32 protein-coding genes, 1 tRNA gene and 1 pseudogene are annotated in these 45,382 nt (G+C 50.1%); 21 read left to right on the top strand and 13 right to left on the bottom strand.

Annotated elements, in window-relative coordinates:
• Positions 1 to 221 precede the first annotated feature (221 nt).
• Positions 222 to 298 (bottom strand) — tRNA-Arg (locus IAG03_RS12385).
• A 206-nt stretch (positions 299 to 504) separates the two neighbouring features.
• Between IAG03_RS12385 and IAG03_RS12380 the strand changes: the two genes are divergently transcribed.
• Together IAG03_RS12380 and IAG03_RS12375 are read left to right on the top strand one after the other, a co-directional pair.
• Positions 505 to 1,920, top strand: a complete 1,416-nt coding sequence (locus IAG03_RS12380; RefSeq protein ID WP_249320345.1) for an MATE family efflux transporter — start codon at positions 505 to 507, stop codon at positions 1,918 to 1,920.
• Positions 1,921 to 2,075: 155 nt separating this feature from the next.
• Positions 2,076 to 3,140 (top strand): hypothetical protein, encoded by a 1,065-nt coding sequence (locus IAG03_RS12375; RefSeq protein WP_249320344.1) that lies wholly within the window; start codon positions 2,076 to 2,078, stop codon positions 3,138 to 3,140.
• Positions 3,141 to 3,720: 580 nt separating this feature from the next.
• Here the strand turns inward: IAG03_RS12375 and IAG03_RS12370 are convergent.
• On the bottom strand, positions 3,721 to 5,061 hold the full coding sequence (locus IAG03_RS12370) for a transaldolase family protein (RefSeq protein WP_249320343.1): 1,341 nt from the start codon (positions 5,059 to 5,061) through the stop codon (positions 3,721 to 3,723).
• Between the two features lie 184 nt (positions 5,062 to 5,245).
• Positions 5,246 to 5,965: a GntR family transcriptional regulator gene (locus IAG03_RS12365; RefSeq protein WP_249320342.1), complete on the bottom strand. Its 720-nt coding sequence runs from the start codon at positions 5,963 to 5,965 to the stop codon at positions 5,246 to 5,248.
• Between the two features lie 517 nt (positions 5,966 to 6,482).
• On the opposite strand from IAG03_RS12365, the gene IAG03_RS12360 reads away from it, so the two are divergent.
• The 3 genes from IAG03_RS12360 to IAG03_RS12350 all read left to right on the top strand — a co-directional run bounded on the left by IAG03_RS12360 (position 6,483) and on the right by IAG03_RS12350 (position 8,420).
• Positions 6,483 to 6,794: a hypothetical protein gene (locus tag IAG03_RS12360; RefSeq protein ID WP_249320341.1), complete on the top strand. Its 312-nt coding sequence runs from the start codon at positions 6,483 to 6,485 to the stop codon at positions 6,792 to 6,794.
• Positions 6,781 to 7,722, top strand: coding sequence for a hypothetical protein (locus tag IAG03_RS12355; RefSeq protein WP_249320340.1), 942 nt, complete (start codon positions 6,781 to 6,783; stop codon positions 7,720 to 7,722). Before IAG03_RS12360 ends, IAG03_RS12355 begins: the two co-directional genes overlap by 14 nt.
• Before the next feature lie 167 nt (positions 7,723 to 7,889).
• Positions 7,890 to 8,420 carry a hypothetical protein gene (locus IAG03_RS12350; RefSeq protein WP_249320339.1) on the top strand — a complete coding sequence of 177 codons (531 nt, stop codon included), beginning with the start codon at positions 7,890 to 7,892 and terminating at the stop codon, positions 8,418 to 8,420.
• A gap of 73 nt (positions 8,421 to 8,493) precedes the next feature.
• Here IAG03_RS12350 and IAG03_RS12345 read toward each other — a convergent pair whose 3' ends face one another.
• Complete coding sequence (locus IAG03_RS12345) at positions 8,494 to 9,699, bottom strand: cupin domain-containing protein (protein ID WP_249320338.1); 1,206 nt, start codon at positions 9,697 to 9,699, stop codon at positions 8,494 to 8,496.
• Positions 9,700 to 10,088: 389 nt separating this feature from the next.
• Here IAG03_RS12345 and IAG03_RS12340 point away from each other — a divergent pair, with 389 nt between their 5' ends.
• The 8 genes from IAG03_RS12340 (at position 10,089) to IAG03_RS14440 (ending at position 23,343) form a co-directional block, all read left to right on the top strand.
• Positions 10,089 to 11,237 carry a Gfo/Idh/MocA family protein gene (locus tag IAG03_RS12340; protein ID WP_249320337.1) on the top strand — a complete coding sequence of 383 codons (1,149 nt, stop codon included), beginning with the start codon at positions 10,089 to 10,091 and terminating at the stop codon, positions 11,235 to 11,237.
• Positions 11,238 to 11,482: 245 nt separating this feature from the next.
• Complete coding sequence (locus IAG03_RS12335; protein ID WP_249320336.1) at positions 11,483 to 12,325, top strand: carbohydrate ABC transporter permease; 843 nt, start codon at positions 11,483 to 11,485, stop codon at positions 12,323 to 12,325.
• A 19-nt stretch (positions 12,326 to 12,344) separates the two neighbouring features.
• The gene (locus IAG03_RS12330) at positions 12,345 to 13,259 is read left to right on the top strand and encodes a carbohydrate ABC transporter permease (RefSeq protein WP_249320335.1); all 915 of its coding nucleotides are present in this window, start codon (positions 12,345 to 12,347) and stop codon (positions 13,257 to 13,259) included.
• A 77-nt stretch (positions 13,260 to 13,336) separates the two neighbouring features.
• On the top strand, positions 13,337 to 14,719 hold the full coding sequence (locus tag IAG03_RS12325; RefSeq protein ID WP_249320334.1) for an ABC transporter substrate-binding protein: 1,383 nt from the start codon (positions 13,337 to 13,339) through the stop codon (positions 14,717 to 14,719).
• Positions 14,720 to 14,889: 170 nt separating this feature from the next.
• Complete coding sequence (locus tag IAG03_RS12320) at positions 14,890 to 15,939, top strand: LacI family DNA-binding transcriptional regulator (protein WP_249320333.1); 1,050 nt, start codon at positions 14,890 to 14,892, stop codon at positions 15,937 to 15,939.
• A gap of 29 nt (positions 15,940 to 15,968) precedes the next feature.
• Positions 15,969 to 18,089 carry an alpha-amylase family protein gene (locus tag IAG03_RS12315; RefSeq protein ID WP_249320332.1) on the top strand — a complete coding sequence of 707 codons (2,121 nt, stop codon included), beginning with the start codon at positions 15,969 to 15,971 and terminating at the stop codon, positions 18,087 to 18,089.
• Between the two features lie 100 nt (positions 18,090 to 18,189).
• Complete coding sequence (locus tag IAG03_RS12310) at positions 18,190 to 21,177, top strand: hypothetical protein (RefSeq protein ID WP_249320331.1); 2,988 nt, start codon at positions 18,190 to 18,192, stop codon at positions 21,175 to 21,177.
• An 81-nt stretch (positions 21,178 to 21,258) separates the two neighbouring features.
• Positions 21,259 to 23,343: an alpha-L-fucosidase gene (locus tag IAG03_RS14440; RefSeq protein WP_249320330.1), complete on the top strand. Its 2,085-nt coding sequence runs from the start codon at positions 21,259 to 21,261 to the stop codon at positions 23,341 to 23,343.
• A 93-nt stretch (positions 23,344 to 23,436) separates the two neighbouring features.
• On the opposite strand, the gene IAG03_RS12300 is transcribed toward IAG03_RS14440, so the two are convergent.
• The 5 genes from IAG03_RS12300 to trmL all read right to left on the bottom strand — a co-directional run bounded on the left by IAG03_RS12300 (position 23,437) and on the right by trmL (position 28,890).
• On the bottom strand, positions 23,437 to 24,228 hold the full coding sequence (locus IAG03_RS12300; RefSeq protein WP_249320329.1) for a C39 family peptidase: 792 nt from the start codon (positions 24,226 to 24,228) through the stop codon (positions 23,437 to 23,439).
• A gap of 336 nt (positions 24,229 to 24,564) precedes the next feature.
• On the bottom strand, positions 24,565 to 26,076 hold the full coding sequence (gpmI, locus tag IAG03_RS12295) for a 2,3-bisphosphoglycerate-independent phosphoglycerate mutase (RefSeq protein ID WP_249320328.1): 1,512 nt from the start codon (positions 26,074 to 26,076) through the stop codon (positions 24,565 to 24,567).
• Between the two features lie 169 nt (positions 26,077 to 26,245).
• Positions 26,246 to 27,016 (bottom strand): triose-phosphate isomerase, encoded by a 771-nt coding sequence (tpiA, locus tag IAG03_RS12290; protein ID WP_249320327.1) that lies wholly within the window; start codon positions 27,014 to 27,016, stop codon positions 26,246 to 26,248.
• Between the two features lie 75 nt (positions 27,017 to 27,091).
• Positions 27,092 to 28,291, bottom strand: coding sequence for a phosphoglycerate kinase (locus tag IAG03_RS12285; protein ID WP_346726145.1), 1,200 nt, complete (start codon positions 28,289 to 28,291; stop codon positions 27,092 to 27,094).
• A 104-nt stretch (positions 28,292 to 28,395) separates the two neighbouring features.
• The gene (trmL, locus tag IAG03_RS12280; protein WP_249320326.1) at positions 28,396 to 28,890 is read right to left on the bottom strand and encodes a tRNA (uridine(34)/cytosine(34)/5-carboxymethylaminomethyluridine(34)-2'-O)-methyltransferase TrmL; all 495 of its coding nucleotides are present in this window, start codon (positions 28,888 to 28,890) and stop codon (positions 28,396 to 28,398) included.
• A gap of 105 nt (positions 28,891 to 28,995) precedes the next feature.
• On the opposite strand from trmL, the gene IAG03_RS12275 reads away from it, so the two are divergent.
• Positions 28,996 to 29,226 (top strand): hypothetical protein, encoded by a 231-nt coding sequence (locus tag IAG03_RS12275; RefSeq protein ID WP_249320325.1) that lies wholly within the window; start codon positions 28,996 to 28,998, stop codon positions 29,224 to 29,226.
• 72 nt (positions 29,227 to 29,298) lie between these two features.
• On the opposite strand, the gene IAG03_RS12270 is transcribed toward IAG03_RS12275, so the two are convergent.
• From IAG03_RS12270 to spoIID, 3 genes are all read right to left on the bottom strand, one after another.
• A complete protein-coding gene (locus IAG03_RS12270) occupies positions 29,299 to 30,321 on the bottom strand; it encodes an acyltransferase family protein (RefSeq protein ID WP_249320324.1) in 1,023 nt (340 codons plus the stop codon).
• 103 nt (positions 30,322 to 30,424) lie between these two features.
• Positions 30,425 to 31,726: an MORN repeat-containing protein gene (locus IAG03_RS12265; protein WP_249320323.1), complete on the bottom strand. Its 1,302-nt coding sequence runs from the start codon at positions 31,724 to 31,726 to the stop codon at positions 30,425 to 30,427.
• 188 nt (positions 31,727 to 31,914) lie between these two features.
• Complete coding sequence (spoIID, locus tag IAG03_RS12260) at positions 31,915 to 32,940, bottom strand: stage II sporulation protein D (protein WP_249320322.1); 1,026 nt, start codon at positions 32,938 to 32,940, stop codon at positions 31,915 to 31,917.
• 280 nt (positions 32,941 to 33,220) lie between these two features.
• Here spoIID and IAG03_RS12255 point away from each other — a divergent pair, with 280 nt between their 5' ends.
• The 7 genes and pseudogenes from IAG03_RS12255 to IAG03_RS12225 all read left to right on the top strand — a co-directional run bounded on the left by IAG03_RS12255 (position 33,221) and on the right by IAG03_RS12225 (position 44,263).
• Positions 33,221 to 34,585, top strand: a complete 1,365-nt coding sequence (locus tag IAG03_RS12255) for a citrate/2-methylcitrate synthase (RefSeq protein WP_249320321.1) — start codon at positions 33,221 to 33,223, stop codon at positions 34,583 to 34,585.
• Positions 34,586 to 34,614: 29 nt separating this feature from the next.
• A complete protein-coding gene (locus IAG03_RS12250; RefSeq protein WP_249320320.1) occupies positions 34,615 to 35,880 on the top strand; it encodes a hypothetical protein in 1,266 nt (421 codons plus the stop codon).
• Between the two features lie 802 nt (positions 35,881 to 36,682).
• Entirely contained in the window at positions 36,683 to 38,011 is a 1,329-nt protein-coding gene (locus IAG03_RS12245; protein ID WP_249320319.1) for an ABC transporter substrate-binding protein, read from the top strand.
• 125 nt (positions 38,012 to 38,136) lie between these two features.
• Positions 38,137 to 39,033 carry a carbohydrate ABC transporter permease gene (locus tag IAG03_RS12240; RefSeq protein ID WP_249320318.1) on the top strand — a complete coding sequence of 299 codons (897 nt, stop codon included), beginning with the start codon at positions 38,137 to 38,139 and terminating at the stop codon, positions 39,031 to 39,033.
• Between the two features lie 3 nt (positions 39,034 to 39,036).
• A complete protein-coding gene (locus tag IAG03_RS12235; protein WP_249320317.1) occupies positions 39,037 to 39,864 on the top strand; it encodes an ABC transporter permease subunit in 828 nt (275 codons plus the stop codon).
• A 172-nt stretch (positions 39,865 to 40,036) separates the two neighbouring features.
• Entirely contained in the window at positions 40,037 to 42,406 is a 2,370-nt protein-coding gene (gene yicI / locus IAG03_RS12230) for an alpha-xylosidase (RefSeq protein ID WP_249320316.1), read from the top strand.
• 676 nt (positions 42,407 to 43,082) lie between these two features.
• A pseudogene (locus tag IAG03_RS12225) lies at positions 43,083 to 44,263 on the top strand (IS256 family transposase).
• Between the two features lie 64 nt (positions 44,264 to 44,327).
• Here IAG03_RS12225 and IAG03_RS12220 read toward each other — a convergent pair.
• Positions 44,328 to 45,059 (bottom strand): GH32 C-terminal domain-containing protein, encoded by a 732-nt coding sequence (locus IAG03_RS12220; protein WP_249320315.1) that lies wholly within the window; start codon positions 45,057 to 45,059, stop codon positions 44,328 to 44,330.
• Positions 45,060 to 45,382 lie beyond the last annotated feature (323 nt).

Genomic DNA, 45,382 nt, shown 5'->3' with positions numbered 1-45,382 from the left:
CTACAACCATTCTCTTGAACTCCGGCGTATATCGTTTGTTTGGTACTCCTTTTGGCATAGCAAAACACCCCACTTGTTAGATAGTATATCATACTGTCTAACAAATGGGGTGCTGTTCACATCTCGCAAAGCCGGGATTTTTGTCATGGTTCGGTAACTTCTATACGGTCAAATTTATGTGGATGAAAAAATCGCGGCAAATCCGAAGATTTGTCGCGACGTGGCGCGCTTGAAGGGACTCGAACCCCCGACCTACTGGTTCGTAGCCAGTCACTCTATCCAGCTGAGCTACAAGCGCACATTCAAACCAATTAGGAATGAAAGCTTATTTATTATAAGCGATATGGATTGAAAAGTCAAGCGGTTTTTGAAAAAACATAGAATGAAAAATGAAAATTTCACCGGCAGTAAAAAAGCCGGGAAATCCGGAAAAGAATTTGCCTTTCTTCTGAAAAAGCGTTATACTAAAATATACGCATATTTTTTATAAGGAGAGACTTACGCTTGCAACAGACACAGACAAATAAAATGGGAACGAAGCCCATATTTCCGCTTTTAATTACAATGTCGCTTCCCGCCATCCTTTCGATGACGGTGCAGGCGATGTACAATATCGTAGACAGCTATTTTGTTGCGAAAATCAGCGAAAATGCATTAACGGCCGTTTCGCTTGCTTTTCCGATTCAAAACCTGATTATTGCATTTGCGTGCGGGATAGGCGTCGGAGTCAATTCCCTGCTCGCCCGAAAACTCGGGGAAGGAAAAGACCGGGAGGCCGGCGATGTTGCGGTGCATGGCCTGATTTTATCCGTGCTTGTGGCGATTGTTTTTGCCCTTCTCGGCTGGCTCTTTTCCGGTGCGTTTTTCAGAGCGTTTACGGACATTCCGGACATTCTGGAAATGGGAGAAAGCTATCTGTCCATTGTTTGCATTTTTTCGTTTGGCATATTTATCGAAATTATTTTTGAAAAAACGCTGCAGGCAACCGGAAATATGATTTGGCCGATGATTTTTCAGCTGATTGGTGCGATCACCAATATTATTTTGGATCCGATTTTCATCTTCGGTTACTGCGGGATGCCGAAAATGGGAGTTACCGGCGCAGCGGTCGCAACTGTGGCCGGACAAATTTTATCAGCGGTAGTTGCAGCGGTCGTCATGTTTACGCAGAAACATGCAGTCAAACTGCATTTCCGGGGATTTCGCATGCATGGGGAAATGGTCCGGGATATTTGCGCGGTTGGAGTGCCTTCGACCATTATGATGTCAATTTCTTCGATCATGACAACACTGATGAATTCCATTCTGATTTCGTTCACTGAAACAGCAGTTGCGGTTTTTGGCGTCTACTTTAAGCTGCAGTCGCTGATCTTTATGCCGGTGTTTGGCGTGACGAACGGATGTATGCCGATTATGGGATATAATTACGGCGCCAGAAAGCGCAAGCGTCTGATGGCGACCCTCTGGTACGGGATTCTTGTGTGCGGCGCCATCATGGCGGTGGGAACGGCAATCTTCTTAGTGATTCCGGATCAGATGCTGTTACTCTTCAATGCTTCTGCTGAAATGGTGAAAATCGGGGTTCCGGCGCTGCGCATAATTTGCCTCTGTTTTATACCGGCTGCGCTTGGAATTATGTTTTCGACGTTGTTCCAGGCGGTGGGCAATGGGCTTTACAGCCTGATCGTTTCGGTCCTGCGGCAGCTGGTTGCACTGGTTCCGCTGGCGTATCTGCTCTCGAAAATCGGCGGACTGATGCTGCTTTGGTATTCCTTCCCGCTTGCAGAAATTGTATCGCTGATTGCGAGCCTTCTTCTGATGCGGCACCTGTACAAAAAGAATATTCGTGGGTTGGATATTGAAGAGCAGGCGGAGGAAACCGTGGAGCTTACAGCAGAATTCATAGAAAGCCAAAGCTAAATTCTGCTTGCAGAAGGCTTGTCACGTGGTTTTGAAAAGGGTATAATAAAAACGTGTATCGGACTGGCAAAAAACGTCGGTCCTGACGAACGCAAAGAATGCAATGTCAGCCGGGCTACCGGCGGCATCTATTTCCGAAAGGATGAAAACAGAGGATGAAAACGGTTTTGAAATCGGCAATGGCAGTTTTATTGGCGGCAGTTTTACTTCTCGGCGCGATCGGCTGTTCGTCAGGCGATCAAACCTGGTCTGCAAAGAGCGGAGATACGACGCTTTCGATCGGAAGTTATATTTATTTTCTGGCGGTAGCCAGCAGCGACGCGGCGAAATTGGTGGAAGACAGCGACCAGCCTGTCCTGAAGCAGACTGTGGAGGGCGAAGACGCGGAGACTTGGATCCGCAACAAGGCGGAATATTATGTCAAGTACTATTTCGCAATTTTGAAAATGATGAATGCCCGCGGCATTACGCTGACAGAGGAAGAGAAAAACGCGGCTGCAACACAGGCTGCATATTATTGGAACCAGTCGAGTTCCCAGATGGAAGGCTATGGAATTGCACTGGCGTCTTATACCACGGCAACTGCAGAACAGAGCCAGATGATTACGAAGCTTTTCCAGAATATTTACGGGAAAGGCGGCGAAAAAGAGGTTCCGGACAGCGATCTGCAAACCTATTTTGAAGATAACTATGCTTCTTATGCATATCTTGCGCAGTATCTCTTTACGTACGGCGAAGATGGAAAAGCGACAGCCATGGATGATGATCAAAAGGCAGCTGTCAAAAAAGAGCTGGAAGGCTACATCGAGCGCTATAATAACGGTTCCATGACACTGGATGAGGTTGTGGAAGCGTATAAGAAGACGGAATATTATCAGGCGCTCCACACGGATGACACTGAGAGCACAGAAGTGCTGAAAGAGTCCGTAGAAAAGCTTACGGAGGATTCCACGATCGGCGCAGCAGTGTTGGGCATTGAAGCGGGCAAAGCGGCGCTTGCGGATCTCTCCGGTTCCGGCGCATATTATGTGGTGTTCCGGCACGACATCAAGGAAAAAACCGCAGAGTGGCTTGCGGATGAAACAGACCGCAATGAGTTGCTTTCCGGGCTGAAAAATGAAGAGTTCCAGGCCATGGTAGAAGATGAGATTGCGTCTGTGGAAGTGGAATTCAATACAGGTGCGATGCAGGCACAGAAGGTTTCGAAGTTCTTCAAATAACAGAACTTCTTGGCTTGCCCAGCAAACGGTTTTTGTGCCAGCCGTGCTTTATACGGATGGAATCACAGGGGAAATAAAATACCAATAGACAAGCATCCCCCGCAGATACCCGAAATGGATCTGCGTGGGATGCTTTTTGATTTATAGGGAGACAATCCTTGTAGTGAAAGTTGGAAAGTAAAACGCTGATTTTCTGGATCAACCGCACAGACACTTCCGAGAGTGCATTTGCAGGTCGGAAGCGTCTGTGCAGATCGATCTTTTCTGGATATCTGAAAAAGGAGATGTAGTTTTTGTAAGTGAAAAGATACCGGAAAATGCTGATTTTTTTAAAATGAATTTGATCCAACCGCCCGCGAAATCCATTCTTACAGGAACGCGGTACAACGTTTTCTGCGCTTCCTGGAAAGGCAGAAAGCTTCTCCGCGTAAAAGAAGCGCCAAAGGAATCCGAAAGCAGAATTTGGACGCAATTATACGGCCGTAAAGCACCAATCGGGCGCCCGAAATCCGGTTACAAAGCTTTCGGGCGCCTTCTTCAGAAGGCTCAAAACATGGAATGAACTTTTTAAAAAATTGTCTTATTTCGCGCTGTCGACTGCGTTCATAAAGCGGCGCTGATAGGAAACAACCTGATTTGCAGAGGTAAACCGTGCGAGATACTGCGGTTCTGCTGTGATAATGACGCGATCCGCGACATCACGGTAAGCATATTCTGCGAGTAAGCGGTCGATATCCGGATAGTTGTATTCGCCCTCCATGGAGCAGATAATCAAACGGGTATCGCGCAGGTTGGTGTTGCGCAGGAGCAGGAGGTTGTGGCGAACGCCGTCCAAGCCGTCTGCACCTGCATCGTTTTCGATATTGCGATATGCGACGATATCCTTCGCGATTTTGAGAACGTCGAAAAGGCTGCGGTCTGTTTCGGTTTTGCTGAGATAATCATTTGCAAGGAAGAAGGTGCGCAGCTCTTCCAGATACCGAACTTCGCCGGTCAGATTGTAGATGTCCAGAAGCTGCTTGATTTTTGACGTCTGCTTTGCACGGTGACGGATGAAGCTGTTGATGAAATACGGCTTTGCCTGAAGCGCCATTGCGGTCTGATAGGGCTCAAACATTAGGGTATAGTTGATCCGGTAGCCATGCTCTCTCAGGCGCAGAGCAAGATTGTGGCCGCGCAGCGCGCCTGCAGTGGTTGCCTGGTCGAAGCGGGTATCAAGATGTTTATCGCCGGACAGAAGCTGGGGGACATTTTCCGGGTTAACCGGTCCGGTGTGCGGAACCTTGACGACGAGCCGGTACTCAGAGAGAATCTCTTTGAAGCGCTCACACTCTTCGAGAATTTTAGAAAAATCTTCCTCAAACGGATTGTTCAGCTCAACGCTGATGTCGCAGCCCGGTCCGAGAATCCGGCCAAGTTCGGTCATGACTTCGTCACGGGTTTTAAAACGGTTGCCGACGTTGGCCTCCGGATTATTGATGAAAAGATCGTAGACGATTCCGGGATTGCAGGTCAGGTTTCCGAGAAGCGGCGCAATCGGCGCCACCTCATGGGGGTTCGCAGAGTCCGCGGAGAAAATTACGCCGGTCGGACGTTTTACGCCATTCTTATCGTACGAAATATCCCGGACAAGATCGGTCAAAAGCAGGCCGTCTGCTTCCAGGGTGCTTTCAATCCGGAATCCTGCAGGAATTTCCCCATCAGCCGGGTGGAATGTCTCAATGACATCGCGGAAACGATCGGTAACGCCAAGATAGCGCACCTTTCCGTTTAACTGCACATAATCTGCGGCACTGAGTAAAATCGATGCAATGCGATTGACAGCAGATTCCAGCCCTTTGGCCGGAGCAGCGTTGAGCGCCTGGAGCGGATAGTTGATATGAACCGTGCCTTCGCCGGAAGAAAGATCGTTGACTGTCATCCTATAAAATCCTCCCAAATTGAACATTATATTATGTCTTGTATATACAAGACATAACGCATAGAGAAGTTTGTCAAGTCTTATTTTTAGAAAATAAAAAATTTTTTCTATTTTGACAAAAAAGAAGAAAGCCGGGCGATTCCCCGGCTTTCTAAGATAAAAAATGACATTAAAAAAATGACATTTAAAAGGAAAGGTGGAGACGGATTTTATCTCCGCGGAAAATGACTTTGGAAAACTCATAAACCCGGTCTTCTTGTGTCAGAATGGTGTCCTCCAACAAGAGAAGCGGATGTCCAACCTGTACAGAAAGAAGGCGCGCCTCTTCTTTGGTTGCAGCGACAGATTCGAGGGTTTCTGTTGTTTTGGCAGGCATCAAGCCGTAGCTTTGGCTGAGAATAACGCAGAGCTGCTCCCGCTCCAAGGATTGTTGGTCCAGATCCGGACATAGAATCGCCGGAATATAAGACACGTGCAGGCTGAGCGGAACGCCTTTAATATAACGCAGGCGTTTGATGACAAAAAACGGGGTATCGGTGGGAATGCTGAAGCGCGCGGCAATATTGCTGGAAACAGTCTCCTTTTCAATAGAAATCAGCTTTGTGGAAACCTCATAGCCTTTCTTTTCCAGCTGCTCGCGAATTCCGGCGTAGGAAAGCGGATTTGCAGAAATTTTTTGCGGTTTGACAAAGGTTCCTTTGCCCGGGATCCGCTCCAGAAGATCTTCGTGCACCAGTTTGGTGATGACATTGCGCACGGTCATTCGGCTGATTCCACACAGCGCGCTGAGCCCATTTTCGGAAGGAATCATTTGTCCAGGACTCCATTCGCCGCTGTCCAGCTTTTCCCGGAGAATATTTTCCATTTGGACATGTAGTGGGATGGGGCTTGTGCGATCCAGCATGATATTTAGCTCCTATTGCGTATTTTTCGATACATCAAGAAGAGAGGCATCGTAAATTTTTGGGGGTCAGAGGTGTATTCTGCGCAAAAAACACAGAAGCAGACAACCCGGCCCTCCGTACAACCGTCAAAAATTGTGAAAATGCTTGACAAGATTGTGCGGATGATATGCTATACAACTGTATACAAGTATATAACTTTATTAAACTCATGCTTACAGTTTAAATCATTTTTTGAAAAAATACAAGATGCAGCCGCCTTTTCGTTCAGAAAACTTTAGAAAGTTTCCTTTAAAACATATAAAACATAAAAATGGAACAATATGCGAAAGTGCGGGACGCTTCATGCGGCCGGGAGCTTCTTTTCTCGAATGATTTGCAGCTGTATGGATAGAGAATTTTGGTTTGGATCAACATGCGCAAAAGTCAAGAACCCCATTTGTGGTAAGGAATGTAGAAAATTCCCTGTGTGATGAGTCAGGATAATGGAAAGAGAGTGGTGATGATTTGGAACCGGTAATGAAACGATTGACGAATCTCTGTGATGGGGATGCAGATTTGAAACGCCTGACGACAGCCTATCTGCAGGATGACCGCAATGATTATGTTCGGCATTCGGCGGAGCTGTTTCAGTTGGTGCGCCAAATGGACGCGCGCTATCAGAACCACGGTCTGGTTCTGGCGTTGTCCTTCGGCGGCTCTAATACGAAGTTGATTCTGGCTTCGACAGAAAACGGAAATCTCCATGTGCATCACATGCGTGCGCTGAAAAGCCCGCCGAAAAAGATTCATCTATATTCCCCAGCACCCGGCCAAAATGCCGAATATTGATGGACTGCTTGCGCGTTGTCCGGCGGACTTTATGGAAGATATGAATTTTCACAACAACATGCAGCGCTATTTCTCTTCACGCGGGATGAAGATGCCGTGGCTGTACTATCAGGCGGATCCGATCGCAGCGCACATTGGCGGAGTCAGCCAGGTTGTGGGCTTAAAGCCCGATGAGCAAACCTTTTTGCTGGTCTGCGGAACCGGAATGGCAACTGCGGATGAGCAAATCAGCAGGGTTATCAGCCGGACGCCGATTATGACCATGGATGAAGAACTGTTTCCCAAGGAAGAAACGGAAGGCTATATTTATGAATCCGGATGCTCCGGCCTTTTGTTTTATGGCCTGATGCGCCGGGCAATCAATTTACGGAAAAAGGAGCCGGGAACGGCGCTGCAGACGTTTCCGGCAGAGCAGCATTTTGCATCGTCCAATGACTCTGCGCTGGTTTCTTGGATTTGGGAGTCGACAATTGACGAACAGGCGTTTCGCCATGAGCGGCTGCAGGAGCTGCGTGCAGCGGTCACGAAGGAGGCCTTTTCAGAACTGCAGACACTTGCGTCCCTGCTAATGCAGCGGCTGCATATTACGCTTGCCAATGCGATCCTCGCGACGGCTGTAAAGATGAACAGAGATCGCGGATTCCATTCGTATTATGTGGTCTTCGAAGGAAACGTTGCGCTGAATCCGCATTCGTTCCCCGAAGTTGTCCAGGAGGTCCAAAAACGGTTGCAAAATACGGCGCTGTTTGCGGAACTCGGCGTACCGGTGCCGGTAGTGGATCTGGTGCAGAGACCGATGCGGGAAGTGTTTTTTGCGCCGGAAATTCCGATAGAGACCCGCAAAAAGATGGAAATCTCTTTGATTGGAACAGCAATTCTCGGAATTACGGATGCGGTCTTGCATGCGCCTTGCAATGGTGCTTTTTGACACCTGCTTTTTTAAAAGGAAAAACCGGGTCAAAGCGGTACAAAATGGCAGAAACGCCCGCGCTTAAGGAAACCGAATACATATTCTCCCTCTGGATTGGAATACTGTAGATGCAGACTCAAGGAGAGGAGGAAGCGGGTGCATGAAACGGGCGCCTGCCTTTGCCAATGATGACCATCATCCTTTGCGGGAAGCCCTCCGACGCAGCGGTTTCGTCCTGGCTGATTCCGGTCCTGTCGTCGTATGGCGGTGTGCAATACTTTTGCGGAGGCCGAATCGGCGGGGATCGTGAGGCGCGGTATTTACTTTTGGATTGCGAACGGCTGCCGGACAGCGCTCTGGAAAGTGGAATTTTACTTTTTAAAAAAAGCTTTCGATTTTACGGAGAAAAAAAGGCGATTGCCGGCTTGGTGCCGGTGTTTTCCTCGAGTCATACCGGCGCGGCCGTGTTTTTGAAAGGAACCGGACTGTCGGCAATTACGTATGGAATGTCCAACAAGGACACGATCAGTCTTGCTGGTTTGGATGATGCGGGCGCCTCTGTAAGCATTCAGCGTACGGTCCGGGCGCTGGACGGGACGGAGATTGAGCCCGGCGATATCCGGGTGCGGCTGAAAAAACCGCATTCTGCAGAGCAGGTCTTGCTGCTTTCGACAGTTTTGTTGCTATGCGGCGAAACGCCGGAATTTCGTTTTTAAAACACAGTAAAAAGGAAAGCCAACGCTTGAAAACAAGCGTTGGCTTTTTTGCGTAGAGGCCGCTGCAACCGAGTTATTCCATTACGAGATCCGGGTTTTCGGAGAAGTGCTTGAGCATAACAATGGGGTCGCAAGTAGAGGGGTTTGTAAAGGTGACGCCTGCTTTGGCGGCATCCTCCGATACAAAGAATTCGTCGTTGGTCAGCTGGCCGAACCGAATCATGGCAGGAGATTCGATCTCCCAGACACCGCAGGTTCCGTGGCCCTGGATGGTGATGAATCCGTAGGCGGCGCTGTCTTTAATGGTAACGGTTGCACCCGGAAGAATGGTCAGACGTTTGGCGCAGACTGTCGGGCACTTGTAGCAGATCCATTCTTCTACATAGCCTTCTTTCTGCATTTCTTCCATCGGACGAACCGGCTTCGGCGCCATAAAGCGGTGCTTGTGGAATTCCGGATCCACGTTGGTGTCCCAATCGATGACATCGATCAGGTAATCGTAGTTGCCAACCTCCTCCGGCGGGGTGTTCTTCCAAAGAAGATCCTCGCTGACGACATGGTGTCCGTACAAAACGGACTGGTACATTGCATAGACGTCAGAAGCAAACTGCGGCTCATAGGTGCAGAGACTGCCCGGCGCATGCAGAACTCCCGGCGGAACGTCCCATCCGGTATCGAGTGTCAGTTTATACGCTTTGGCGCAGTCTAACAGCTGATTGTCGCCTTTTGTGAAGTTTTTGAGGACCTCTTTGACGTCTTCTTTGGTGACATCCTCATTCAGACCAAAGAAGGTGCAGGCGAATTCTCCGTTATTGTTGTTGTGCTGTGCGGGGAAGAAGTACATTTCGGGTTTTCCGGATGCGCCGACGCGGGCGGCGTGTGCTTCTCGATGGTGAATGTGATGCGGCAGCGGCCCGAGGTTGTCAAAAAACTTGGAGAACATCGGCCAGCGTCCGTATTTGTCCCACAGTGCTTTTCCGATGAGCTTGTCTTTCAGCTCTGCGACGGCATCCTTTAAAAGGACCTGCATTTTTCCGTCGGCAGAAACGATATAGCTCAGTCCTTCGTCGGGCGGTGTTCCGGGTCCGTTGTCAGCAGGCGTCGTGGAAGCAAACCAGCGTTCGTCAATCGCACCGCGCTTTGTTCCGTAGACATACAAATCCCGGGGATCCAGTTTCAGACGCTGTCCAGGACGGCAGAAAGAACGCGGAACCCAGGCGGGCTTCAGACGAAGAATGCCTTTGCCTTCGGTTAAAAGCGTCTCATAAATATTGGCCATGAACATCAAACTCCTTTGCATTTTATTTTGATTGATTTCCACATCAAAAAAACGTTTTACTAAACGAGGCTATTATAACAGCTTGCTTTTTGTCTGTCAACAGAAAATTTCAACTTGGGTTAAATTTATAAATTCAAAAAAATTTTTTGTATTTTTTCAATGCTTATGTTGACAACTAGATGGAAATGGTGTAAATTAAATGCAACGAAAAGAGTTTGTGATTTGTTTTTTGGCGAATATGATATTCGTGGCTAAAAAACAAAATTTGGCTTTTTTACAAAAAGTTAAAACGTGTTCTGTAAATTTTTCGGTGTTTGAAAAAACGTTTTTCAAGGAATCATCCGAATTTTTTGAAAATGCAAGGACTTTTTCGCAGGAGGGAACTTCGTATGAAACGATATACAGCCGTACAAATTGGGCTTGGCAACCGTGGCGTCACCCATATCAAGGGCTTTTTACAAATGCAGGATCGCATCCATTTGACTGGAATCTGCGATGTGCTTCCGGAACGTGTGGAGACGATCGGTACGGCGTTTGACATCCCGAAAACTGCTTGGTATACCGATGCCGAAGCATTGGTAAAGGCAACGCGGCCGGAGATTTTGTCCTTTTGTACGTTGCCATCCGTTCGTCTGGAAATGATCGAATTGGCCGTTCGGTATGGCGTAAAAGCGATCTGTATGGAAAAGCCGATGGCAACCTCTCTGCACGAAGCCAAAAAAATGGTGGAGCTCTGCGAGGCGCACGGCATCAAAGCGGTGGTTTGTCATCAGCATAAATATTTGAAAAATTTCAGAAAACTGCGTGAAATTCTGGAAAGCGGAGAGCTCGGAGAGGTGCAGCGGATTAACGCGGAATGTCAGGCGTGGCTGTCACAGCTCGGAACGCATTATATGGACTATGTGATTTGGGCCAATCACGGAATTGGACCGGTCAGCGTTGTCGGCCATGTACATGGCAGGCAATTGCTTGCCGACACACACCCGTCTCCCGACTATTTCCTCGGAGAGATGGTGCTCGGCAACGGCGTTCGATCCACGCTGCAATTCGGATATTTTACCCGTCCGTTCCACCATCACCGGGAAAATTATGAAAAGGGAGACTATCCCATCGAGTTTTGGGAAGACGATCGTCTGACGGTTTACGGAACAACCGGTTATGTATGGGCGGAGTGCAGCGGCTGCTGGGGCGCCTGCACGGCAAAGACCGGCGGAAACGTGATTGGTGGCCGCGAAAATGGTTTCAAAGACGAACTTGAACAGCCGGAGGCGCAGCTTACATATACCGAAGATTTGATCCGTTGGCTGGATGGAGAAATCGCTTCTCATCCGTGCAACATTCGGCAAGCCTATGAAGGCTATGCTGCGTTGGAAGCCATGGAAATCAGCGCATTGGAACACCGTCGGGTGGATCTTCCGCTGGAGCCTTTGCCGAAGGCGGATATCAACGAAAGGCTATCGGCAGAATTGCCGGATGTGCCGCGCCGGACGCTTCCGAAACAGGAATCCAGTATGGGGGATTCGGTCTTTTCAAAATAGGGAAGGCTGACGTTTCCTTGGAAAAGCAGAGCACTGTACCCAAATGATACCATTTAGAACAGCAAACCAATAAAAAACAGCCCCTCAAAAGGGAGCTGTTTGTTATAAAAAATATCATGTTCCGAAAGGTATATTCTTTGGAACAAGCAAACCGGAAGGACCCCGCCATGCATAAGGATTTTCAGATTTTTTGAAATCCGTCCAGCTGTTATGGGGCCTGAAAAAAAGAAGGAGGACAGTCTGGAATGGATAAGAATTTAGTCGGAAAATATGGAGTCGGGCGTTGGTTCCTGTTCCTGCTTCTGATCATTCTGCTAATCGTGTCGTTTTTCCCCCTTGTCTGGATGTTCTTTGGAGCATTCAAAACCAACAATGAGATTTACCAGACCCCTTTGGCGTTTCCGAAGTCCTATGATTTTTCGGTTTTTCCGGAGGCTTGGAAAAAAGCTTCCTTCGGAATTGCGCTTTATAACAGCTTTTTCATCGCAATCATCACGGTGGTTGCCATCTTGATTTTTTCCAGTATGGCGGCGTATGCATTTGCGATGATGCAGTTCCGTTTTAAAAATGTACTGTATCTCGTGGTTTTGGCAGGCCAGATGATTTCGGCGCAGATTATTCTGATTCCGCTGTTTTCCCTGTTTAAAGGCATGAGTTTGCTCAACAATCGCTGGTCTGCAATTTTTGCATATACGGCAATCGGAATTCCGCTTTCCGTTCTGCTTTTGCGCAACAGCTTCCAGGAGGTTCCCAAAGATATTTATGAGTCGGCGAAAATCGACGGCTGCAACAGCTTCCGGTTTTACTTACAGTTTATGCTTCCGCTGAGCAAACCCGGCATTTCCACAGTGATTATCTATCAGGCCTTGTTTGCTTGGAACGAGTACATCTTTGCGCTAACATTCCTCAATTCAAATGATGTGAAAACCATTCCGCTTTCCCTGACCGTATTTGTCGGCCGGTATGCGTCGGATTGGCCGAAAATTTTCTCCATTCTGACACTCTCCGTGCTGCCGCTGATGATTCTGTATTTGATTCTGCAAAAATATTTTATCCGCGGTCTGACGGCCGGCGCAGTCAAAGGTTAAAGAAAGGAGTGAGCCAGTCATGCTGAAAAGAAAACTGCATCCGCTCCGGACTGCGGAGCCGTACCTGTACCTGATTCCGTCGCTAATTTTACTGTGCGTCTTTTTATTCTATCCGATGCTGGATTCGTTCCGGATTTCCCTCACGGACTGGAACGGTTTAGCAGAGGCCAATTTTATTGGAGTTCAGAATTTTGCCAAACTCTTCAAGAGCGATGATTTTTGGACTTCCATCAAGATTACCTTCATTTGGGTCGCGATGTCGGTGGTGATTTTGCCGCTGACCGGACTGATCTATGCGATCATGGTGGAATACCTCTCCCCGAACCGTGCTGTTTCCGGCGTGTTCCGGACGGTTCTCTTTATGCCGATGATGATGTCTTATGTTTCCATCGCACTTTTGTGGCAGCTGATTTATGACCCGAACCTCGGACTAATCAACAGCGTGCTCAGCGTATTCGGACTGATCGACCCGATTAACCCGATTCAGTATCTGAGCAATGTGGATACAGCGCTGTTCTGGACGTTTGTACCGGTTATCTGGCAGTGGTCCGGATTTGGAATGGTGATGACCTGTGCAGCGATGATGAATATTCCACCGGATCTTCTGGAGGCTGCCTCCATCGACGGTGCCGGACGCTTTCGGACATTCTGGCACGTTGTCCTGCCGCTGTTGATGCCGACCGTGCTCAGCGGTTCCGCAATTAACCTGATTGGCGGCTTTAAGGCGTTTGATATCATCTATGTCATGACGCAGGGCGGCCCCGGAATTGCGACAAAAACGACATCCATTCTGATGTACCGCATTGCCTTTACAGAGAACCGGTTTGGTTATGGCTGTGCAATTGCCGTTGTGCTGTTTGTGCTGATTCTGGTGTTTACCGCAATTTTCAACCGTTTCCGCGACTATGTGGATCGCAAAGTCGGAAACGCATAAGTCTGTCAAGAATACCTGGTTTTGGTATTCATTATAAAATTGGCCCGACATGGGCTACGATTTAAGGAGGTAAGCAAATGTTCAAGAAATTCATTTCCGTGTTGGCGCTTGCCCTTGCCGTACTGATGGTATTTGGCGCATGCGCGAGCAACACCCCTGCTTCGTCGGCAGCGTCGTCCGAAGCGGCATCCAGCGATAGCAGTGCATCTGCAGAGGAATCCTCTGAGGCTTCTGCAACCGGCGAGGTTACCAAAATCACCGCGTGGCTGAATGCGCCGCTGGAGAACGAGATGAGCTACTACGAGGACTTCAGCAAAGCGTTCCCGCAGTACGAAATCGAATACACACTCTATCAGGATGATGAGCTGAAAGAGCAGACCACCATTGCGGTGCAGGCAGGCACGGCGCCGACCATCCTTCGTCCGAAGGTAGGTTCGCAGCTCAACGATCTCTATGCAGCCGGCGCACTCGCGAATTTGGATGCGTATTCCGAGCAGTATGGCTGGAAAGAGATGAGCTTCGATGATATCTATGACGCCTGCTCAAAGGACGGCTCTCTGTATGCCGTTGCCCGTTCTACAGGCGGCTACTGGAACACGCTCTATTACAACGAGAAATACAATCAGGAATTGGGTCTTGGCCTTACGCCGGACACCGAACTGACACTGGACGAATTTATCGCGCTGAATGAAAAGCTGAACGCGGCTGGCCACCAGTCCCTGTCTCTCGGTTTACTGGATCGTTGGCCTGGCGTGATCCTCATGGGCGACCTGTTCATGCAGATTGCGACGCCGCAAATCATTGATGATCTGAACAGCGGTGCGGTTACATGGGACAATTCCGACGAAGTCATCCAGGTTTTCACAGCGCTGCAGAAGCTCGGTCAGAGCGGTTCTTTGATCGCTGGTTGGGAAACGTCCGACCACATGAGCGTCAACCAGGCATGGGCCGGCGGGAAAACGATGTTCATGTACTGCGGTACCTGGTGGCCGGAGTCCATCACCGATGGATTCGATGGCGTTCCCTTTGAAGTTCACTCCATGGCGCTGCCGTCGATCGACGACGACAAATCGCTGAAGGGCCAGATGTTCTTTGCAAACGATGCATATGCAGTCAATTCTGCAGCAACTGACGCAGAGAAAGACGCGGCGGCTTGCTGGATCGATTACACCTTCAATCTGACCGGTATGGAGAAGAAGTTCGAGGATGCCCCGATCTATACGGTCAACAAGACGTTCAACGAAAAAATTCAGGCAGGTGAGTATGAGATAAAGGATCTCTTCAAGGAGCACACCTTTGCACGCCAGATGGATCTCCCGCAGATGAACTATGCAGACTGGGCGTTTGATACTTCTGTGATTGAGGAACTCAAGCTCCGGATCTTCGATCTGATGTCTGGAACCATCACGCCAGAACAGGCCGCAGCTTCTGTCGCTGCTGTGAAGGCGGAACTGAATTAAACGTTTCTGTATAACGGAAAAATACAGCGGACAGCCTTCCGGATCTTGCGCTATCCGGGAGGCTGTCTCCTTCGATAAGTGTTGTCTTTGTTGCGTTGCTATGTTACAATGAACGAATGTAAAAAACGTTTTTTTATGGAATTCAAAAAGATAGGACTTGAGAGTGAAAGATGGCAACGATTAAAGATGTAGCAAAGCGCGCAGGGGTATCCATTTCCACAGTTTCCAATGTAATCAACAGCTCCAAGTATGTCAGCGAAGAGCTGAAACAGCGCGTCAATCAGGCGATTGCGGAGCTGAATTACAGGGTGGATGTAACCGCGCGGAATATGAAAACCCGAACCACCAAAACAATCGGTGTTGTCGTAAACTCTATCGGGTCGATTTTTATTCCGCAGGTGATGAATGGAATCCAGAACTATGCTTCCAAACGCGGATATCAGATTTTGTTTTACGCTTCGGATTTTATTTTCGAAAAAGAGAAGCGCTGTGTTTCCCTTTTACTGGACAACAAGGTCGACGGGATCATTATTGATACCGTGGCGAGCTACAAGGAAAAAAGTTATTTCGAGTACTTGGCAAATTTGAAAACCGGCGATAAAAACGTATTTGTTGTAAGTCTGGAACGGAATTTAATGCGGTACGGCATTTATTCGGTTCATGTCAACAATCTCCTCGGCGGAAAAATGGCGACGGAGTACTTAATTGAAAAAGGTTGTAGGGATATTGCCGTCATATCGGGCCCTAACTCCATGGACGTAATTTACGACCGTCTTTGCGGGTACAAAGAGGCGCTGCAGGAAGCAGGACTGCCCTATCACGCGGATCGGATCGAATTTGGAGATTACACCACACTCAGCGGATATCTTGCTATGAAGCGGTTCATTACCAACGCCGTCCATTTCGATGGTGTGTTTTCCTGCAATGACCAGATGGCAATCGGTGCGCTGAAGGCGCTCAAAGAGAGCGGACTCGAAATTCCGGATGCGATCAAGCTGATCGGGTTTGATAATACCTATGTTTCCTCTATTGCAGTCCCTGCACTGACCACGATCAATGTTCCGAAGTTTCGGATGGGCGTTGTTGCCGCACAAAAACTGGTGGACATGATTGAAGGAAATCTCGAAGAAGGGGAATGCTCCTATGAAATCCCCGTTAACCTGATTAAACGCATGACAACCGATGCGGACAGTGACAACGGAATTGAACTGGAATGGTAATTTTATATGAAGATTTAGGAGGATCGTTTATGGGAAAATGGTATCAAAATAAGTTGCGCAGAACCCTTTTGGATATGCATATTCCGGATTGGAACGACGAATTTATGCGTTCCTTTGACCCGGAGACTTATTTTAAAGCCTTAAAGACAGCGAATGTCAATGCTCCGATGATCTATGTGCAGGCACATACCGGACTTTGCTATTGGCCGACAAAAGTCGGTACCATGCACAAGGGCTTCGTCGGCTGCGAAGATAAAATGAAACATCTTTTTGATTTGTGCAATGCGGACGGCATGAGCACGATCCTCTATTACAGCCTGATTTATAATACAGAAGAATATTTCAAGCATCCGCAGTGGCAGATGCGGGATGTCGAAGGCCGCGGGTGTACCTTTAAGGGCTCCCGGTATGGACTCTGCTGCCCGAATAATATGGAATACCGCGCATTTGTAGCGGCGCAGATTGCAGAATTCCTCGACTATTTTACCTGTGACGGTGTGTTCTTTGATATGCCGTTTTGGCCGATGGTCTGCTACTGCGATTCCTGCCGGGCCCGTTGGGAGAAAGAAGTTGGCGGAGAGATGCCGACGATCGTGGATTGGAACGACCCGCGCTGGAGAACCTTCCATGAGAAGCTGAATGTCTGGATGGGCGAGTTTGCGCAGTTTGCAACGGATGAGGTCAAAAGGCGGAAACCGGAAGTCTCGGTTGAGCATCAGTTTGGCCCGTCAATGCACTATTGGCGCTTTGGCCAGAATGAATTGATTGCAAAAGCAAGCGATTATATCGGTACCGATCTTTACGGCGGAATCGAACAGCAGTCGTTTGCCTGCAAGGCCTGGTATCATCTGACCTCCAATCAGCCGTTCCAGTATATGACTTCGCGCTGCTACCCGACGCTTGCAGAACATACGACAACAAAGTCGCCGGATCTGCTGCGGCTTTGCGTGTTTATGACATATGCGCATCACGGCGCGGCGCTTCTGATCGATGCAATCGATCCGATTGGAACGATTGATCCGCGCGTCTATGAAAAAATGGGTAAAATTTATCGGGAAAGTGAGCAGTATGAACCGTACCTCAAGCGTGGAGAGATGGTTCACAATGTCTCTCTTTATTACGATCTGAACGGGAAGATGGACGCCGAAAACAACGGTTATTCCACAGATTCTCCGCAAAACGCCAATACAGAGATGGATAAAGTTGAATTCCCGCATGCCGGTGCCATTATGGGTGCTGCCAATGCGCTGCGGAAACATCACATCCCCTACGGCGTGATCAATAACGGCCGGCTGGATTTGATCGAACGTGCCGATGTCCTGGTGATTCCGGATGATCCCGGCATGAAAGCGCCGGCCTGTGAAGCGGTCAAGAAATATGTCGAAAACGGCGGAAAGCTCTATTTCAGCGGGCATTCTGCGCCGGAACTTCTGAAAGAATTCTTCGGCGTTTCGTTTGACGGATTTACGGAAGAAAACTTTACATACATGGCGCCGACAGAGGGCTCCGACATTTTCCTCGGCGAATTTACAAAAGCGCATCCGCTGCCGGTTGAGAAGCGGGCTGCAAAGGTTACAGGAACGCCGAAGGGCGAGGTCCTGGCCACCATCACGCTGCCGTATTCTGTCCCGACTCCGAAACTGACGTTCCCGCTGGATTACTACGGAGCGCCGTTCCAGGGATATGACCGCGAGCAGCGCTACGGTTCCATTCATTCGAATCCGCCGAGCCACCTGACAACCGATATGCCGGGAATTCTGAAAGCGCAGTATGGAAACGGCACAGTGATTTGGAGCGCATTACCGATTGAGGGCGTAATCTGCCCGCAGCACAGCGAAATTTTTGCCGGAATCATCCGGGAATTGATGGGAGAAAAGCCGTTTGCATTTGGTGCAAATGCAGCGGATTCCGTGGAATGCATCCTGTTTGAAGACGGAGACGAAAAACTCCTGAGCCTTGTGAATTTGCAGGAGGATTTCCATACCATGCCTGCGGTCGACACGGAAGTCTGGGTTGCGTCTGATCGGGCGCCCAAGGCAGTTTGCAGTCTGCCGGACGAAAAGCCGGTCGCGTACCGCTATGAGGACGGCAAGGTGAAGATTTTCATTGACCGATTCAAGCAGTTCCGGATGTTCGCATTCCGGTTTTAAAAAGCCTGATTTCACAAGGAAAGGACGGTGAGGGAGAGACGTTTCTTTCGGATTTTTCTGAGCGTTTGTGGAATTCAAAAAGGACTCTCTCTTTTAAAATATGAAACTATTGGTGCTGAAGCAGCCGGGTATGCCGCAGTCTCCCGGCTGTGAGGAAATGCTTGCGGAATTGGCGAAAAAAGCCGAGCTCGTCATCGCCAGCACAGAAGAAATTCGTTCCGGCGCGGCAACCGGAGAATATTTCTATAACGCGCACGGTGCGCATTATCCGATTGAACTCGAAGACGCGCTGTTTGACTTTTTTGCGCAGGGCGGCGGTTTGCTGCACATCGGCGGAATGCCGTTTGACAAGGCGATGACTTGTGAAAACGGAGAGTGGCACGAGGTTGTCCGCACGTTGGGGGATCTGCGCAACCACGAAGGCTGGGGCCGTCTTTCCATGCCGATGGACGTTTTTCGCGCACGGCTTGGGCTTACGCCGTACTCTCCGGCGTTTTCGGACGTTGCCTATGACTGGAAGCAGTCATTTGACCGGGAGCTGGTGGGCGATGTCCAACTGCGCAGCTGTATGCCGGAGCGCAGTGTGAATTTGACAACGACGGTTCCTTTGGAACTGACACATCCGGAGTTGGAACTGATTGACAGCCGGTCTTATCACGGACGTCCGATTTGCCGGGATACGATCCCCGCGGGTTGGGTCGTTGCACCGGATGGCAGAAAGCTGATGCCGTCTCTCTTGTTGACTAAATATTGGGGAAACCCCTATAACAAAGATCAGAGCATCCTTCCGCGGCCGTGGGCAATTTTTACGGGTGTTCTCGATGAAAAACTGCCGGACGCAGTTGTCGATGCAATGCTGCGCTGGCTTGCACTGCCTGCGGTTCTCGAAAACATTGATCTGCCGTTTGCAACCCTGCACAGCGGTGATACGGTTTCCGTTACCCCGACGCTTCACGGAACACTGCCGGAAGGCTGGCATGTTCGTGCGTTGCGGTCGGCACAAACCCGGGACGAAGTGCGCGAAAAAAAGCCGGTTGCGTGGAAGCCTGTGGACGGCGCGCTGGAAGTCTCGTTCTGCAAAGATGTTTTATTGCAGCCGGTTCGGTTTGAATTGGTGGATTCCAAAGGCGCCGTTCGGGATTTTACAGAGTCGGCTCTGGCAACCTGGGATCCTGAGAGCCTGAAAAAGACCCGGCGACTGACGGCGGATGGCTGCTATTTTGCGGAAAGCCGGGATGGCAAGACCGTTGCATCCTCCCGCTGGATCAACGGTACAAACTGGCAGGATCGCGCGCAATATTCCCTGACCTGGCACAATCCCAATCCGCTGCGGATTGCCGGAGATGCGGCGGAGCTCCGGGAAGAGGGTATGGTGATCATTCGTACCCACTATTTCATGCCCGGCTGGTTCCGCGTGATGCCCGGTGAGATTTTTGCGGAAACCCATGGGGATTTTTACCGTTCCTTTGAAAAGGGACCGGAGATTTCAGAGCGCCATCTGCGTGCAATTGAGGCGCATGTCGCCGTGTTTTCCAACATGGATTTGATCTTGATGCCGACAGTATATACACAAACCGGTCCGGAGATGGCAAACCCGGCACACTGGGTTGGCAGTTCGCGCATGACGATGGTCAAAGCCTACCGGAAAGCGCAGTTTGCATTTGCCAACCAGATCATGGACCGGCTGGGAGATTGTGCTTCTATTACCTGGGATATCTGCAATGAAAAGGATACCGAGATGTATCCGGCTTCGGAATGGCTGACGGAAATGCGCAAAATCTGGGGCAGAACCGGACAGATGATCGGGATCGGGGCATATTCCGCCGGTGAAAGCATGGCGCTCGGCGAAGCTGCGGATTGGCAGTCAGAGCATGTCCCATGCTGCAAAACGAAGGATTCCTTCCGTACCGGCAAACCGTGCCTGCTGCAGGAAGCCTGGGTGCCGACACCGGCAACGCCGGCCGGAGAGCGCGATCTTGAAGATCACCTCAGCAAAAGTTTTGCCTGGACACTGAAATTTGGCGGCTGCGGTCTGATGCCCTGGAACTGGAATATGAGCATGGTCAACTGGCGGTATAAAGTCGGTTTTGTTGACTACTGGGATCTGGAACTTGGCTGCTGCGCGCATCCGGACGGAACACCGCGGCACGGCCTGATGGTCATGCGCAACTGGGCGACACTGCTCAATGGGCTTTCGTTTGATCAGTCGGCCAACGAACAGATTGTGTTTATCTATCCCAAAACCTGCCTGATTGGCGGCGGTTATGAATATGCGGCTTATCTGCGTGAGCAGAAAATTCCGTTTAAGGGTGTCAACGACCGGGATTTTGCAACGTGCGATCTGCGCCATACGAAGGCGGTTTTCGCGCCGTATTATGCGCTCGGATATGCAGAAGGAACCTGGCAGCGCCTGCGGAAATTCGCAGCGGACGGCGGTCTGGTCTTTGCGCACAATGACAATATGCAGCTGGATGAAAACGGCGAATTTGCCCGCCATCGTGAAATTCCGGAATTGCCCGGAGTGGAACAGGTCGGAAAAGGCCGGATTCGCTGGCATATGGGCTTTAATGAGAGCGACCCGCTGTCTCTTTGCGATCCCAAATTGCTGCATAGTCTGGATCTTTTCTACCGGGATGACGAATGCATTCCGCTGAAGAACGGTAAAATCCGCCTGACAGAGCGGTTGAGCACGGACGAAAAAACGATGCCGACAGACTGGATCCCGGATGATCCGCTGCCGCCGCGGAAGATTCCGATCAAAATTGAAGTGGAAAACGAGACCGGAGAAGTTGTCCGCGGTTGGGCAAAAGAGCGGCAAACGCTGCAGATGTGCGGTGTTTCTGTTACCGGAGAGCGTCCGTTCTTTGTCATAAAGACCGGAGAAGGGACGCTGGTTGCGGCGGGAACCGATCTGGAAATCCGTGCAAAACAGGATCTGGATCTGAAACTTGTGGACTATACGGTTGCCGGAGAGACGCTTCCGCTTGCCTGTGATGCGCATCTTCGCACGACCTCGTTCCTGGGCGGGGTTACGGTTCATCAGGACGGATGGCACAGTCTGCACTGGGTTCAGATTACAGTAAAATAATTTGATGCTTCCCGAAAGGCGGCAGCCCGGCAGGGTTGCCGCCTTTTTAAATGATGAAAAACAGAAAGTGAGGGAACCCGCGTGGCTTGGTATGAAAAGAATTATCGACGCAACCTGATTGATATGCATATTGAGGATTGGGATGACTCCTTTATGGCTTCCTTCGATCCGGAAAAATATGTCGCAATGCTGCAAAAGGCAAATGTTTCCTGTGCAATGGTGTATGCCAATTCCCATGTCGGCTATTGCTATTGGCCGACAAAAAACGGGAAAATGCATCCTGGACTTCACGGACGCGATATTTTCGGAGAAGTTGTGGATCGCTGCCATAAAGCGGGGATGGATGTCATTCTGTACTATACGCTGATCTATGACAACTGGGCTTATGCGCAGGGGCCGGAATGGCGAATTTTACGCGAGGACGGAAAGAATTCCCGCGAAGTAAACGGAACCTCCTGGGTGGATATCAATGTCGGCCGATATGGCGTGTGCTGTCCAAATTCCACGCAGTATCGGGACTACGTTGAAAAGCAGCTGACAGAGCTTGCGCATGCGTATGACTTTGAAGGCGTGTTTCTGGACATGACGTTCTGGCCGGATGTCTGCTACTGCGACCATTGCAAGCGTCGTTATGAAACGGAAGTCGGTGGGCAGATGCCGCGCGTCGTCGACTGGTCGGATCCGGTTTGGACCCGCTTCCAGGAAAAGCGCGAAGAATGGCTGATCGAGTTCCAAACGTTTGCGACGGGTGTTTTGAAACGGGAAAAGCCCGGTGTCAGCACGAACCATCAGTTTTCTACGGTAACACAGGGTTGGGTGCGCGGCGTATCCGAAAAGCATCGTCTGGCCTGTGATTATGTCGGCGGTGACTTTTATGCCGGGTTGCCGGAGCAGTCGTTTATCTGCAAGCTGTTCTATTCCATGACGGGAAGCTATGAATTCCATACCTCCCGCTGCACAGACCTGCGCGACCATACGACCAACAAGTCCAAAAGCGCGCTGGAACAGCAGGCTGCGATTGCGCTGGCGCACAACGGTGCGTTCCTGTTTATCGATGCGATTGATCCGACCGGGACGCTCAATCCGGCGGTCTATGAGACGGTAGGACCGATTTTCAAAAATTTTGAACGCCATGAACCATTCCTCGGCGGAAAAATGTGTCAGGACGTCGCGGTTTATTTCGATCTCAATTCCAAAATGAGCTTTGAAAATAACGGAAAACCGGTTCTTGCATGCAGCCAGATGCGCCCGGATATGCCGCATTTGACTGCGGCAGTCGGTGCAGCCAGAATTTTCAAAGAGGCGCATGTTCCTTATGGCGTGGTCAGCAAGCATAATTTTAAAGACGCGCTGGACAAGTATCAGGTTATCGTTTTGCCAAATGTTTTACAGCTGCAGGCCGATGCGGCGGAAGATCTGCGGCGTTATGTCCGGAAAGGCGGCTGTGTCTACGCGAGCGGCTATACGAGCACTGCTCTTTTGGGCGATGTGTTTGGTGTTGAAAAAATCGGGCTGACCAAAGAAGACATCACATACATTGCGCCTACAGCTGCGGGGCAGACACTGCTTCCGATGGGAAGCGAGAAGTACCCGATCGCGGTTTGCGACCAGCAGCAGCTTGTAACGGCAGCTGCAGATGCGACGGTGCTTGCAACAACGACGCTGCCGTATACGGTTCCCAGTGATCATAGTAAATTTGCCTCTATTCATTCGGATCCCCCGGGAATTCCGCTTGAAAATCCGGCGGTGGTTCTGCATTCTTACGGAAAAGGCCGCGTCATCTGGACGGCGGCGCCGCTGGAGAGCATGGGGCAGGAAAGCCAGGATCAGGCAGTGTTGTCTTTGGTTCGTTCTCTGCTTGGCAAACCTTGCGCGTTTTCGATGGAAGCGCCGCCTGCAGTGGAAGCAGTTGAATTCTGGCAGGAGGATCACGACCGTGCGATTGTAACGCTGATTAACCTGCAGACGCTGACGCCGCCGGTTCCGGTGCACGACATCCGGCTGACGGTAAACCTGAACGGCAAAACCCTGAAGCGCGCCTGCCTGCTGCCGGATTGCGTGCCGGTCGAAGCGGAAATCCGGGACGGCACAGCGACGGTTTCCATGCCGCCGCTTGCGATTGAGCAGATGATCGCGTTTGAGTTTGAGCCTGCAGGAAAAGCCTGATCGACAGTCTGAGATATCAAATAAGAATGCCGCTACCTGCTTTTTTCAGGCAGCGGCATTTTCCTTTTTAAAGCGTATCGAAATTGGATAGGTTCAGGATGAGAATTCCGGCGGCAGAATCACAAGCACTTGGGAAGCAAGCGCCTGGTAACGGTCTTCGGCCAATTCTTTGGGATAAGAAACCTGCGCGCCCTCTCCGGTTGGATCATTGAAATCGTAAGCGTCTTTGTCATATCCTGTCAGAACCAGACAGTGTTCTCCGCTGATCCAGGTAAATTGGTTTCCGTCAGGAAGTACCCAGGAATCTCCTGTGCCCGGCTCTTGCATGCCGACAGTTGCCCAGATTAAAACCGGGATTCCGTTTGAGAGATAGGTTTGCGCAAGGCTTGAAAGCGGTTGTCCGCTTACCGTTTGCAGCGTATAACCTTCCGGCAAAAACGTGGAAAGCGTTTCTGCAAGAACCGGTACGTAGCAGCCGAAGCTGCTTTCTGCATAAGGCGTTCCGATAAAGGCTTCGTTGGGGTTCGGACCGTGCCAAAGGCCGGTGTCGTCTTGCGCAATCGATCCTTTTGGCAATGCGGCAATGACCGCATCGACGGAAGCGGAAATTTTCCAATATTGAAGCAGCATGGTTGCGCTGACAACTTCACAGCCTGTGGGGTACTCGGTGCCCTGTCCCAAAAGGGGGACGGAGAGAAGGTGGCTTCCGGTATCCGCCGACGCAGGCTCTCCTTCTGGCTGAAGCTGTGTTTGTAAGGCCTGAAAAGATACCGGAGCGCCGGATACAGCCATTGCAACGGCGGCGCAACACACGGCAAGCAGCAGGAAGGTAGTGGCAAGCCAACAGGCGGCCGGGTGGCGGACTCTTCTTCGACGCGACTTCATAATAGAACAACACCTGCAATTTTGTGTTTGGTAATGGAGTGATTTTATTATGACGGCAATCCGGAAAAGAAGTCTCCTCAAAAAAGCAAAAAAAACGGCAAAAAATCGGACAGAGACGAAGCCTGCATTCGGAACATTGAGTCGTGCAGATTCCGACGCGTGTTCTCTTTTTGCATGTGTTTTTCCGAAAGCAGAGTGGCTGTTTACACAGAAAGCGCATGGCTTACCGAAACACTGAGCGTTGTATTGCGAAACAATCGTTTTTGCCAGGCCGGAATGCAAAAAAATCCCGACCAAAAGCGGGATCGCTTCTGGTCGGGAAAATGCGATAGAGCGTTATTCTGCGAGGCTTTTTCCGGTCATTTCCGCGGGCTGCGGCAGGCCGAGAATTTTCAGCATGGTGGGTGCGATGTCGGCAAGACGGCCGCCCTCACGCAGTTTGCAGGGATATCCAATCACGCAGAAAGGAACCGGGTTCGTGGAATGCGCTGTGAACGGAGAACCGTCCGGCTCATACATCTTGTCGGCATTGCCGTGGTCTGCGGTAATGAGCGCCACGCCGCCTTTGGCAAGAATCGCGTCGACAACTTTTCCGACACAGACATCCACGGTCTCCGCAGCAGCTTTCGCAGCGTCGAAAACACCGGTATGGCCAACCATGTCGCAGTTTGCATAGTTGAGGATGATCACGTCGTACTTGTCTTCAGCGATGCACCCGAGCAGGGTATCGGTTACTTCATAAGCGCTCATTTCAGGCTTAAGGTCATAGGTCGCGACCTTTGGCGAATTGATCAGCTTCCGATCCTCATTCGGATACTGCTTTTCCACGCCGCCGTTAAAGAAGAAGGTTACATGCGCATATTTTTCCGTTTCTGCAATTCGCAGCTGGGTCAGGCCCTTGTCGGAAATATATTTGCCGAAGGTGTTCTCCAAAGACTGCGGCTTAAATGCAACTTCCACATTGGGCATGGTCGCATCGTACTGCGTCATGCAGACATAGTGTACGGGAAAATAGCCCTTTTTGCGCACAAAGCCCTGAAAATCCGGGTCGACAAACGTGCGGGTGATCTCACGGGCGCGATCCGGCCGGAAGTTAAAGAAGATGATGGAGTCATTTGCGCCGATTTCTGCGCCTTCTGTGCAGACGGTCGGAACAACGAATTCGTCTGTGACGTCGTTTTTGTAAGATTCCTCTACCGCGCAGACCGGGCAATCTGCTTTGAGACCCTCGCCGTAAACCATAGCAGCATAGGCTTTTTCTACACGATCCCAACGGTTGTCACGATCCATGGCATAGTAACGGCCCATTACGGTTGCAATTTCGCCGACTCCGATTTCTTTCAGCTTTTCGCCGAGCTCTGCGACATATTCTTTTCCGGAAGTCGGCGGAACATCGCGTCCGTCCAGCAAAGCGTGGACATAGACCTTTTTCAGTCCGCGGCGTTTTGCCAGTTCGACAAGCGCGTAAAGATGAGAATTGTGGCTGTGTACACCACCGTCAGAAAGCAATCCGATCAGATGCAGCGCAGTTCCGTTTTTCACAGCACTGTCGATTGCGCCGAGGAATGCCTCGTTCTGGAAGAAATCGCCGTCCGCGATAGATTTGGTAATGCGGGTCAATTCCTGATAGACAATTCGGCCGGCGCCGATATTGGTGTGACCAACTTCTGAGTTGCCCATCTGGCCGTCCGGCAGTCCGACATCCATGCCGGATGCACCGATCTGTGTGCAGGGGTTCTCACGGAACAGGCGGTCAAGATTCGGCGTATTGGCAGCGGCAATCGCGTTCCCTTCCGGGGGAGCAATGCCGAAACCGTCCATAATAATCAAAATAAGGGGCTTTTTCATGTTCTTCCTTCTTTCCAGACACAAATCAACCGATTTTGTCCTGTTTCTTAAAACGCTCCCGTGCAGCATGTGGCACGGGAGCGTTGGTTTGGCGGTTCGTCATGCAGGACGGTGCCGGAACTTTCCAAAAAGCGAAAGCACCCGTGGCCGTCCCTGCGAAAAACGTCCCTTAGCCCTTGGTAGCAGCGTCAACAATTGCTGCGAAGTCCGGAGCTTTCAGAGAAGCGCCGCCGATCAGGCCGCCGTCAACATCCGGGCGAGAGAGGAGTTCTGCTGCGTTCTTTGCGTTCATCGATCCACCGTACTGGATGGTCAGTGCGTTTGCAGCGTCTTCATCATAAAGGCCGGCAACAACATTGCGGATCATGGCGCAAACTTCGTTTGCCTGGTCAGCTGTTGCGGTGCGGCCGGTACCGATTGCCCAAACCGGCTCGTAAGCGATGATGATGCGCTTGAGTTCTTCTTTGGAAACGCCCTGCAGTGCGACTTTGGTCTGCATTGCCACGATTTCGTCCGTGATGCCCATCTCGCGCTGTTCCAGATATTCTCCAACGCAGAGGATGACAGTCAAACCGGCATCAAGTGCGCCGCGGGTGCGCTTCTGTACGGTTTCGTCCGTGTCGCCGAAATAGGTGCGGCGTTCGCTGTGGCCGATGATGACATACGGTACGCCGATATCAGCGAGCATTTTTGCGGAGATTTCTCCGGTGAACGCACCGGACTCTGCCCAGTAGCAGTTTTCAGCGCCGATTTTGATGTTGGTGCCTTTTGTGGCTTCAAGCGCAGCGTACAGATCGATAAACGGAACGCACGCGACGACATCACAGCCGGCGTCTTTCACCAGCGGTGCGATTTCATTCAGAAGCGCAGTTGCTTCCTGCGGGTTTTTGTTCATTTTCCAGTTGCCGGCAATGACGGCTTTTCTCAGGCTTTTGTTCATAACAGAAAATCCCCTTTCCAGAATGGTTTCTATCCGGCGGGGCAAAGAAGCTTGTCCCGCCGGTCATTGGAAAAATTAGTCCTTGTCGTTGAGGCAGGCGATACCCGGAAGCTCTTTGCCCTCCAGAAACTCGAGGGAAGCGCCGCCGCCGGTGGAGATGTGCGTCATCTTGTCGGCAAATCCGAGCTTTACGACAGCCGCAGCGGAATCACCGCCGCCGATGATGGAGATTGCGCCGCTCTCAGCAACAGCCTTTGCAACTGCGATGGTGCCGTTTGCAAAATTCGGCCATTCGGAAACGCCCATCGGTCCGTTCCAGACCACGGTGCCAGCGCCGCGGATCGCGTCTGCAAAGAGTTCCTGGGTTTTCGGTCCAATGTCGAGACCCATCCAGCCGTCCGGGATTTGATCGGAAGCGGCGATCTGATGCGCAGCATCCTCTGCATAACGGTCTGCAACGACGTTATCCTGCGGAATGAGGAAGTTGACGCCCTTTGCTTTCGCCTGTGCCATCATATCTTTTGCAAGTTCAACCTTGTCGTTTTCGCACAGAGAAGCGCCGATGGAATAACCGAGCGCTTTGAGGAACGTATAAGCCATGCCGCCGCCGATGATGAGCGTGTCCACCTTATCGAGCAGGTTGCTGATGACGCCGATCTTATCGGAAACCTTTGCACCGCCGAGAATGGCCACAAACGGACGCTTCGGGTTGGCAAGTGCGCCGCCCATCACGGAAATTTCTTTTTGAATCAGAAATCCGCAAACAGCGGGGGAGAGGTAATCGGCAACGCCGGCAGTGGAAGCATGGGCACGGTGTGCAGTGCCAAATGCGTCGTTGACGTAGATTTCCGCCATGGAAGCGAGCTCTTTGGCGAATGCCGGATCATTTTTCTTTTCTTCTTTGTGGAAGCGGACGTTTTCGAGCAGCTCGACTTCGCCGTCTTTCAAGGAAGCGGCAATGCTCTTTGCGCTTTCGCCGATGACATCCTTGGCCATCTTGACTTCCTGGCCAAGTGCCTTGGAGAGATAGTCGGCGACCGGCTTCATGGAGAACTTCATGTCAAAGCCATCCTTCGGGCGGCCAAGATGCGAGCAAAGAATGACACGGGCATGATGATCCACCAGGTACCGGATGGTTTTCAGCGCTTCATTGATGCGCTTCGGGTCGGAAATGTTGCCCTCTGAATCAAAGGGAACGTTAAAATCGCAGCGTACCAGTACGCGCTTTCCGCTGACGTCGATATCCTCGACACTTTTTTTGTTCAGGTAATTCACGTTCAATGCACTCCTGTCTCTTTGAAAATGTTGAAAAAACAAATCAATTCCACCGTTTATTATACCCCCAAATAGGCGCAGTTGCAAGCGGTGGAAGCAAAATATTACCAGCTAAATTCCCGAAGTTTTCCCTCGCACTGCAGCGCCGGGTAGTGCCATTGCCGAAGCGCCTCATAGACGCCGATTGCGACAGAATTGGAAAGGTTCAGGCTGCGCGCATCCGAGATCATAGGAATTCGTACGCAGCGGTCCGGGTTTTCATGTAGGAGCGCTTCCGGCAGCCCGGCGGTCTCTTTTCCGAAAACCAGGTAGCAGCCGTCCGGATAAGAGACTTCTGAGTGTATATGCGGCGCTTTTGTGGAAAAATAGAAAAAGTTCCCGCTGTTTTTTGCAAAGAAATCCGCGAGATTTTCATAATAGGTGATGTCCAGAAGATGCCAGTAATCCAGACCCGCACGCTTTAGTTTTCGGTCGTCGATTGTAAATCCCATCGGACCGACAAGATGCAGCCGTGCGCCGGTTGCGGCACAGGTTCGTGCAACATTGCCGGTGTTTTGTGGAATTTCCGGTTCTACCATCACAATGTTTAAAACAGCCATGTTTTTTGGATCCGCGCACCAAAGCACGGATCTGCCCGCCTCCTTTAATGTTGGTTCGGAGAAAAAAGAATATTCGCGAAAGGAAAGGAAATGCTAATGGACGGAATGCAGAGAGTCATTCAGCTGATGAATCTTTTATGGAGGATGTATGAGATGTATAAACGCAGTATGACGATGACCAAAGGCGTCTGCATTGGCGTGCTTGCCGGCGCAGCCGCGACAGCCATCGGAACACAGATGATGAAGGACAAAAAACATCTGAAGAAAAATGCCAACAAAGCGCTGCACGCAATGGGTGATTTTGTCGGCAACATGGAAACAATGTTTAAAGGATAATCCAAAGCGAAAAAAGAGTCAAGGCCGCCGGCGTTTGTACCGGCGGCCTTGATAATAGTTGCAAATTGTTTTTTACACTTCCAATGGAGTGGCAGGCTTTCGCCCGAAACGTAAAACGGCATCAAACGGTCGTGAAAATATTTTTAGCGACAACAAAACTGCAGAGGCGACTGCAATCAGCAGCAGCGCAGGTTTCCAAAAAGTTGGCCCTAAAGTGTTTTCCAGCCATGGCACCAGATTTAGATAAATGAGTACATAGAACAACGGCTTATGCAGAAAATAAACCTGAAGTGTCCGCGTTCCAAATTGACTGATGATGGGAATCATACAAGTTGGTGTCAAAATTAAGATGGAAGCCCCCATAACGGTGGAAATGCTATAACAGAGAAGACGGTGAAAAAAGCTGCAACCAGGCAAGGCTATTTTGGCATAAGGAAGTCGTCCGGAAAACAGTCCGCGTAATGGATAGACAAGCTCCCGCTTGAAAAAGCATAGCAGCAGAAAGCTAAACACCAAAATGAAAGCCGGTATTCTTAGAAGTTTGTTCTGTAGGAATGTCTCGAGCCGTTCCGGCGTAAAAAAGTATCCCGCAAGAAAATAAGGGAAAAAGACGAGGATTCTTGAAAGATAAAAGAAGTCGGAGACCAAAATATCATAACCGGCAAAGCAGGCAAATAGAATGCAGAATGGAAGCAAAATGCGCGGATTTATAGAACGAAGCAGCCACGCAAGACCGAGAAAAGCTGCGAGTACAAATAGATACCAAGGAACGCTTGAATCTGCAAACAATTCAAATGGGGGATGCCTTCCGAATAGGCGTCTGATGAGAAAAATCGCGGCTTTCAGCGCATAACCAAGGAGAAGATATAGAAAGATCTTTCTTGCGCTGAAGGTGTCTGTTCGTGTAAAAAGCCCGGAGACAAAGAGAAAGAGCGGCATATGAAACGAATAAATAAACAGAAACAGGCTCTGAAAAACTTTGGATTGTTCGTCGAACGGATCGATAAAATGTCCGGTAACGACTAGGAGAATGAGAAAAAATTTCAAATTATCATAGCGGAATACCCGAGAAGAGACAGAACCGGATGCTTGCATAAAGAACCTCCTGAAAAATTGTGGTTTATCTGGCAAATTCAAAAAATACGCCGTTACCGATCTAGATACGGTCAAGGCGTCCAGTTTGACCAAGGCGCCGCGCTTACCGTTCTTGTACAGTTCCGTTAAAGGGCTTTCCGTCTTTCCACTCTCCAGAGAAAATCGGCTCGCCGGTACTGTCAAAGGAAACGCCGGCGCCTTCGCGTTTACCGTTTCGGAAATGGCCGCTATACAGAGGCCGGCCGTCTGCACTGAAAAGCGTGCCGAAACCGGAAACCGGATCGCCGGAAAGCTTTCCGATCAGTACCGTGTGATCTTCCGGGAACCAGCGGACTTCCAATGTTCGATGAACGCCGTTTTCGGATACGCCAAAGCTATGGAGCAGGCCGTCTCCGCCAAACACGGCGCTGGGCCCCTGCGGCATTCCTGCGTTCCAATTTCCAACGTGAATGCCGCCGGTTTCGCGCCGGAAGGAGACGCCGGTGCCTTCTTTTTTGCCGTTTTTCCATTGCCCGATATAGCAGGGTTGTCCATCCTTATAGTAATAGGCGCCGTAGCCGTCGCGGACACCGTCCCGATATTCCCCTTCATAAGCGGTCATTCCGTTGCGCTGTTCCGTGCGTCCGCGTCCGTGCCGTTCTCCGGCTTTGTTCAGCGCGCCGCGGTATTGATATTCTTTATCAATATCTACCGAAGATGCTTCTTCGCTGACGTCCCATCCGGAAACAGGCAGTGCAGCGGCAGGCTCCGGTTCCCAGGCCGGGATGGCATCGACCTTTCCTTCTAGAATTTCTGCGAGCAAAACCTTCCGTTTTTCTGCAGCCAGTTCCTCGCGGTAATAGCAGTAATCGATTCCGCCGTAATTGGCATAGAAACACGGTTCCCCGACGACCGCGTTCAGATAGCTGTTGATACGGGTGCCCATTTCAGTCGGACAGGCATACAGCGGTCCCTTTTGATACCCTCTGCGGGTGCGGTCATATTCCGTCAGAAGAATGCCGTTGCTTTCTTCCGCCGGAGAGACCACCGCGATCGGTCGGGTGGGGTTTCCCTCTGAAAAATAAGCGGTTTTCAGCCAGATATGGGAATTGCTGTATGTGGATTTTGACAGGATGCTGCCGTTTAAATTCCGGACAACAATACTATATCCGTTTTTTTGCGGGTAAGCCTTTTCCAGGGCAATTTTTCCGGATCGCAATTCCCACTTTAAACGCTTGCGTCCAAGCGCGCCGGCATAGACTGTTTCCAGACCGGCGATATAGGCGGAACCGCGAAGCCGGGACGCCCGCTGTTCTTCAAAAAATTGTTTGCGTGCCTGATAGAGCGGGCCGTGAAACAAAACGGCATTGTCTTTCCCCGGGAAATAGATACTGTAAAAGGTCGGGAATCCAAATTCCTGCGGCATGTTTTTGCCTCCTTGTTGTTTGGTGGATCCAGAACCGTATTGAGTCAAAAATGTAGCGCAAAGTTGTTTTGATGCGATCAAACTTTGCGGGTTTGAATGGTCGACAAGATTTCCTATATTTTATCATACCGCAGGGGAAAATGGTAGTGCTCAAATCGGATTTTTTGCATCCGGCACAGGCTCTCTGTTTAGCAAAGCGTTGTCCCGGGATAGTACCAGGCAAGAATTTCTTCACAAGCCATTCCCTGAGAGGCGAGGTAGTTGGCGCCGTTCTGACTCATACCAACGCCATGGCCCCATCCGCGAACATCAAAAACAGCCATGCCGTTGTCAAAGGCAAGCGTAAAATTTTGAGAGCGCAGAGAAAAAAGCGTCCGCACTTCTCCTCCGGTCAGGGTTACGCCGCCAATCGTTATTTCTGTTACAGCGCCTGCGTCGGTACGTTTGATCTCCTGAACCCAGGTCTCACTTTCGGCGCCCAGAACCGCATCCGGATAGGCGGAAAGGAACGTTTTTTGAAAGTCGGACTCCGTGAGCCTTACTTTGGTCCGATAGCCCGCCGCATAGGCGTCCCAAGGACTTGCGACCGGTTGCAGATAGCTGCGTTCTCCGCCCCAAATATCCGCGGAGGCTTCCGTGCTGCCGGCGGAAACAGCAAAATAAACTGCGGAAATCAGTTCGCCGTCGGACTTTAGCGTTTTGCCGAAGATGGTATCGACTACGTCGGTCAGACGTGCATAATAATCGTCAAAGTTTTCTCCCCATCGCTCCTGCATTTGCTCTTTGGTTGTATAAATATACCAGTCTTTAGTATTGACGGAAAAATCGGCGCCGTGCAGGGATGCATCCGGGTTTTGGCGCGCTTCCTGGCGCAGTTTGCTGTAGCAGGTATACGCGGCAATCCCCTGTGCTTTGAGCGCTTCTTTTTCGTATAGCAGCGGCATTTCGGTCACGATCGCGCCATACAAAAAGTCCCGGTCACTGACCGTCAAAAGATCTCCGGTGGCATCATCCAGCAGAAGAAAGACGCCAGAATCCATAGCGTCAGATGCAACCGGCTCTGGCAGAGAGGAGGACGCCGCCGGTGCAGGTGGCGCCGAGGTGGATTCAGAAGCGGGGTCGGCACCCGAAGCGGGGCGCTGTCCGCCGGCCATTGCGGGCAAAAAAATGAGCAATACCAACAAGAATATTGGAAAGATTATACGCCTTTTCATGTTTCCATCATCCTTTCTGTTTTCTGTGTGTGATTGCGCGTTTTTTCTTGACTTTCCTAGAGCAGTGTTATAAAATTAATAAATTAACAAGGGCGTTTTTTCGTTGGTTTGCAGAACAAATGAAACTTTATTTATGCAAGCTAATTTGAATAAAAATACGATATAACAAAAAATTGCTGTGTTTTTGGAATGTCTGTGTAGAACTAGGGCCGCACAGGCGTTTTTCAAAAAGGGCAGATGCAAAATTTGAGATACTCTTTTTGGATAGGAGGCTTTTCGTATGGATGAACTGTTTACGGGAAAAGAACACCTTTTGGCGCAAGGACTCGCGCATGATGTTGCGGAGTATAGCCAGATTGAACCGGAGCTCTTTGATAAATATCAGGTTAAGCGCGGTCTGCGAAATATTGACGGAACCGGTGTGATGGCCGGTTTGACCAACATCTGCAATGTGCACGGATACCTGATCAATGACGGCGAACGGATCGCCGACGAAGGCCGCCTGACGTATCGCGGGATCGATGTGCGGGATATTGTAAACGGGTGCCTTGCCGACGGACACTTCGGATTTGAAGAGGTTGTCTGGCTGCTTTTGTTTGGAAAACTTCCCACGCAGGCAGAACTGGATACGCTGTGCGATCTGCTTTACGAGTACCGGGAGTTGCCGGAATATTTTGCAGAGGATATGATCATCAAGGCGCCTTCCAAGAATATTATGAATAAGCTCGCGCGTTCTGTGCTGGCGCTGTATTCTTATGATGACAATCCGGACGACACCTCTCTGAGCAACTGTGTCCGGCAGTCTTTGCAGCTGATTGCACGGATGCCGACCATTATGACCTATGCGTATCAGGTCAAACGCAGGCATTTTGATAAGAAGAGCATGTATTTCCACCCGATTAATCCAGAATATCGGACTGCACAGTCCATTCTGAACGCAATCCGGCCCAATAAAAAATTTACAGAGGACGAAGCGCGTCTTTTGGATTTGTGCCTGATTGTCCACGCAGAGCATGGCGGCGGAAACAACTCGACATTTTCCTGCCGTGTGCTTTCTTCTTCCGGCACGGACACCTATTCGGCGGTTTCGGCGGCAATCGGCAGCCTCAAAGGCCCCAAACACGGCGGCGCCAACCATCGCGTGATGATGATGATGGATGACCTCATGGCGAACGTCAAGGATTGGGAAAACGAGGACGAAGTTGCGGCATATCTCGTGCGCATTCTGCGCCGGGAAGTCGGGGACCATTCCGGACTGATTTATGGAATGGGACATGCGGTATATACCAAATCGGATCCGCGTGCAGTCATCCTCAAGGAGCAGGCCTCCAAAATTGTGGCGCAGCATGGAATGGAGCGGGAATTCCGCCTGTTTGAGTTGGTGGAGCGGCTCTCTCCGCAGGTCTTTGCGGCGGAGCGCGGAAACACAAAAGAAATCTGTGCGAACGTGGACTTTTATTCCGGGCTGGTTTATCGGATGCTCCGGATCCCGGACGATCTGTTTACGCCGATGTTTGCAATTGCAAGAGTACCGGGATGGTGTGCGCACCGTATTGAGGAAATCACCACAAACGGACGGATTATGCGTCCGGCATACCGTTCGCTTTCGAAGAGTAAAGAATACGTGCCAATTTCGGAAAGGTAAGGGATGCCGTTATCAAAAGGCTGTGGATTTTGTTTTCCGTTTCACTTTGCCTGCTTGTACCGTTTCGGTTCGTACAGCTGATTTTATGGACAGAGGCGGATACCGGGTTTTTGACCGACGGGCTTCTTTCCAAAAGCATCTTGTTTGGGGGACTGCTTTTGGTGCTCCTCCTTCTTATTCTTATGAGCGCGAAATGCAAAAATTTCCCCGAATCGTACAGACCCGTGAAAAACTTTTCGGTAACGGTCGCGGCTGTTTTAGCCGGTGCGGCGATTATTTTGAAATCGATATATGAAATTTATGAAGTTGCGGTCTTGGGTGTCCATGGTGTTTCCGGGACTTTTACAGACGGACATCCGGCCTTTTCTGTAGCGCTTTCGGTGCTGGGCCTGGTTGCCGCAATGATGTTTTTCGTAATTGCGGGAAATTTCGGTTCCGGCAGCAACACCTTTCAGGCGCTTCCGATTTTGGCGCTGCTCATTCCGCTTTGGCACTGCTACAATCTGATCATTCAGTTTGTATCGACTGTTTCGGGTGCAAGCGTTGCAGAAAACGCGCTGGAAGTTTTGACGCTGGTGTTTGCGCTATTGTTCCTGTTCTTTCAGGCGGAACTGCTTGCCGGGATGGATCCGGCGCGCGCAGTCCGGCGGTGTTTTCTGTTTGGATTCCCGGCGGTCTTGTTTGCAATGTTGTCGTCGCTTCCGGTGTGTGTGATGTATGCACTTCAGATGCCGGTTGCATCTTCCTTCTCCATGTTTTTACACCTTGCCAATCTGTGTATTGCGCTCTATATTTTTGCGTTCCTGATTGCGCTGACCCGGAACGTCGATACAGGGGCAGAAGCGCCGGTTTTAGATCCTGCTTTCGGATATTCGGATGGGTTGCCCGAGAATGCGGCGGAGCGCGCGGTTTCTCCGGAACCGCAGCCGGATTCTCTTTTAGAAAAGGCAGCACCTTCTGTTCCGGCGGAATTTCAAAATCAGAGGGACGTAAAGCCCGCAGAAGAAGCGCCGCGCCCGAAAGTACCGGCCGCAGAACCCGTGCCGCCCGAATCGGTTCCGCAACCAGAACCGATACCGGCAAAGATCCAGCCGGAGCGGTCACAGCCGAAACCGGTGCCGTCTGAACCGGAGGTACGGACTTCCGTTCAGAATCAGCAAAGTCAAACGGAAAATCCGGAGATCCCGGCGCAGGAGAAACCCGAAGCGGATGCGCGCAGAGCGCGGATTGACCGGCTTTATGAGACCCTGATGCAGGAGCGCAGAGAAGCCCGTTCACAGGAAAAGAAGCTCTGAGTTTAGAATGTTCCTGTTTTTAGAGCCGCCAAAACAAAAAGGCAAACTTCCGCAGGGCCGGAATGAAGGGAGCCCAAAAAGAGAGACCATATTTTCAGCTGAAAACTGTTTAAGCAGCCGAAAGGGCTTGCTGTCTGTGAAGTGCAGGCGGCAAGCCTTTTAATTTTGCCTTGCTTCGTCTGTTCTTGCAGGAATTCAAATATGCAATTCGTTCTTGTCTGAAGGGTTCTATAGACTGGATTTTTTGCAGGTAGAACGTTCGCTTTTCAGTAGACCAAAGACGTTTTCAATTCCTGTATTGTCCATACAGCTTCCTTTGCGGCGCATGCTCTGTTGGATGCCCTTGTTTTGAGGATTCGCTGGTATTGTTTGTTCTGGTAATTTGTCCAGCTTGCTGAATCAAATGCAGAATGATGAAGGCTGGCTGACACATTTGGCTGCGGGCATAGGGCCCAATCGGAAATCCCGTCAGTCGATTCCCTTCATCATAAAGGAAAAGCGAAGGCTGATACACCCTTGCTTATCGTATTGCTAATTGGAATTCAACTCAAAATCTTTCCGGATGGGATTCAGATTCTTCATATAAAAGCAGCTTGTGCTCGATTTTTCATAAAAATGACGAATTAGGAACAATTGTGTTTAAAATTAATTAGAAATTTCATAAATAATTGCAAGATTATATGTCGAAATAGCAATAAATATATTGCATTTTGAAATATTACTGTGTATTATAATAATATAAAGCTTCGATCCTATTTGGATCGATCATAAAATTTTTGTTTTAAAAGGAGGAAACCACGCTATGAAAAGAGTTCTTTCCATCGTCCTCGCACTGATGCTCTGCTTGTCGGTTCTGGCTGGATGCACAAGCTCTACATCCACGTCATCTGTAGCATCGGAGAGCACGGAGAGCAGCAGTAAGCCCAGTTCTGAAGATAGCTCTGAGCCTGCTTCCAGCGAGGGAGAAAGTACATCGGCGTCTAATTTTTCCGGAACGCTTGATGTTTGGCATTACTTCTCCTCTAACGCAGAGGTGAACGGCATGGCGAAGATTGGCAAGGAATTTATGGCTGCCAATCCCGACGTAACCGTCAGCATTACCCAGTTTCCGCGTGAAGAGCTCATTAAGCAGTACACAATGGGTGCAGTGTCCAGTGACCTGCCGGATATCGGCATGATGGATAACCCTGAAATGCCCGCTTACATTGAGATGGGCATCTGCGCAGATGTCACGGAGTATTTTAATGCGTGGGAGGAATCTCAGTACTTCTATGAGGGCCCGCTCAACTCCTGCAAATCCGGGGACAAGGTTTACGGCCTTCCGCACAATTCCAACTGCCTTGAGCTTTTTTATGATGTGGACGCGCTTGAGGAGGCTGGCGTTACGCCGCCGACGACTTGGGATGAGTTGACCGCTGCTTGCGCAACGCTCAAAGAGAAATTCCCGGACAAGTATCCGCTTGCTTTAAGCGCAATCAACAACGAGGAAGGTACTTTCCAGTTCATGCCGTTCCTGCTCTCTACGGGCGCTACGATTGATGATCTCGCTTCTGAGGGTGCAATCAAGGCAATTACTCTTTGGAAAGATTATGTCGACAACGGGTATATTCCCAAAGACGTGATCAGTTGGGGCCAGGGCGATGTCAACACGCAGTTTATGTCCGGCAATGTGATCATGCAGGTTAACGGACCGTGGAACATCTCGACCCTCAACGCTGACGCCCCGGATAAGAATTGGAACGTCTGCCTGCTGCCGAAGGACAAGGAGTATGCTTCTGTGCTCGGCGGTGAAAACTTTGCAGTCACGACCGGATGTGAAAATCTTGATCTTGGATGGGCTTTCCTGAGCACACAGTGCAGTGGCAAAAATACTGCGGAGTTCTGTGCGGCGGTCGGAAAGTTCTGCCCGCGCAGTGATGGAAATGAATACAGCGATGTTTGGTCGACTGATCCGATTCTGGGCGTGTTCAACGAAGGCATGCAGTATGCAATGCCGCGTGGACCGCATCCGAAATGGAATGAGTTCTCCGGCGTCATCAGCGGTACAATCCAGGAGGTTCTGACCGGAGCGAAAGAGCCGGCACAGGCAATGCAGGATGCACAGGCCAAGGCTGCCCAGATCATGGGCTAACTGAGAGTTCCTGAATTTATTCTGCTCTGCTTTTAAGGATGCAGTGCTGGGGCGGGCAAAATGATGCCCGCCCTCTTTTTAAACAAACGGCTTCCGAGAAAGCGGATGGGAATCGGAGGTGCATGATGAAAAAAATTTTTTCCAAACGGCGGGAATCGCTGACTGGTGCGGCGTTTGTTTATCCCGGCTTAATTTACATGATGCTTTTAATCGGATATCCGATTGTATATAATTTTATAATCAGCTTTCAATATATGGATGTCACGACCGTAAAGAGCGGAAATGCGGAGTGGGTAGGCTTTGAGAACTATAGCACCCTCTTCCGCGACGATATTCTCCTGAAAGTTATGGGGCAGACGTTTACCTTTACTTTCTGGTGTATTCTGTTCCAATTCGGGATCGGCCTGCTGCTTGCAATCTTCTTCAATCAGAAATTTGCGGCTGCCAAAGCTGTGCGCGGGCTCCTGCTGGTGGTTTGGGTTGTCCCGATGACTGTTACGGCGTTCATCTTTAAATTTATGTTTCAGACTGACGGCGGGCTGTTCAACGTCCTCCTTTCCGTCATTGATGTTGCCCCGGTGAGTTGGCTGACCAGCGAGTCGTGGGCAATGTTCTCCGTGATTTTTACAAACTGCTGGGTTGGAATTCCCTTTAACATGATCCTTCTGGTTGCCGGTCTCAACGGCATTTCGCAGGACATCTATGAGAGCGCGTCTATCGACGGTGCAAACGGGATTATGAAGTTCTTCAAGATTACGCTCCCGATGCTCAAACCGGCGATCATATCCGTTTTAATTCTAGGGGTCATCTACACGTTCAAGGTGTTTGATCTGGTACAGGTAATGACTTTTGGCGGACCTGTCAATTCGACGCACCTGCTTTCGACATATTCATACCGCCTGGCATTCGCAGAGTATCGTTTTAGTGAGGGCGCGGCGGTTGCCAACATTCTCTTCATCTGTCTCCTGCTGGTTGCATTGCTCTATCTGGGCCTGATAAAAAAGGAAGAGGAGGAGATTTGAGTCGTGAAAAAACGTGCTGTTCCGATTATTATGAATATTGTCTCCGTTATGCTTGCGGTTATCATGCTGTTCCCGATCCTCTGGATCATGCTGAATTCCTTTAAGCCGGAGCCAGAGGTTTTTGCGAAGCCGATCACACTTCTGCCGAAGGTTTGGACAGGTGTTGCTTACTCCCAGTATCTGGTAGAAAACAACATCATACGTGCTTATATGAATACCTTTATCGTTGCGTCCGCTTCTTTGGTTGTTGGTATGATTTTTGGTGTATGCTCCGCATATGGCCTTGCGCGCTTTAAAATGCGAACCAGCAGGCTTGTTTTGATACTCTTCCTCGTGACGCAGATGCTGCCGTCGTCTTTGATGTTGACACCACTGTATCTCAATTTCAGCAAGATTAGACTTCTCAATACATATTGGGCTCCGATTCTTGCGATTGCGACAATCAGCATTCCTTTTGTTGTAGTTATCACGCGTCCGTTTTTCCTCAATCTCCCGAAAGGAATTGACGATGCGGCGCGGATCGACGGCTGCAATGCGTTTACAGCCTTCATCCGTGTGATGCTTCCAATTGCGAAATCTGGTATCGTTACGGCAGCGGCACTGGCGTTTATCTTCGGTTGGAATGATCTTATGTATAACATGACCTTCAATACGAAAGTGGAGCTTCGACCGCTGACCTCTATTATATACAACCTCATGCCTAAGGGAGGAATTAAGTGGGCTGGCGTTATGGCGCTTGCAACAGCGTCTGTTGTCCCAATTATTATTTTGTTCCTAGTGCTGCAGAATTACATTATCAGCGGTCTTGCCGCAGGTGCGGTGAAAGAATAAAATTAAAATGTGTTTCTGGAGCTTTTGCAGCTTTTTTCTAAAATATACGTCGTATTTTCATGGCTTTTCGGAAAGCGCAAAATTGTCTGCTGAGAATCACAAATAACGCAGAATTTTTTGTGTGTGATTTCGTTATGACAAGTTAAAATGTTTTATTTTTAGGAGGATGGTTATGAAATTCACAGATGGACTTTGGCTGAAAAAAAGCGGCACGAGTCTGCACCGCGCACATGACATGTGGCGTTACCGTATTGAGGGTGATGAGATTGAGGTCTTGGTTCCCTGCCGGGAAATTCGCGGAATGCACGACACTACGGAGGGTTCCTGTTTGACATTTCGGTTTTCTGCACCGCGTACAGATATGATTTCCGTGAAGGTGCTTCATTATGCCGGACGCATCAAGCGCGGACCGTATTTTGGTTTGGATCTGGATAAACCTGCGGTGGACATTGTGGACAGTGAAGATACCATCACGATGACAAGCGGGAAGCTGCAGGCTGTCCTCTGCAAAAAGGGCAATTTCGGGTATCACTTCTACTACGACGGAAAGCCTCTCACTTGGGCCGGCAATCGTGGCACGGCTTATGTGACGGATGTTGATTATGAAGCAGATCAGCGCTGTGACTACAATGCAAATCCGCCATACCCCTACAGAAAAGAAACATATGTGCGGGAGGCACTGTCTCTGGATGTCGGGGAGTATATTTATGGCTTCGGTGAACATTTTACTCCAATTGTGAAAAATGGGCAGTCTATCGATATCTGGAACCGTGACGGCGGCTCCGCTTCCGATCAGGCATACAAAAATGTTCCATTTTATCTCTCAAACAAGGGTTACGGCGTATTTGTCAATACACCGGACAGAGTGGAGTTTGAAGTCGGAAGTGCTAGCGTTCGAAATGTGGAATTCAGTGTAGAGGGCGAAGAGCTCGAATACATCGTGATTGGTGGCGGCTCCCCAAAAAAGGTGCTTTCTTACTACACTGCACTGACCGGAAGAACACCGGTTCCGCCCGCGTGGAGTTTCGGCTTGTGGCTCTCGACTAGTTGGGAACCGGATTCCAGTGCAGAGATCACGATGGATTTCGTCAATGGAATGGCTGACCGTGATATCCCGCTGAGCGTGTTCCATTTTGATGCGCGTTGGATGGACGACTTTAACTGTTGCGATTTTATCTGGGCGGATCGTTTCGGCGATGCGCCGGAGATGCTCCGAAAAATCCACGAGAAAGGCGTAAAAGTTTGCTGCTGGATTAACCCCTATGTTGCACAGCAGTCCCGTCTCTTTCCAGAGGGCGCGGAGAATGGATACTTTATTAAGCGGCAGGATGGCAGCGTCTGGCAGAGTGACAATTGGATGGCCGGAATGGCGGTCGTAGATTTTACCAACCCGGCGGCCTGCAAATGGTATGCAGACCGCCTCGGCGAGATCATCGATATGGGCGTTGACTGTATCAAGACAGACTTCGGGGAGAGAATTCCGACGGACGTTATCTATTTCGACGGTTCTGACCCCCGAAAAATGCACAACTATTATCCGTATCTCTATAACAAGACCATCTTCGGCATGCTGGAAGAAAAGCGCGGCAAGGGGGAGGCAATCGTATTTTCGCGGTCTTCCACAACCGGTACGCAGCAATTTCCGGTCAATTGGGGCGGGGACAACGAGGCTACCTATATTTCCATGGCGGAAAGCCTGCGCGGCGGCCTCTCCTTCTGCCAGTCCGGCTTCGGATACTGGGCGCATGATATCAGCGGATTTGTCGGTACCGCCACACCGGATCTTTATAAGCGCTGGACTGCGTTCGGTATGCTCTCGACCCACAGTCGCTTGCATGGCATGTCCTCTTATCGTGTGCCGTGGTGCTTTGACGAGGAGGCCTGTGAAGTGCTCTCTTTCTTTACAAAGCTTAAATGCAGCCTGATGCCGTATCTTTTCGCAGGTGCTGTGAATGTCAACCTTGCCGGTGAACCACTGATGCGTGCTATGATGCTTGAATTTCCCGAGGATCAGACCTGCCTGATGCTCGACCGACAGTATATGCTCGGCGACAGTTTGCTGGTTGCACCCATTTTCCGAGAGGACGGCGTGGTAGAATTCTATGTGCCGGAAGGTGTGTGGACCAATTACATCAATGGCGAGCAGTTTGAGGGGGGAAAGTGGTATACACGCAAGTATGATTACTTCAATCTGCCACTGCTGGTTCGTGCAGGTGCGGTGATTGCGCGTGGTTCCGTGAATGCGAAACCGGATTACGATTATGCGAATGGCATAACCTATGAGGTGTTTTCGCTTGCAGACGGCCAAAAGGGCGGTTGTACGGTATATGATACCGCGTGTGCAGAAGCGGTCAAAATGGAAATCGTACGTAGCGGAAATCAGATGTCGGTCTCTGTTTCCGGACGCGATGCCGGAAAGCCCTGGGCGGTGCAGCTGCGCGGCGTAGACGGTGTACAGAAGATTGCACACGGTACAGCAGAGGCTTGCAAGAATGGCGTTTGCATCCGTGCGGCCGGAGATACTGTAATCATCACACTGTAATCCGTTAGGAAGTCATATGCAAGACAACAAAACGGCGGACAGGGAGACATGTATGCCGCCCTACCCATACCACGGTGTAAGAAGATCAAAACTATCTACACATACGGTGAAGGTGGGAATCTCGCAACCCGGAAGGAAGGCGGCTGCACGATGAACGCTGCCTCAAACGCCGTCATGCCGAAGGATCCCGCGCCCCACACCTATGAGGCACAAACGGAAAGGATTAGCTGGCGGCGTACAGTGGAAAGGCGATTGGGCAGATGGAATTTTGGGGAGATTTTGTACTGTGAGAAATGCAGTACTATCAATTCGAAATTTTAATGAAGTCAAGCGGAATTTTATTGTCTTTTTCAAGCGGATTTAGCAGGCAACGATACGATTTTGCACGACAAAAGGCCAAACGCCATTAAACAGTGGAATTAAGAGCGGCTGATTACCTAACTTTTTCAAACGATACCGCACGATAGAAAACGCATTCTGCAGCTCATAATTTGAGGGCCGCAGCTTCAAATCCTGCCATCCGCAATCAGCTTGTGCAATCAAAAAAGATCTTGCACCGGAAAAGGATAATGTACAATAACTTGCGCAAATTGAAACGAGCAAAAAAGAAGACATCGCTTGCAGGCTCTGGTAGAATGAAGTCACAACACAAACATTCGAAAGGAGACAGCAAACGATGTCCAAGAAAATTGTACAGCTAAATGAGGAACTAGTTAGGGGGCAGATCAAGGAATTGGTCCGAAGCAGCGTGGAAGAAACCCTGAACGAGCTGCTGGAAAAGGAGGCGGAGTCCCTGACGCAGGCGGCGCGCTGCGAGCGCAGCGAGGCCCGTCAGGGACTCCGCAGCGGCCACTATGACCGGAACCTCACCACGACCTCCGGCGATGTCACGCTCCATATGCCGCGGCGCAAGGGCGTGTCCTTCGAGACGGCCGTCATCGAGCGGTATCGCCGCCGGGAGAGCAGCGTGGAGGAGGCCCTCATTGAGATGTACTTAGCTGGCGTTTCCGTGCGCCGTGTGGAAGACATCACCGAAGCCCTGTGGGGCAGCAAGGTCTCGCCTGCCACCGTCAGCGAGCTGAACAAGAAAGCCTACATGACTGGCGGAACCGGCCTTTGCAGGGCGGACGGTATCCGTATGTCTACGTAGCCGGCATCTACCTGCGCCGCAACTGGGGTGGAGAATACGAAAATGTCGCCATTCTGACGGCAATTGCCGTGAATGAGGACGGGTTTCGTGAGGTTCCGGGCGCTGCCGAGGGGATGAAAGAGGACAAGGCCAGCTGGGTCAGCTTCTTCCAGTGGCTCCGTGGCCGCGGTTTGGACGGCGTAAAGCTCCTCGCCGGCGACAAGTGCATGGGGATGCTGGAGGCCGTGGGCGAAGTATTCCCAGATGCCAAATACCAGCGCTGCATCGTGCATTTCTACCGCAATGTTTTCTCTGCTGTGCCAAAATCAAAGGTCAAAATTGCAGCGAAAATGCTTAAGGCGATCCACGCGCAGGAGAGCAAGAAAGCCTCCTGCGAGAAGGCAAGAGCTGTCGTTGCCGAGTTAAAAACAATGAAGCTGAAGGAAGCCGCCAAGAAGGTTGAGGACGGCATCGAGGAGACGCTGACCTGCTGTGATTTTCCCAGCGAGCACTGGACGCGTATCCGCACCAACAATGTGATCGAACGGCTGAACCGTGAGATCCGCCGCAGGACGCGTGTGGCGGGAATGTTCCCCGATGGGAACTCTGCGCTGATGCTGGTCTGTGCAAGGCTGCGTCATGTGGCTGGAACGCAGTGGGGCAACAAGAAGCACATGAATATGAAGCATCTGGAGGCGGATTTGAACGACGTCCCTATTGCTGGCTGACTTCATTCAGCCGGAGTCTGCAAACCTTTTTGCGCATAAATCTTGACAGTACCCAGCACTGTCCTTATGGCTGAATATTGGCAATTGAAATATTTGTGATCTTTATTTTTCCTTCTGTGACAAATAACCCCAAAGAATTGCCAGGCTTGCCATAAACTCGAACACTCAGTGCGATGTCATCAATATACAACACAGAAATGGTATCATCAACGATCAGTCTAATTCTATATTCTTTCTCTGGAGTTAGTTCCACCGGCCGTTCCAAGCCAATATTCATACAAGCAAACCATGGCAAATTAGGATTCCTCTCAAACACCACTTTATTTTCCGGGACTGAAATAAAATACTGACAAGACTCGCCAGTATTTTCGTCCTCATAAAACCGGATGCCGAACGAACGAACTCCAGCAGAAATTTTAACATTTGCTTCTAATCGATAGGTGGTACCACATTCCTGGTATAGTATAACTTCTTTTCTTTTCACTGAACTGTCAATAAATAGATCCTCAAGAAAAACAGGTGAACTAAATGAGTTCCAAATAGTATCCGGTATTTTTACACCTAAAGAACCATCGTCGCGTTGACAAATTTCATGGGGCAGGAAAGTGCCTCCCCATTCAAAATTTTTTGTATCATCGCAATTTTCTTTGGTTGGAACCCAACCGAAAAGGACTCTCTGCCCGTTTAAACAAAATGTTCTTGCGGCAGAATAAGCGCGACTATCAAATGCGTCATCTTTTGGTGTAAGCCAAGGACCCTCCATACATCGACGATATTGTTCTAAGTTCAAGAGCATTCGATCATCCAGGGGATGCTATTTCTATTTTTTGTACAGAAGGCGACCTTGATGTATTTGCAGCAAGTTATGGTGTATTTTAACTTCATCCAATGTAGCGTTTCCAAAAGAAGAGTTAAAATTTCCGAGCAGTCTGAACCGCACTCCGTCAAGAGGACAGCGAAAAAATATAAAGTTTTCCCGGCCAGCTGGACTGTACCCAAGAAAACGGACAGTGAAAAAAAGCACCTCCTGTTGTAGAATAGAAACTACAACAGGAGGTGCAGTCATGTCGAGAGGAGATACGAAAGCAGAGGCGCTCAGCGAAGAAGTGTTCCGGCGAA

The sequence above is a fragment of the Yeguia hominis genome (genome assembly GCF_014384705.1).
GTDB classification, from domain to species: domain Bacteria; phylum Bacillota; class Clostridia; order Oscillospirales; family Acutalibacteraceae; genus Yeguia; species Yeguia hominis.
This window is presented reverse-complemented; position numbering and strand designations above follow the sequence as displayed.

What these genes read in the sequence shown, in the direction of transcription:
- yicI (WP_249320316.1), top strand. Translation starts at nt 40,037, where the DNA reads ATGAAATTCACAGATGGACTTTGGCTGAAAAAAAGCGGCACGAGTCTG.
- IAG03_RS12255 (WP_249320321.1), top strand. Translation starts at nt 33,221, where the DNA reads ATGGATGAACTGTTTACGGGAAAAGAACACCTTTTGGCGCAAGGACTC.
- IAG03_RS12330 (WP_249320335.1), top strand. Translation starts at nt 12,345, where the DNA reads ATGCTGAAAAGAAAACTGCATCCGCTCCGGACTGCGGAGCCGTACCTG.
- IAG03_RS12360 (WP_249320341.1), top strand. Translation starts at nt 6,483, where the DNA reads ATGAAACGATTGACGAATCTCTGTGATGGGGATGCAGATTTGAAACGC.
- IAG03_RS12245 (WP_249320319.1), top strand. Translation starts at nt 36,683, where the DNA reads ATGAAAAGAGTTCTTTCCATCGTCCTCGCACTGATGCTCTGCTTGTCG.
- IAG03_RS12240 (WP_249320318.1), top strand. Translation starts at nt 38,137, where the DNA reads ATGAAAAAAATTTTTTCCAAACGGCGGGAATCGCTGACTGGTGCGGCG.
- IAG03_RS12275 (WP_249320325.1), top strand. Translation starts at nt 28,996, where the DNA reads ATGCAGAGAGTCATTCAGCTGATGAATCTTTTATGGAGGATGTATGAG.
- IAG03_RS12270 (WP_249320324.1), bottom strand. Translation starts at nt 30,321, where the DNA reads ATGCAAGCATCCGGTTCTGTCTCTTCTCGGGTATTCCGCTATGATAAT.
- IAG03_RS12325 (WP_249320334.1), top strand. Translation starts at nt 13,337, where the DNA reads ATGTTCAAGAAATTCATTTCCGTGTTGGCGCTTGCCCTTGCCGTACTG.
- gpmI (WP_249320328.1), bottom strand. Translation starts at nt 26,076, where the DNA reads ATGAAAAAGCCCCTTATTTTGATTATTATGGACGGTTTCGGCATTGCT.
- IAG03_RS12350 (WP_249320339.1), top strand. Translation starts at nt 7,890, where the DNA reads ATGATGACCATCATCCTTTGCGGGAAGCCCTCCGACGCAGCGGTTTCG.
- IAG03_RS12335 (WP_249320336.1), top strand. Translation starts at nt 11,483, where the DNA reads ATGGATAAGAATTTAGTCGGAAAATATGGAGTCGGGCGTTGGTTCCTG.
- IAG03_RS12355 (WP_249320340.1), top strand. Translation starts at nt 6,781, where the DNA reads ATGCCGAATATTGATGGACTGCTTGCGCGTTGTCCGGCGGACTTTATG.
- trmL (WP_249320326.1), bottom strand. Translation starts at nt 28,890, where the DNA reads ATGGCTGTTTTAAACATTGTGATGGTAGAACCGGAAATTCCACAAAAC.
- IAG03_RS12265 (WP_249320323.1), bottom strand. Translation starts at nt 31,726, where the DNA reads ATGCCGCAGGAATTTGGATTCCCGACCTTTTACAGTATCTATTTCCCG.
- IAG03_RS12315 (WP_249320332.1), top strand. Translation starts at nt 15,969, where the DNA reads ATGGGAAAATGGTATCAAAATAAGTTGCGCAGAACCCTTTTGGATATG.
- spoIID (WP_249320322.1), bottom strand. Translation starts at nt 32,940, where the DNA reads ATGAAAAGGCGTATAATCTTTCCAATATTCTTGTTGGTATTGCTCATT.
- IAG03_RS12310 (WP_249320331.1), top strand. Translation starts at nt 18,190, where the DNA reads ATGAAACTATTGGTGCTGAAGCAGCCGGGTATGCCGCAGTCTCCCGGC.
- IAG03_RS12320 (WP_249320333.1), top strand. Translation starts at nt 14,890, where the DNA reads ATGGCAACGATTAAAGATGTAGCAAAGCGCGCAGGGGTATCCATTTCC.
- IAG03_RS12370 (WP_249320343.1), bottom strand. Translation starts at nt 5,061, where the DNA reads ATGACAGTCAACGATCTTTCTTCCGGCGAAGGCACGGTTCATATCAAC.
- IAG03_RS12375 (WP_249320344.1), top strand. Translation starts at nt 2,076, where the DNA reads ATGAAAACGGTTTTGAAATCGGCAATGGCAGTTTTATTGGCGGCAGTT.
- IAG03_RS12365 (WP_249320342.1), bottom strand. Translation starts at nt 5,965, where the DNA reads ATGCTGGATCGCACAAGCCCCATCCCACTACATGTCCAAATGGAAAAT.
- IAG03_RS12300 (WP_249320329.1), bottom strand. Translation starts at nt 24,228, where the DNA reads ATGAAGTCGCGTCGAAGAAGAGTCCGCCACCCGGCCGCCTGTTGGCTT.
- IAG03_RS12340 (WP_249320337.1), top strand. Translation starts at nt 10,089, where the DNA reads ATGAAACGATATACAGCCGTACAAATTGGGCTTGGCAACCGTGGCGTC.
- IAG03_RS12220 (WP_249320315.1), bottom strand. Translation starts at nt 45,059, where the DNA reads ATGCTCTTGAACTTAGAACAATATCGTCGATGTATGGAGGGTCCTTGG.
- tpiA (WP_249320327.1), bottom strand. Translation starts at nt 27,016, where the DNA reads ATGAACAAAAGCCTGAGAAAAGCCGTCATTGCCGGCAACTGGAAAATG.
- IAG03_RS12345 (WP_249320338.1), bottom strand. Translation starts at nt 9,699, where the DNA reads ATGGCCAATATTTATGAGACGCTTTTAACCGAAGGCAAAGGCATTCTT.